Genomic DNA, 57,671 nt, shown 5'->3' on the forward strand with positions numbered 1-57,671 from the left:
TATAAAAAGTCCGACAACCAGCTGCTTTCAAATCTGTCATTACTATTTCCATACCTTGAATCATCTGTTTGCGATTGCGCGTATAACCAAACCTCTTTTTAAACTCATTCCAATTACAGAAATGTATCCCAGGTGGGAGGTTTCCATTTTCATCAAAATCCGGAATCATCAATCAAAATAGTATCCATTATTTCATTAATTTTAATAGGTATTAGACAGGTTCTCCGTCTTCTAATGTATAAATATCTGGTTCATCATTCAAAAAATTAAATGAGCTTCCCATTTCTGCAAGTTTTATTATTTCTTGATTTGATGGTTCAGAATCATCAAACAATAGTTCTTGTGTCAAAACGTTGCGTTCCTCTGGAGAAAGAGAACGAATAATTTCGATTAGAGTATGGACTAGTTTGCTATTCATAAAACATTCACCCAAAAATCAGCAGTATCAACTTTGCCATCGCGATTAAACTGAACCCACAGTTTATAAGTTCCTGGCTGCGGGAAAGTAGTCTTGAAAGCGATCTGTCCATCACCAGTCTTTTTAAGAGCATGAGCATGGATGTAATCTGATGTCGAAAGTGGGTATGAGCTTTTTAAGATAACTAAATGCTCTTTTTCTCCCAAATACGGTTGTAAGTCCTTAACTGGTTGATTATTTGCAGTTTGCTTAAGATCGAAGGTTAAGGTGACTTCTTTACCAACCTTGGGATTCGGTTCAGATAATTTTAAATTGACTTTAACATCATTTAATATCTTGGTTGTGTTAAACTTCTCTAAATCCTTGGGAAGTGGAACTGAACCGGGAATGTTCAGTGTCATGAGGGAAACTTGTTCTTTTTGTCCGGATGGTTTGTAATCACTAAAAATTTTATACTCACCTGCTGTAGGAAAAGTTGTACTCACCTCGAAACGTCCATTTCCTTTATATTCGGGATGAACATGAGCGAAAGATTGCAAGTCATCCCTCACTACGATCGCGTGCATAGTCTTTTCTTGAAAAGTGTCAAAATTTGTAACGGCTTTTCCTTGAGAGTCTCGAACATCGATAACTAAAGACATAGGCTGATTCTGAGCTAGATTTTTAGGAGCCGTTAATTTTGCCTGAGTTGTGGAACTGTCTCCATCATGTGTCTGTTCCGTTGAATGTCCGTTATGAGATGATTCTCCGGATTTGATAGAAGAACCACAAGCAGAAGATAGTAATAGAGCCGCGATCGCAACAATTCTCGTTAAGTAATATTTCATAAAGAGTTTTGTCATTGGTCATTTGTCATTTGTGAGGGGCTAGAAGTTAATTCCTCCTTGTCTTCGGTGTCCCCCTTGTCTCCTTATATCCGTAAGCTAATATCCAACTACGATCCAAGACGAGGCGTTGGCATCAGTATTTTTACGCTTTGCATAAGCCCTAGAAAAGATGAAAATTCATAGGTTACCATTCCCGAATTTTTATTTATAACACTTTGTTTCTAAGCTTCATGCTGTGTTTACATTTAGTTAAGTTTTTCTTCGGCAGTGGAATTGTGTATGTTCGCGATCGCTTTTGATACATCATATTTAATAGAAGTATGGACGCTATGGCATCCTAGCTCCTGGCTCTCAAGTTTTCTCAAAATCTTGACTGCTATGGTTTCAGCTGTTATTGCTGTACGGTTTGTCTTTTTATTGCCTAAACCCTCAACTTCGACCACTCTATCTCAACTCGAAGAAGCCCGTAACGAACTAGAGGCACAATTTCAACAACAGATAGCCGATTTAATAGAACTTAACAAATCGCTGCAGGTAGAAATTACAGAGTACAAGCAGCGAGAGATACTGTTGCAGGAAAGCGAAGCACGGTTTCGCCTCATAGCATACACAGCCCCTATCATGATTTGGGTCTCTGATATCGATAAACTCTGTAATTACTTTAATAAAGTTTGGCTAGAGTTTACTGGAAGAACAATCGAACAAGAAATTGGTCGCGGCTGGCTACAATCAGTTCATCCTGACGATCGAGAGCGTTGTTTTCTTACCCGTACCAAAGCTTTTGATGCTCGGCAAAGCTTTAAGATGGAGTACCGACTAAGACAAAAGGATGGTGAATACCGATGGATATTAGATACGGGTATTCCACACTATACCGAGAATCATACTTTTGCTGGCTATATTGGCTCTTGCGTTGATATTACCGAACACAAGCAGGCACAAGAACAAATTCAAGCATCTTTGCTGGAAAAAGATGTTCTTTTAAAAGAAATTTACCATAGAGTTAAAAATAATTTACAAGTCATTTCTAGTTTGCTTAATCTTCAATCAGAGTATATTAAGGACAAAGATGACCTAGAAATATTCCAACAAAGCCAAATGCGAATTGAATCTATGGCTTTGATCCACCAAAAACTGTACCAATCGCAAGATCTAGCAAGGATTGACTTTAGTGAGTATATTAGAGATTTAGTAGCTAGTTTATTTAGTTCTTATGAAGTTAATACAAATGTCATTTCACTCATAGTCAATGTCGAGCGTATATTATTAAGCTTGGATGCAGCTATCCCTTGTGGGTTGATTATCACGGAACTTGTTTCAAATTCCCTAAAATATGCTTTTCCTAAAGGTGGAACAGGAGAAATTTCTATACAACTTCATACAGAAAATAATATATTGAATCTGACAGTTCGTGATAATGGTATTGGTTTACCTTCAGAATTTGATTTAAAAAATACAACATCATTAGGGTTGCAATTAGTAGATGCTTTAACAAATCAGTTATCAGGAGATATTAAAATAAATTACAATGATGGAGTCGAAGTAAAGATCGTATTTCCTTTGTTGGAGAAAAATTTAAATTGGAGAAAAAAATGACAAGGACAACAATTTTAGTGGTAGAAGATGAGGGAATAGTTGCCAAAGATTTACAAAAACGTTTACTCAAACTGAGTTATCACGTACCTGCTATTGCTGCTTCAGGAGAAGAAGCAATCCAAATAGCTGAAACAATTAGTCCCGATCTTATATTAATGGATATTCGATTAAAAGGGAATATAGATGGGATTGAAGCTGCCAAAGAAATTCAATCTCATTTTGACGTTCCAATTATTTATCTGACAGCTTATGCAGATGATAACACTTTAGAAAGAGCGCGTTTAACAGAACCATTTGGTTATGTGCTCAAACCTTTTAAAGAAAAAGAATTACACGCGACGATTGAAATAGCTCTGAGCAAGCACAAGAAAGAAAGGCAACTCAAGGAAAATCAGAAAGGATTAGTAACTGCTGTTACTAGGATAAGTGATGGCGTAATTGTTTGCGATCGCCAACAGTTAGTCACGTTTATAAATCCTATTGTAGAGAAAATTACGGGATACCGACAGGAAGAAGCATTCGGTAAAAATTTATCAGAAATTTTTCATATTGTTCCTATAAAAAGGGACAAAATAAACAATATAATATCAGAATCTCTTCAAGAAGATAAAGCATTTTTATTAGAAGAAACAACTCTGATTAACGGAGAGAATCGAGAAATTAAAATTGAATATTGTCAGGCTTCTATAGTCAATGAGCTAGGCAATCTTATTGGCGTAATTGTCATTTTCCGAGATATGACAGAGCGAAATTTAGCTAGTGAAGCAAGCAAAAAACACCTCGAACAAGAGCAAGTGTTAGCGAAATTATCAGAAATCAATCAATTTAAAGACGAGTTTTTATCGATTGTGTCTCATGAATTGCGTGCTCCTCTATCTAATATTAGAATGGCAATTCAATTATTGCAAAATACAGGTATCGCTGAGCACGGTCAGCAGTATATCAATATACTAAAAGCCGAGTGCGATCGTGAGATGACTTTAATCAACGATTTGCTAGATTTGCAGAAAGCAGAATTAGGAACAACTTGTCATTTCAATCCCGAATCGTTAGAATTACAATCTTGGTTACCACACGTTGTGGATGGATTTTCTGCCCGTATTCAAGAAAATCAACAAACTTTCAAACTGACTATTCCTCCTGAAATACCACCCTTAATTTCCGATAATACCTGTTTGACAAGAATCGTGGGAGAATTATTGAACAATGCTTGCAAATACACTGCTATAGGTGGTGAAATTGCTGTTAGCGCTCAGAACGATATATTGACATCTATTACTATTAGTAACTCAACAGAAATTCCTGCCACAGCGTTACCAAAGATTTTTGATAAGTTCTACCGAGTTCGTAGTTCTGAATTTAAAAAACAACCAGGGACTGGTTTAGGGCTAGCTTTAGCACAAAAGCTGACAGAACAATTGCAAGGAACTATTGAAGTTGAAAGTCTTAATGGATGGACAAGTTTTACGTTGAAATTGAACAACTTATCAGTGACCAGTAACCAGTAACCAGTAACCAGTGACCAGTAACCAGTGACCAGTAATCAAATTACAATAAATCTGATATGGTAAATTGACGTTGGCGATCTAGTTCTTGGAGCCGCATTTTTTCAGTGTAGAAAGCTTGATAATATGATTGCCATTTTTCTGGTTCTGCTTCAGGATCGGTTTTATCGAAAAGTTCTCGAAAGTATCGGTAACGTTTCTCTCTCATGACCGTTTCCATAGAAGCAGTAGCAGCTTGAATCAACTTTTCATGGCGTAGTAATATTTCTTTTTGAGTTTTCTCATTTAAATGAAATAAGTGAGCGACTAATTCTATTTCTTCAGGAAATTCCAGACATCTATCTTGTACAGTTGATAATAAATCGTGTTCTATTTTATCTGGAATTTCTAAAATTTGTCCCCAGAGAAATCGGTGATGGGAAAGGCTGAATTGTAAATCTCGCTCGTCTAATGCTGCAATAATAGCTTGACGATATTCTTTATAATGCAAGTAAATTTGTAGTAATAAAGCCTCTGCTTGTTCTAAAAGAATTTGTTCTGGAGTAAGAGCAATAGAAACGTTATCCTGTGACTCTGCACTTTCTTCTGGATGCGATCGCTGTATTTGTCTGTCTTGCGGTTTGTATAATTTAGGTGCTACTGCTTTTTTCGTCGATAACGCTGGAATTTGAGACAGTAAATTTTCTACTCGTAGGGGTACTAATCTAGCATCTCCTTGAGCTAGAATTTCTGCACACGAAGAAACATAATGATTGAGTGTATCAGTATTCCCTATATTTTTCAGTAATTTTACCATTTGTTGCGACACTTGCTGAAAGTCAGTCGCTTTCTTTAAATCTCGGTCTTTTGTCATTTGCCGAATTTGCCAATCAAGCCAAAGAGGAGCATCGGCTAGGAGTTGTTTGTAATCTTCCGAGCTACTTTTGAGTAAGTATTCGTCGGCGTCTTTGCCATCAGGTATATTGAGAATTCTTAACTGAACTTCGCCACTGTATGCTAACCTGGCGATTTCTCCTATGGCTTTTTCAGCAGCATTTATCCCCGCCGCATCAGCATCAAAATTCAGTATTAATTGTTTGGATTCGGTATAACGCAAGCAGGCGCGGACTTGTTCTATACTTAGGGCTGTACCGAGGGAAGCAACAGCGTTGGTAATACCAGCTGCATGGAGAGCGATCGCATCAAAATATCCCTCAACAACGACAACTCGATCTTGTTGAGCGATCGCTGCTTTGGCTTTGTCGAGAGCAAATAAAGTTTTTCCCTTGAAAAAGACTTCTGTCTCTGGAGAATTTAAGTACTTCGGTTGGTCATCTCCTAAAGTTCTACCACCAAAACCAATGACACGTCCGAGTACGTCGCAAATGGGAATCATGATGCGATCGCGAAACACATCATAATAACCATTTCCTTCTTTGCGAGGTTTAATCAAACCTGCTTTTTCAACCAATTGTACGGGATACTTTTTATCATTGACCAAATAACGGTGAAGAGTTTCCCAACCTGCAGGCGCGTATCCAAAACCAAAATGCTGAATTGTGTCTTCTTTCAATTGGCGTTTAGACTGCAAATACTGCATTGCATTATCGCCACTACGCTTAAGAGCGTGCTGATAGAATTGTGCTGCTACAGCAAGGACTTCATACAGTTGCTCCCGCAGAGAAACCTGACGTTGCAATTCTTGCCATTGTTCGGGTTCTTGAGTTTTGACGCTGACTTGGTAACGCCGTGCTAGATCGAGTACAACTTCACCAAAAGAGCGCTTTTCCAAGTCCATCAAGAACTTAATAGCATTTCCTGCAGCTTGACAGCCAAAACAATAGTACATTTGCTTAGTTTGGCTAACAGTGAAGCTAGGACTTTTTTCCGAGTGGAAAGGACACAAACCTACATAATCTTTCCCGCGCTTGCGTAAAACAACGTGTTCTGATACGACATCATAGATATCAGATCTGTGCTTAACTTCATCAATTGTATCTGGGTGCAAGCGAGGGATGTACATATTGGTCACTGGTCACTGGTCACTAATCACTGGTCAGGTGGTCACTGGTCACTGGTCTCAATCGATATTATATTCATTGGTGTGGAACTGCGCTTGGCAAAAAGAAGAAAATATCGTTATATAGGAAGCAGGACTAAATTATGGGACGTATTTTTCTATCAGCAGCTCACGGAGGTAAAAAAGCATCCGGTATTGACCTGGTTTCAACAGCCGGAAGTACCAATGAAGCAAAAGAGATGATTCTCCTGCGAGACCTGATTGTCTCAGAACTAAGAGCACGTAATTTTGAAGTTTTTACAGTTCCCGATGACTTGAGCGCTCAGCAGACGATTGTTTGGATCGATTCCCGCGCTCATCAAAAAGATGTAGCTTTAGAAATTCATTGCGATGCAGCTAGTAATCCCTCTGTACGCGGAGCTAGTGTATTTTATATCACTAATAATGAAGACCGCAAGAGTCATGCGGAATTACTACTTGTAGGGCTACTACGTCGCGTTCCTCAATTGTCTAATAGGGGTGTTAAGTCAGACGCCATGTCGAGTATGGGAAGTTTAACATTTTGTCGGCAAATATCCATTCCTTCTTTATTAATGGAAGTTGGTTTTCTTTCAAGTCCAGACGATCGCACTTTGCTGCAAACTCGTCGTCGCGACTTTGCTGTAGGAATTGCTGAAGGTTTGGTTTCATGGAGTCGGGAAGTAGACCCCGGTACAGACACGGGACAAGAACAAGCGGCTTATCAAGCAATTCATATCAATATTAACGGACAAAATTACTTGGAGCAAGGAATACTCATCAACGGTAATGCTTACATCCCTGTCGATTTAGTTGACCGTTTGCAAATTGATTTGTCCAAAGCACCCAATGTTCGGCGTGTAACTTACCACCGGGTTGTTTATGTAAAAGCTGTTGAATTGCGCGAGCATAGTATTGCGATTTCTTGGGAAGCTAGCAGTCGCACTTTATCCTTGCGATCGATTCTACAAATTTGTCCCAGTCAAATCGACAGAATTATGTCACATGGCAATGCATCGGAAGTGCAGTTGCAAATATTTTTAAGAAATAACAATGACAATGCCATAATGCAGTTTCCCGACTTATCAAAACTTTATAGAGAAGAAGCAATGATGGAGGGAGTTAATTACGATATTGCCTTTTGTCAAATGTGTTTAGAAACTGAGTTTTTACAATTTGGTGGCGATATAAAACCCGAACAAAATAATTTTGCTGGGTTGGGTACGATTGGTGGTGGAGCAGAGGCTGCTTCATTTGAGAGTGCGAGAATTGGTGTTCGAGCGCACATTCAACATTTGAAAGCCTACGCAAGTTTGGAACCCTTAGTGCAAGAAGTCGTAGATCCGCGATTTCAGTTTGTGACAAGGGGAGTTGCTTCAACAATTGACCAGTTATCAGGAAGGTGGTCAGCAGATTTGGAATACGGGAATAAGATTATAGCTATGCTCAAACGACTCTATGAGTCAGCAGGGTTACTGTAAGTGTTAGAGCTTGTGCCAAAACCAATTATGCATTAATTATTAATATATTCATTTAATATTGGAGTGCATGAGTGATTTTGTTATCTGACATACTTTAACTTAAGTAGTTCGATTACAAGTAGCGAACATAAATGCGATCGCTAAATTTCCGGTCGAAATGTCAAGTTTCTATTTCCCTAATTCCCTAAATGTTTTGTTGATAGCTAAACTGAAGCTAATGGAAAACATTGGAAAAGCCATAAGACTAGATGATGCAAATTACTGTAGAGGTATCTGAGGAGCTAGGGCGACAACTACAGCAGTTCCAAGACCGCTTACCAGAGGTAGTAGAGTGTGGTCTCCAAGAGTTGCTAAGCGAACAGTTGACTAGCAATTTTGTTGATGAGAAAGAGATCGTCGCGTTGTTGGCGAGTCAACCCACTCCAGAGCAAATTCTGGCGATTAAACCCTCACCAGAATTTCAAGCTCGTGTCAGCGATTTACTAGCACAAAATAAAGCAGGAAACTTGAGCGCGAAAGGTGAAGCCGAGCTAGAGCGCTATTTAACTATAGAACACCTTGTCCGGCTCGCAAAAGCCCGTGCATTCGCGCAATAATGAATTAGAGCGGTTACAAAAACACCGAAAGGCTAATTTTAGGAGGTCAGTATTTTTAAAAGTATGGGATCGGGAGAGAACAATGCTTAAAAGTTATGAAGCTATTTTTGAAAACGGTCAGATTAAATGGTTAACTTCAGAACCGAAAGTATCATCTGCTCGTGTGATTGTGACAATTCTGGAGGATACCACACTAGCAGTCAAGCGTCGGACTCCCCCTCCTTCCATTGCAGGTAAAGGTAGAACCTTGGGCGATCTAGTTAGCCCTGTTATTGAAGAACAGGATTGGGAATGTCTCAAGTAATTATCCTCGACACCCATTGACCGTTTGTTGAAGAATTCACGGCGTCATCAAGATTTGTTAAAAATAGCTTTAGATAATCCTGTAACTTGGTTAACAAAGCGGCTTAGTTGGTTAAAAACATGACATATATCACACCAAAAATACTTAGCAAAGAAAATTTTCTCTCCCAATACCGAGACGATCCCCGCTATGAACTCGCAGATGGAGAACTCATTAACATGGAACCTACAGGTCCTCACGAAACGGTAAGTGGCAAACTAGCAACCCAAATTGGGATTTGCCTTGTTGCAGAAAAACTTCCTTGGTTTATTCCGCGCACTTGCTTAATTTACCCCTTTGCTGATGCTGCAACAGCTCGTCGTCCTGATGTTGTAGTTCTTGATGAAACTGTTCTCGAAAGAGAACCTCTTTGGGATCGAGAACCTGTAATTACGCTGGGGCGTTCCATTAAACTAGTGGTGGAAGTGGTTAGCACTAACTGGGAAACTGACTATGCTCGGAAAGTCGAGGAATATGCGCTCTTAGGAATCCCTGAGTATTGGATTGTGGATTATCGAGGATTGGGAGGTGTAGCGTTTATAGGTAAACCCAAACAACCTACCTTTACTGTCTGTCAGTTAGTTGAAGATAGTTATATTCAACAACAGTACAGACTCAATCAATCCATTAACTCACCTCTTTTACCCAGTCTCCAACTTCGCCTAGATGATATTCTTCCTCGTTAACTCTTAACATAATTATCGTTTGCCTTTCAAAACTAACTTCACACTAGTACCTGGAGCTAAAGTCACTCCCCGCCGTTGAGGAATCTCTGGTGTCTGGCTCGCCAAAGTCATTTGATAGCGAGATATCATTGTGGCGAGAACTAACTTCATTTCAAACAACGCCAAAGCTTCACCAATGCAACGACGTATCCCACCTCCAAAGGGGGCTATTTGAAACAATACAAATCAGATTATCATTACCTGCGAATATATAGTAACTAGGCTGACTTGAAGAAACGAATAATCTCGCGAACGTGGTCTAAAAATTGCCCATCAGTTGAAAGCTGTGCTACGGCTTGTCGTGCTTCTCTTGCTAAACGTTCGTGTTCTGTCTGATTAGTAGCACGCAGTTCTTCAATATTAGCAGCAAGACGGGCTAACTCTCTGCGAGTTTCTTCTATGTAAACTTGCTGATTTGCAGCTAGGGAGTAAGGCTGTTCTGGATTCAGTTGTTCTTCAAGGCGCTTCACCGTTTCTTCAAGAATTTGGAAGCGAGAACGAAGTTCCACTATATCTTCACGTGGGTATGTCCATTCCTGACGAATCTTTGTCAACCTTGCATAGAGATACTCATAAGCACTGACAGCAGGACGCAACCCAGTCAATAACAATGCAGCACCAGAACCAATGTAACCAACTGCACTAATACCAGTTACCGCCAGAATATAAAGAGCGATCGCTGACAGTAAGTGTAAAGCAATGGCAACCAAAAGCGATCGCTTAGCCAAAATCTGGACATACTGCAACTGTTTTTCATCCACTGGAATGCCTTTATCAGTAGATTGCGAAGCCTCCGCCAACACTTCTTTAGCTTGAAAATGAACGTTCCAAGGCACAGTGACAATTGCTAATAACCACCAAAAACTTGCACCGCCAATAACCCAATCCAGAAAATTCCCAGTAGGCACGTGAAACCATTGCAGTAAGCTAAAAACCAGCAATACGGAAACCAAAACACCTATACTAGAACCAATAAAAAAAGTGAAATACATTCTGCAATACCTCCAATTACGCTCCCACCCCCATCATTGCTGTGAATTAAGAGTAAAGCAGAAATGCTTGTGATAGTTTTCCAACTGAATCCTGTAATAGTCACTGGTCACTGCTCACTGGTCACTGGTCACTGCTCACTGGTCACTGCTCACTGCTCACTGCTCACTGGTCACTGCTCACTGGTCACTGGTCACTGGTCACTGCTCACTGCTCACTGGTCACTGCTCACTGGTCACTGCTCACTGATTAAATAACTCCGCCAAGAACCCTCAATCCCACTTTCAGGAAGCAGTAAACGCCAAGTTTTACCTTCCTTTTGAAGTTGTAGGTAAAGTTCAAAGGGTTTTTGGGACTGCTTTATTTGCCGTTTTGGTAACTTGAATGTCAGCTCGTAGGTTCCTCGAACGCGATAAGTTAGTAAGTTTTGAATGGTTAGGGGCTGTTCTTGAGTAATTGACAGCCGATGAATTTCAAATCCTTGAAAATTTAAATCGAGTTGTTGGCTGAGTCGTTGCTGAGTCTGTTCTACCTCAATTGTAAGTGCTTTTTGAACCAATCGGAAAGTGGGTGCAAGTACACTCGTCGTACATGCACTCAAAAATATTAATAGGACTAGGCTAATAATTAACCTCATTTTTGTTCGGACTCCTGTGGCTCTAACTTACTGACTCCTTGGACGCTCTAAAATTACCGATTTTTGTAGGTGGGGCTATGCCCAATGCCACTCCTAGCAGTCGTGGGGGAACCCGCGCTCTTCGGGTGGCTCCCCTACTTGTTTAAGTAATCTTCTGACGGGAAGGGAGTAGCTGATTTCCACCGACTTGTACTGGTTACATCTATAGTAAAGAAATTATATATTCATCTTACTAAAGATATAAAGTTTTAGCAAACGTAAGAATTAATCGGCTGTACAAAGATATACTGTGAATGTAACTCAGTACTGAAATTTGCATTTCTCGTCAAGTAATAAAAACAACTATTGCAAGCTATTTGTTCAGCTTCATCAAAAGCCGATCTATACAAAATTGTTGAGGTTGTGAATTTGACTCGTGTAGAGCAGTAATTTCGTGTTGCCCTAAGTAATCTTATTGACTTAGGTAACGATTCTTTAAGAAAAAAATATCCGGAGGGCAAATTTTGAAGCCCGTATATGTGAATACGGTAGGGCATCACTGCCATATCACCCATTTTGTAAAATTACTATAAAATTTGATAAAAAAACAACATTTATAGAAAAAAATTACGTAACATTATTTATAAAATACGTAAATAAAAATGTTCTATATTTTACTAAAAAAACAATGACTATTGCTACGCAAGTACGTAATCAACTGTTCAAAAATCTCTATGAGATGTCATTTGTAAAAAATCCAGCTGAGTTAGAGTATCAATTTAATGTAAAAAATCATACTAAATACTTACCAAATCTATCTACTACCGATCGCGACATCGTAGATACTCTGAATACAGAGGGAGTTGTCATTACCTCATTAGAAGCGCTCTCAATTCCTTCAAGTTCGCAGATGTTTGAGGCAGCAAAAAACTTGATGCCAAAGATACCAACAATAAGTTCTGAGGATAAAAGTGATTACGTTGTTCATGCCACTTCCAAGCAAATTATGGAATCAAGAGAAATCTTTCTTTGGGGGCTAGAGCAACGTTTACTAAATATTGTTGAGAATTATCTAGGCTTGCCAGTAGCCTATCATGGCACGTATTTTCGTAGAGATATAGCCAATAACATTGAGAAGAAATCAAGGTTGTGGCACATAGACTCAGAAGACCGAAAACTGCTCAAAATCATTGTTTATCTCAATGACATCAATGAGGAAAACGGACCTTTTCAATATATTCCCCAGTCTTTAACTCCAGAACTCACTCACGCTCTGAGATATAAGCATGGGTATCTTCAAGACAAAACCATGGAACGAGTCATCTCGCCGTCAAATTACATATCTTGCACGGGATCGGCTGGAACAATTGTTTTTGCTGGGACTGCAAGCGTCTTCCATCGTGGAAAAATACCAGTGGCTTCAGATAGATTTGCGGTATTTTACGACTATACTTCCAGGCAACCGAAGTTCCCTTTTTATTGCAAGTCTTCTTTACCAGAAGAAGATTTAGTTCTTCTTTCTAGTCAGTTTTCCGAACAACACAAGCAATGCGTTTTTTGGCGCAAGTAGTGGTGTAAAGTTTATTTGAGATAAAACAGCAATCCAATACCAGCGATCGCAACTACAGCACCTGCAATTGCTCTGGGACTGACTCTCTCACCCATCCTAATAGCAAGAGGAATCGTAAATAGCGGGCTAGTCTGCATCAGAGTCGTAGCAATTCCCGCCACCGTAAATTTTACAGCAGTCTGTTGCAACCAAATTCCTAAGAAAGTCCCGCAGAAGGAAGCAAAAATAGCTGCCATCACAAATTGTCTTGAATGTAAAGTTTTGAACTGGTAGTTACCTTGCCTACTACGTAAAGCTATCCACAATAGGAGAATTAACTCTGCAGCACTTAAACGCAATAAAGCCGCCCACAATGGGTTTACACCGCTATCGATAAATGCTGCTCGTGAAAGTACCATTCCTGTCGCATTTGTAACGACTGCTAGTAAACTAAAGCCTATTCCCTTCCAAAAAGGAGATGCGAAAAAAGGTACTGCAACGTTTCTCGTATCTCCAGTTTCCCCCATTCCTCCATCGGGAGTGCGTTCTGTTATCACCCAAGCCACTCCCAGAATAGTTAGTAAAATGCCGCACCAGGCACTCAAATTTATTCTTTCTTGTAGAAAAACTAGAGCTAGTATGGCTGCTATTGGCGGCGCAAGGGTTCCTATAACTAGAACGCGACGCGCCCCTAAGTGATTTATAGCTGCTAAAAAGGCTGTATCTCCCAAACCAATACCCACAATGCCACTTGTTACGAGCAAACACAACGGCAAAATAGAAATGTTAGGCAACCATTCTCCAGTTATCGGGATAGTCAGTAAAAGAAATGCGATCGCAATAATCCCTTTGAGCAGATTTAGTTGTAACGGCGGAATACGTTCTCCCAATCGACCATAAATCGTAGATGCTACAGCCCACAGACACGCTGCAGACAAAGCAGCGATTTCGCCTTTAAAATCTGTCACTGATAATATTAAAGAAATATTAAAATTATTATTAATCACTTTTCCAGCTGAAGAATTTTCTAATATTTTAAAATAAACACTCTTATAAACATTAGCACTCTATGTACGCAACTGCTAAATTTTTTCTAGACAAACATTAGCACTCCTAGGAATTTATTGCTAATTTTCAACGTCAGAGAAATTAGCACTTCATTTGGCTTTAGTGCCAATTTTCTTAGTAATTGACCACTTCCTTTAAAAGACCAAAAATAAGGAGGATAAGAATGAAATACGCATTCGATCTTGTAGGTGTGTCTCCAGTTTTGGATTTTTTCACTCACCAACACCAGATTTGGCAAAAATCTCAGGATTTAGCTTTGGAATATGTTGGTAGCCACACATGCACGCTTGATGCATTTATTCAATTAATAGAACCCATACCTCTAAAGTGGGGTTGGGAGAAAGATGAGGCTATCAATAGTGCGATCGATTTTTGGATGAATCATTCAGAGAGTATATTGTATTGGAAGTCACGTTTAATAGATGCAGGTAGCGATAATGTACTGGTCGCAAGAATTGCAGATATTAAGGCTTTACAAGTGGAGTTTGACTCTTTATTAAGGACTTCCAATTAAAAAATGTTCTAAGGTTTCTTGTTTCTTGTGGTGCGGGCGTCCTCGCCCGTCTCCTTATGAGGAGTGTACGGGCGGGGACGCCCGTACCACAACAGACAAAAAAATATAATGTACTTCTACTTCTAGACCTTGAAAACTACTGCGATCGCTAAGAGACGTTGACTACTAAGCATTCACCAAATGAGCAATCGCAGTAGCCAACATATTAGGTTCAATTGGCTTAGATATATGAAGCGTGAAGCCAGTCCCCAGGAATTGTTTTCGAGCCGCGTCACTCGAAAATGTAGTGAGAGCGATCGCAGGTACTTTCCCACCTCGTTCGGGTGGTAGAGATCTGATTTCCCTAATTAGGGTATAACCATCCATACCGGGTAATCCGATATCGCTAATGAATATATGTGGCGGTCGTTCAATCAACGATGTCAGCGCCTCGTGTGCAGAAGCAACAGCACGGACGGAAGCACCGTAGCTTTCTAGGAGGACAACTAAAAAATTCCGGCTGTCTTGTTCATCATCGACAACAAGTACACTCACTCCGCTTAAATCCACAACCCGATGATTTGGAGTACTCTCTTGCGGCGTAAAGGAAGAAGAATGTATCAATGGAAGCCTCACAGTAAAAGTAGCGCCCTTGCCATCCCCAAGACTTTCTGCTTGAACAGTTCCACCGTGTAATTCGACCAAGTGACGAACGATAGGAAGACCCAAGCCCAATCCTCCAAACTTCCTAGAATAACTGCTATCTTGCTGGCGAAAATAATCAAATATATAAGGTAAAAAATCTCCTTTAATACCTTTACCTGTATCGCTTACTTGAATTTGAGCAAATGAATCAATCTTTTCTAAACGAATTGTAACACGTCCTGTAGAAGGTGTAAATTTAACAGCATTAGAAAGCAAGTTCCAAATGACTTGGCGCAAACGTTTAGGATCGCCAAATACCGGATCTACATCGCTATCAAGTATGGTGACTATCTCAATCGATTTAGCTCGAGCTGCAAGACGCACGCTATCGATAGCACCTGCAATGATTGTTGTCAAATCAATAGGACTGGGATTCAAATTTAATTTACCGCTGAGAATTTTAGATACACTTAGTAAGTCATTCACGAGTTGTATCTGTAAGCGAGCATTACGTTCAATAGTCGCTAAAGCTTCAGTGGTTTTAGCAGTATCTAACTTGCCACTTTGTAAAAGTTTTACCCAGCCTAATATAGGATTCAGTGGCGTTCGTAGTTCGTGAGACAGAACGGAGAGAAACTCATCTTTGATCCGGTTAGCTGCTTGAGCTTGTTCCAGGAGTTTAGTCCGCTCTTCCTCCGCCCGTTTGCGTTCGGTAATGTCTCTCAAAGACACGAGGTATGCTGTTTTCCCATACCATTCAATTTCCACCACACGCATTTGAGCAATTTTGTCAGAGCAAGGGTTTGTTACACTACTCCCTCGATCGCAACGACAAATATCAACTTCTGTATTGTCACCAGAAACTACAGGAAAGCCAAACGGTTCGCCTAACAGTTCCTCCTGTTTGCGACCAAAGAGATCTATGGTTGCAGGGTTGATAAAACGTATAATACCTTGCTTATCTACTACTACAATACCATCAACATTCTTAGCGATCAACGTTTGCAACTGTGCTTCAATTTTTTGTGCTGCTGCTTCAATCTGTTGCGTATGTTCTTTCTGCTGTTTGAGTTCTGCTGTCTGTTTTTGCAGTTCTTGCTCTAAATTAATTCTTGGCGATTGACTCTTTACAAACAGTGTTTTTCTAGCAATTACCTGTTCTATAACTTGAGGAAGACGTGTTAATTCATCTTGTAACAAGTAGTCTGTAGCTCCTGCTTTCATACATGTTACAGCCACAGAAACGTTGTTGCTACTGTTAAAAATGATAAAGGGAACATTTATCTCTCGTGCTTGTGCCAAAAGCAATGCTTCTGAAGCTTCCATGTCTTTTAGGCAATATTCAGCAACAATAACATCCCACTTCCGAGCTAAATGAGAAAGATAATCTTTTCTTGTTGAGATACACTTGCACTTATAATTCGGTGCAAAGCTCCCCTGGTTTAACAACGCCAGGATATTCTGAGTTTTTTCAGGCGAGACCAGTAGAAGCAAGATATTAAATTGAGCATCCACTTTTTTAGTTTGAATAGGTGAGTCAGTTTTTTATTATGAATAAATCATAATCACTTTTTAGCTCGGAATCGTATTACCTAAAGGCTTAAGTTTACAACTCTTTCTTAAGGAAGAGAAGCTCTGATACTAAATTTCATAGCGTTATTGCGGAATATTTAGCTCCATCATAACTGTTGGAGTATCTGATAAATCCCCAACAACTCGTACTTTTGGCAAAGGAAACTCTTTGATTAAAGTAGGGGTCAATAAGATTTTTTCGGCTTCAGCAACTAGAGGCTGCTCCAGTACATCAATAATAATTATCTCATGCTTATTTTTCAGATGTAACTCACACAGTTGAATTAAATTGGAGATGGCTTCCTGAGACCTATGTGTATACCCGGTAACATAAAGCTTGAGTAAATATCGCTCGCTCATCGATCTCTTCAGTCATAACCCACATATATTCACATTTCTTTATTAGGTTTATTATAAGTTTGAATAATGTAATTATTATTCATACTAACGAAGTATTTCTGTTAACCGATGGTTAGGGAGGTGAAGTGTCTCTATATATGCCAATCAGTTAATTAAACTACGTCAAAATGCTGACTAATTAGATTCCCGACTTATTTAAGAAGTCGGGAATCTAGATATTTCAATTTCTACAAAACAGATAGGATTGCTATAAAAAGAGTTAGGCATAGTTATTTGATTGAAGATGCTACTAATCCGTTTCAACATTAAAAGATGGCAACTGCCATTGTGCTCAATTTTTCTAACTCCATTTCTCATTTTGTTAATAGGAACTGTTAGCATTACTAGATGGTTATCTAGAAGGACAGAACACGAAGTTATTTACGCTGTAGTCAATCAATTGCAAGCAGAAATTAGCGATCGCCTCCACGCAAAACTAGAGAATTATCTAGAAGCACCTCATATTATCAATCGAATCAACTCGACTGCTATTAAACTCAAGCAGTTGAACGTGAAAGATGTTAATAGCTTGACACGTCAATTTTGGCATCAAAGGCAATTGCTTGCATCCAATATCTCAGCCATCTACTTTGGCAACACACAAGGAGAAATTGTTGCCATGAGGCTTCACGACAATCGTACTTGGAGAATTGGACAAATTAATGAGAAAACGATGAGAAAATACCACGACTATGCAATTGACAGCGAAGGCAATCCCGCGCAACTGCTAGAAACCGCTCCTGGTTTCGATCCACGGAAACGCCCTTGGTATACTATAGCAGTGCGGGCGAAGCGGGCTATCTGGACTCCTATTTACTTGGACTATCAAGGATTATCACTAACAGCAACCTTAGCTCAACCCATTTACGATCGCACTGGGAAATTGCTGGGAGTCCTTGGGGTTGATTACGATCTTTACCAAGTAAACGAGTTTTTACAACGTCAAAAAATTGCTCGCACGGGGAAAGCTTTCATCATAGAACGTTCTGGATTACTAGTAGCGTCTTCCACAACTGAAGACCCTTATGTACTAGATAAGCACAAACAGGTACGGGGTCGCTTATTAGCTGTTAATAGCCGAGTTCCTCTGATTCAATCGGCTGCAAAATATCTTCACAACCAGACTCCCAATTTTTTGGCAAATATCAAGCGTCGCCAATTGCTGAGTGCTGAAATTGACGGACAAAAGCTCTTCGTGCAAATCGTACCACTTCAAAATTCTTTAGGGATTGATTGGCTCATTGTTGTTGCTATTCCTGAATCTGACTTCACAAAGGAGATTGTAAGAACTCAACATCTAAAGGTTGTATTCTATTTGCTAGCAGTAGGAGGAGCGATCGCAGTAGGGATCGTAATATCTAATTATATTAGCAAGACAGTTTTGCGCTTAGCCCAAGCAAGTCTTGCCGTTGCCGATGGAGAACTGAGTAAGAACTTGCCTACAATAGGAATTTACGAACTAGATACGCTCTCACAAGGGTTTAATCGCATGGCATTTCAGTTGCAGCAATCATTTGCAGAACTCGAATATGCCAACCAAATTCTAGAACAACGAGTAGAAGAACGAACAGCAGCCTTACGCCAATCAGAAGAGAAGTTTTCTAAAGCGTTTCGGATGTCACCCCATCCAATATGCATTTCTAGTATGCCCGAGCGCCGTTTTGTGGAAGTCAACGATGCTTATGTAGAGAAATCGGGCTATTCTCGCGATGAACTTCTAGGTAAATCGGCACTAGAGTTCAATTTATGGAGTCCCGAAGAAGCAGAACGTGTGACTCAAATGTTACGCGATCGCTTAAGCGTGCATAATATTGAAATTAAATACCGTCGCAAGTCTGGTGAGATTGGTACGGTGTTGCAATCCTCTGAGTTGATAGAACTGAGCGGTCAAACCTACATTCTCACCATTAACAATGATATCACCGAACGGCAGCAAGTAGAATTAGCCCTGCAACAATCTGAGGAAAAGTTTGCCAAAGCTTTTTTAGCCAGTCCGCATATGATGGCTATTTCTGAGCTTCACGAAGGGGTTATCTTAGAGGTCAATCATAGCTTTCTTAGGTTTTGTGGACTGACTCGCGAGCAAATTATCGGTCGTACCATAGAAGAATTAAATGTTTGGGTTAATCTCGCTCGCCGAAACCAAATGGTTCAGCAGATTGTCACTACCGGTGCAGTCAGCAGTTTGGAGACAGAACTTCGTTCGGGTAGGGGTGAAATTAGAACTATCCTTGCTTCTGGTGAATTGATTTACCTCGACAGAAAACCGTGTATTCTGGGAATTGCTCATGACATTAGCGATCGCAAACAAATAGAACTTGCTCTAGAACAAGCCAAACAACAAGCAGAAAGTGCTAACCGCATCAAAAGTGAGTTTTTGGCAAATATGAGCCACGAATTGCGAACACCTCTTAACGCTATTTTGGGTTTTAGCCAACTGTTAGCAAGAGATCCATCGCTCAACCCACAACAGCAGGCGAACTTAAAAATCATTAATGATAGTGGCGAACATCTGCTGAATTTAATTAATGATGTCCTAGATATGTCTAAAATCGAAGCAGGTCGTACAACTCTGAACTTTGTTAGCTTCGATCTCTATCATTTGCTTGATTCTCTCAACGATTTATTTAGATTAAAAGCCAATACTAAGAGAATTCAACTTATCTTTGTTCGTTCCCCTTCTGTACCGCAATACATTTGTACTGACGAGAGCAAATTACGCCAAGTCTTAATAAATCTTCTTAGCAATGCAATTAAATTTACACAAGAAGGGTGTGTAGCATTACGGTTACATAGGGAAGATAACACCCTGTATTTTGAAATCGAAGATACGGGTTGTGGTATTGCGAGCGCCGAGCAAGAGACTATTTTTCAACCCTTTATACAATCTTCTCCACGAGAGTCGGGAACGGGATTAGGTTTAACGATTAGCCGCTCTTTTGTGGAACTTATGGGAGGACAACTGACTGTTAGTAGCGAGCCAGGAAAAGGTAGTACGTTTCGTTTCTATATTCAAGTAACCACGGCAGAAGTTATCGAACATCAGACGCGATCGCCCTATCAATTTGTTGTTGGACTTGCTCCCAACCAACCTCATTATCGCATCCTTGTTGCTGAAGATCGTTGGGAAAGCCGTCAATTCCTCATACAGTTGCTAGAACAAATCGGTTTTGAGGTACGAGGTGTAGAAAATGGTCGAGAAGCGCTTGCTGTGTGGGAAGAATGGGAGCCACATTTTATCTGGATGGATATGCGAATGCCTATCATGAATGGGTATGAAGCAACGCAACATATCAAAGCACATCTGAAAGGACAGGCAACTATTATTGTTGCACTAACAGCAAGTGCGCTTGAAGAAGACAAAGCTCTTGTACTTTCAGCAGGATGCGACGATTTTGTTCGCAAACCATTTCTTCAGTCCGCAATCTTTGAAAAACTGGCAGAATATTTACACGTTTCGTACATCTATCAAGCGGTAGATGACAAGCAAACAAAACAGCAGATTTCTTTTGACGAACTTGGGTCACTTCTTGCCCAAATGCCTGATTCTTGGATAGCTCGACTTCATACAGCTGCTACCCTTGCAGATTTAGACCTCATAACTCCCTTAATTGAGGAAATTTCTGGCTCTCATTATATGATATCAAATGCACTCCAAAATTTAGTGAATGATTTTCAGTATGACTACATAATGAATATAACTCAACAGCTTATAGATCGCGAATAGCATTTGTTTGCATATAAAGATTCTTTTAATCATAAACTTTTTTTAATATGGAACAGTGGATCGTATGGATGAACGCAAAGGTGACATTCTTATTGTTGACGATACTATAGAGAATTTAAGGTTTTTGTCAACAACATTGATGGAACGGGGATACAAAGTACGGAGCGTTACGAGTGGTGCTATGGCGCTGGTCGTGGCACAAACAGCGATCCCCAATTTAATCTTGTTAGACATTAGAATGCCAGGAGAAGATGGTTACGAAGTTTGTCAGCGTCTCAAGATGGATAAAGATACACGCGAAATTCCAGTCATTTTTTTAAGTGCTGCTAATGAAGTCATAGATAAAGTGAAAGCATTTCAGGTTGGAGGTGTAGACTATGTTACCAAGCCATTTCAATTGGAAGAGTTGCTTGCTCGTATTAAGACACATCTCAATCTTCAAGCAGCGAGACAAGAAATTCGGACGTTGAATGTAGAACTTGAAGAGCGAGTTCGCTTACGTACCATGCAACTCGAAAGAGAGATTGTGGAACGCCAAAAACTACAGGAAAAACTACTTCATTTAGCACTCCACGATCCTTTGACTAGACTACCAAATCGTGCTTGGCTGATGGAACGTTTGCAACAGATAATAGAACAGGTACAGCAGCATCCAAATTTTTTATTTGCTGTTTTGTTTTTGGATTGCGATCGCTTTAAAATTGTCAATGATTCCTTGGGGCATCTTATAGGCGATCGATTGCTGATTGCTGTCGCTCGTCGCATAGAATCATGTCTTCCTCCAGGTAGTACTCTAGCTCGCTTGGGCGGCGATGAGTTCACAATTCTTTTGGAAAATATTCAAAATCTCCAGGATGCCATTACAGTAGCAGAGCAAATTCTCCAAGAATTTACAATTCCATTTAAAGTCAGTCAAAGCGATCTCTTTAGCAATGTCAGTATTGGAATTGTGTTGGGAAGTAAGAACTACGAACAACCAGAACATTTACTTCGCGATGCCGATACAGCCATGTATCAAGCTAAAGAAATAGGTAAGGGTTGTTATCAAGTTTTTGACGCTGCTATGCATCACCGTGCCTTAAATTGTTTGGAAATTGAAACCGATTTGCGGCAAGCTATAGAACAGAATGAACTTGTGGTTTTCTATCAGCCAATTGTCTCTTTAACAACTGGTAACATAGTGTGTTTTGAAGCTTTAGTTCGCTGGCAACACCCAAAACAAGGATTACTTTCTCCCCATCGGTTTATTCCTATTGCAGAAGAGTCAGAGTTAATTGTAAAAATTGATTTGTGGGTTATGCGAGAAGCTTGCCGTCAGCTTCGTCTTTGGCAAGATGAAGGATTGATTGCCGAATCTATAAAGATAAGTGTTAATCTTTCCGTCAAACATCTTATCCGCACACATCTCATTCAACAAATTGATACTATCCTACAGGAAACAGGGCTAAATAATCAAGATCTCAAACTAGAAATTACTGAGAGTGGCGTGATGAGTAATGCGGAAATTGCCGCAGATATTTTAGATCGATTAAAATCTCGACAAATTCATTTAAGTATTGATGATTTTGGTACGGGCTATTCTTCCCTGAGCTACCTACAAAGCTTTCCTGTGGATACCCTTAAGATAGATCGATCTTTTATTACTTACATTCAAAATGACGGACAAAATACTGAAATTATTCGGGCAATTATTGCTCTGTCAGATAGTTTGGGAATACAAGCAATAGCAGAAGGTGTAGAAACGTCTTTTCAGGTACAACATCTTAAAACATTGGGTTGCGAATTTGCACAGGGGTATTTCTTCTCTCTTCCTTTAGATGCTAAATCTGCAAGGCTTCTACTTCAAGTTCCTCCAAATTGGTTGTCAGAGCAATGACTGAGCTTCTACTGAGAGATTCCCGCAATTTCACCGATCTCAGAAAATTTTTTTCTCAGTATAACAGAGGTAGTTTACCATTTTTCAAAAAGACTTACTGTATTTATAGAGGAAAATATGCCAGAGACGTTTTTATCAACTGGCTGCGATTTTAGTTTATTACAAGAAATGAGCGCTTGTCTTTGCCAAACAATTATTACTATTCAAGAACGACAGCCAGAGTTACTAGCCCAGAAGTATAGAAACGTTGCTTGGCATAGCGATCGCAATCAATCTAGGTTAACAGCAAAAATCACAGAAGTTCTGACTAAAACTCAAGATAGAGATGCTCAATTTGAGCATTTACAGAAGTTATTAAAAGCTCTATTCGTTCCTCAAGCTTTTTATTCAAGCCTATTAATTACTTTATTAGAAAAACTTTGCCAATTTCAGTTTGTAAATCTAGAAATCAATCATTTAGAATCAAAACAAAATTTAGACCTTTTGTCGTCATCTATATCTGTAGTATCTTCTTATCAAGAGAAACCCATAGCTGTTTTACTGCTAGATGCAGAAAATTTACAAATCACTACGGAAACGGAAAAATTTTTAACAACAGTGTGTGCTTATCCCATTCAAATCAAAATAGCTTTTGCTAACTGGTGCAATAAGGGTAAGTTAGATCTCGAACTTCACGAGCGCAATTATGATTTGATCCACGTTCCTGTGGGTAAAGACAACGCTGATGGGAAAATGATAACCTTTGGTTCAGCAATTCACGAGCGTTTTCCAAACACTAAAGAAGTGTTCGTTTGTTCGTCAGATAAAGTGATGACTAACTTGTGTAATCTCCTAGAGCAAAAAGGGTTAACCGTTTATCAAGTTAGCAAGCATGGTAACAATATAACAATTTTGAATAGAAACAATGGGACGAATTTAGTTTACTCTCCTCAATTTCATACCAAAATTTCTTCTATTGACAAATTTATTAATACCCTTAAAGAGTTAATCAAAGAAGAACAAAAGCATAATAGTAGTTATTGGGTTAATTATAATATAATTTACCAAAAATTTCAAGAAAAATATAAAATATCTATCAATCAAGTTGTATCTACTTATTTTTCAGACAAAACAGCTAAGGATATTTTTATAAATTATCCACAAATTTTTAGTTTACACCAAATATCTAATGAAAATAACTTTTATATAAGTTTATTTGAATTTCCACAGGAGCCAAAACAAGCTTGTGAAAAGTCAAGCGATACAAATCTTATTAACAATCCATCTTCATCTAGCATTAATTCTATTGCTGAATTAGAACAAACTTTGATAAATCTGATAAAACATTTAACAAGTCAATCAAATAAAAGTTACGTTTCTCAAGGAGCTTTAGCAAGTGAATTTTATAAGCATTGCAATGAAGGAATTACAAAGGCACTTAAACGCTTGCAAGCTGGTAGCTTTAAAAAATTTATACAGTCATCTAGCTCTTTTAAACTAGATAGTAGAGGAAATGTTTGCCACATAGCCTTCTAGCAGTTTCGATCCCCCCACTACCCCCCTTAAAAAGGCTACGGTGTACACACAAGTTGAACTTACGCCCCTTAATCCCCCCTTATAAAGGGGGGAAACTGGATTTCCATTTCCCGGACCAATCCATCGGTCCGGGTTAGGGTGGGGTAAAACTGACGCTAAAACTTCAGTCTATTAATTATTTCAGACTTGTGTATACACCGTAGCCTTAAAAAGGGGGGGAAATTCTTAAAGTCCCCCTTAAAAAGGGGGGAAATTCTTAAAGTCCCCCTTTTTAAGGGGGATTTAGGGGGATCTCTAAAGATGTGTATACACCGTAGCTTATAAAGGGGGGCTAAGGGGGTCTTTATGCAAGAGTAGACTTTCCAAACATCCTCTTAAAAGATGACTTTTCAACTGGAGCGATAAGTAATTCAAAATATATTCATCAAATATTTAAAACCACAATACAGCATCAATTGAGATAGTCTGTAAGTAAATATTCTATTTTAAAAAGAAATGTTAAGACTTATCACTGATTTTGACGGCCCCATTATTGATGTTTCCGAACGTTACTACAAGGTTTACCAATACTGTTTGCAGAAAATTCGAGGTTCTGGACAAGAGGTACGAGAACTGTCTAAAGCAGAGTTTTGGCAAATGAAGCGATCGCGCGTTCCGGAAAAGCAGATTGGTGTTATATCTGGTCTTGATGAAGCGCAAGCACAGGAATTTTCTCAACTGCGAAAGAAAACCGTCCATACCCAACCTTATTTCGAGTACGATACCTTAGCCCCTGGTGCTGTTGAGGCTCTCTCGAAAGTTCAAAGGGCTGGTATTGACTTGGTTGTGATGACAATGCGTCGTCAACGGGAATTAAACTATGCTTTTAAGAAATACGATTTAGGGAGATTTTTCCCAGAAAACCGTTGTTACTGTCTGAGCAACGACTACATCAAAACTCGGGACACTGATGATAAACCTTTGTTAATGGCAAGAGCTGTGAGAGAACTTCCCTCTGCATTTGATACATGGATGGTGGGAGACACAGAAGCCGATATCATTTCTGCCAAAAAGCAAGGTATTAAGGCGATTGCAGTGGAATGTGGTATTCGCGATCGCTCTCAGCAAAAACTTTACCACCCAGATCTCATCGTAAAAGATTTCAGTTCTGCCGTAAATTTAGTCCTAGAGCAGGTGCTCCAACCAGCATAGTTTGAGAAATTGGAAATTGGGCAATGGGTATAATAAGAAACCATTTATTGCCCGTTTTCCACTTTTAGCTACTTTAAAAAACTACTAATAAGCCATAGCAACACGAACGCTACAACCGTAGAGAATTGATTTTGATTTAAATTAATAAATTGCTGTATTTGCGGTACTATCCAAGCAGCAAGAAATCCTCCTGCTATCAAACCCAGAATTAAACCGAGAAGAGTCAAGAGAACAGAACGACCAAACTTACCTTCCTTGCGACTGAGAAAGTAAATACAAACACCAATACCTACCAGCAGAGTCATTTGCAACACTGGATCGCCTCCAGCTTGATAGAACGCGCTAATAGTACTTAAACCGAGATACCAAACTCCAGGTAGAACGATCTCCTGAGCCGTTGGCTTATCTAACATCGCTTGCAGCCACAAAGGCGACTGCTCGCCTTGGCTTTGAATTTCTTTAGGAGGTGCTTGTACAAGCCTCTCTGGATATCGGATACGTTCTGGAACTTTGATTTTGCCTTCCTGACGCATTTTCAAGCGTTCCATTAAAATCGTATCATATGCTGCCTCTATAGCTTCTAGACGCTTTGCATCGCCACTGTGTTGTTCCAGCAAGCGACTGCGGACATCCTGAATTTCATCGAAGCTAGCTTCCTCAGATACCCCAAGTTTTTCGTAGGGATTTTGCTCGCTCATGCAGTTTGTGACTTTAGCCTCAATCGGCAGCAATCTTTTGTTAAAGAAAAACTACGGTTAGTTGAAGTTGGTTGAAACGAATGCTTTGATTAATTCGTATAACCTGCTTGGATATTAGCACGAGCAACTTCCATTGACCTAGTAGTTTTAACTATAGATACTTTAACACATGAAAAGAACTCCGTGTATCCCCTCATGCCGTTCCTTCACTGTGGCTTTACTCTAGAATTTGAGCAAAAAGTACATTCAAAGCATTTTTGATGAAAAACTACCTTTTCTTTTTTATATTTGGCAACTTAGCTGTACCATAATAGAGTTTCAAATAATTAGCCTCCTAATCCGCTGTGCCATAAAGCCACATATCGATTTAAAATTAAGAATGTTTTAAATTTTCCTGCATCAGGGTAGCAGAGTGTCCGGTGACTACCCACTTGCCATGGCTAAGGTTAAAAGCATCTGCTGACAGGACACAAGGTTAATCACGGAAACCTACATAGCAGTTCAAGGGTGGCATTGCCAAAGTCTTCGCGCTCTATTTTGTTGAAATTCCTGATTACTACACTAGTATTTGAATAATCAGGGCATAAGTGCCTTAGCCTTGTAAATTCATATGACTCTCAAAGTGGAAACCGTAGTATCTACGGAATCCGTCTGTTAATCCTATAAATTTTTTTTTGTGCAAAGTGATGGTCATGGCTCCTGCCAAGATTCTTGTTGTTGACGACGATCCTGCGGTTCGGAATTTAATCCAACGCTTCCTGATCAAACAAAGCTATCAGGTAGAAGCTGCCGAAGATGGTAAAACCGCCCTAGCGCTCTTTGAGCAATTTAACCCAGATTTGGTGATATTGGATGTCAATTTACCAGACGTAATCGGGTTTAACCTCTGCCAAGAGATGCAAAGCCGAAATGGTGTTTTTGTGCTAATGCTGACTAGTCGTGCTGATGAGGCTGACAAAATTCGTGGTTTCTCAAAAGGGGCTGACGACTACCTCACCAAACCATTTGGGTTGGGAGAACTAGAAGTCAGGGTTGCAGCCATTCTGAGGCGGCAGCGTGTCGTAACTACGGCAGAACAAAAACGCCTGGTATTTGAAAAGCTAATGATAGACCCCGTGCGACGAGAAGTTACACTTAACAGTATGCACGTACCTCTAACTGCTCTTGAGTTTGATTTGTTACATTTCCTAGCCAGCCATCCAGGTCGAGTGTGGCGGCGGGCTGAACTTATTCAGGAGGTTTGGGATTACGAATATGTCGGCGACCAACGGGTTGTAGACGTACACATAGGTCAAATTCGCAAAAAAATTGAGGCTGATGCTAGTCAACCCGCTTTAATTCAAACAGTGCGAGGTGTTGGATATAAGTTTGAATGCCCCACTCAACCCCAACAAGGAGAAAAAGTTTAACAGCATTCATTCATGCCCATTGTTAGCTGCAGCAAAACAAAGTGAATGAAAACTACTTTCTTGGGAAACATAGTAAAGCCTGATGTGCTAACCTCTCCTAGCTGTAATTATCGCTCTCTTAAAAAACTCGGGACTGGCGAGTGGGGAAGTTTCCCAATCCCCACTCGCCAATCTTTTTCTCCAAAATATATAGCTTGAAAAAACTTCGAGTGGCGCGTCATACCGCTCGAAGTTTTTATAAATATACTGTAAAAGGCTAATAACTGTTCTTTTTCGGAATAGTTTCATAGCATTTGTAGGGGCGCAAGGCTTTGCGCCCCTACGATTGTTGACAATCAAGTAAGGTGTTTTATTTAACAATGATGAAATAAGGTTTCTAAGTAAACACGGGCTGCACGGCGATCGCTTTCTCCATTTTGAAGTAAAAACAAAGACAGAGCTGCTGTCAGAACGCGGTTTTGGTCCCAATCAGGATGTGTTTCTAGATAAATTTTAAGGGATTCGTGAAGTGCTTCAGGAATTTCGCTAAAGATTCCAACTGTTGTATTCATAAAACTTTCTCCTTTTCTGTATAGGTTTTTCGGAGCGGTAAATTTACATAGCAACTCAAAGGACTAAAAGAGCAAGCCGAACCATTTTGCTCTAAAAGGGGGTAGGGTTGTCAATGCTGCAAAATGTTAAGAAGTCATTTATAAAAAATCAATGATTACCTAATTATAAGGGTTCGCAGCTAGTTTTTGTAACGTTTCTTAATATTAACTCAGTCTTCACCGCCTGATAACAGAGGACATAAAAAATCCCCAATAGAACAGCAAAAGCTCGTAACATCATCGAGCCTCTGTGGAAAACAACACAATACCTGTGGAAACCTTGTGGAATGAGTGAGGAAAATTTGGATGAATGATAAGAATTACAAACATTTATCAGTGACCAGTGACCAGTAACCAGTGAGCAGTGACCACCTGACCAGTGACCACCTGACCAGTGACCACCTGACCAGTGAGCAGTGACCACCTGACCAGTGACCACCTGACCAGTGACCACCTGACCAGTAACCAGTGAGCAGTGACCAGTAGCATTTTATAAGTTGGTCATAAAGTCATCACTTTAACCGTAAGGTAGAAGTTCCTACACCACTAAAGGCGGTATAACACTGGTATTTCCAATCCCCAATCCCCAATCCCTTGAAGAAACACAAATTGCGGCTTCTACCAAAGTTAAATCATCAAATCTGGATTTTAGCTGTTGGAAGATTTCTCTTAGAATTTGGTACTGGCTTCACTTTGTTTTATGCCCCAATCTTCTTTGTTAACAAAGTTGGTTTGTCGGCTACCTCTGTTGGTATCGCTATAGGTAGCGCTTCATTATCTGGCATTGTTGGACGAATCTTAAGCGGTTCTTTTTCCGACTCTCCCTATATGGGACGACGGCGCACTTTGTTGCTGGCTGCAGCTGTTTCAGCAATTGGCTCTGTGGTGTTGGCTACAACTTATGATTTTGTTACCCTGTTAATTGGTAATGCGATCGCGGGGATGGGTTTAGGTTTATACTGGCCTGCTAACGAAGCTGTTGTTGCGGATATTACACTCCCGGAAACTCGTCATGAAGCTTATGCTCTAACTCGACTTTCAGACAATCTTGGTTTGGGTATGGGAATTGTGTTGGGAGGAGTTATTGTGGCGACAACAGGAAACTACCGCCTGCTTTTCGTCATTGATGCTATCTCGTTTATCGTCTTTTTTGTAGTCATTTATTTTGCCATTCAAGAGACAAATCAAGCACCCAAGGCAATTTCTCAAGGAAATTCGCACCTAGCATCTTGGTTAACCGCATTACAAGATAGTCGCTTCCGTGTTTTTCTAGCTGTCAACATAATTTTTACAACGTACTTTTCACAATTACAGAGCACCCTTCCCATTTACTTTAAAAATTTTGTACCTACTGGAGCATTGGAAAAAGGATTTTCTGAAACAACTATCAGTTCTCTGTTCGCTTGGCACTTGAGCGTTGTTATTCTGGGACAGTTACCCGTCGCCCATGTCTTAAAAAGATTGAGCGATCCTCTAGCACTCGTTGTTTCTACAGTATTGTGGGCTAGCGGTTTTCTTCTCATTTGGGCAACGCCTATCTTTACGTCGCATCATTCAGTTTGGGCAGCGTTGGCATTGGGAGTCTTTGCTCTTGCTATTGTTTCTTATACCCCTTCGTCTTCCTCTTTAATCACGGAATTAGCCCCTGAATCACAACGCGGAGTTTATTTTGCTATTGGTGCTCTTTGTTGGGCAATTGGATATGCTATCGGTCCTTCTTTAGGTGGTTGGGCGTTAGACCAAGATGAAATAGTGGTGAATTATTACTGGTTGGGATTAGCGTTAACTGCGGGCGTTGCGATCGCTATTTTGCTGTACCTCGAGCGAATGGGGATTGGAGAATAGGGACTGGGGACTGGGGACAAGGGGAAGGAACTCCAACCAAAATCTAAAATATAAAATTAGTTAATCCAAAATCCAAAATTTCTTATTTCCGCCGTTCTTGTAACTTGCGATAAACTTCTTTTATATCAACGTTATGATGAGCTAATGCTACAAGAGTATGGTAGAACAGATCGGCAACCTCAGATGCGATCGCATCTGATTCGTCGTCCTTAAAAGCCATCACGACCTCAGCACTTTCTTCGCCTATTTTTTTCAAAATCTTGTTATCACCGCCTGCTAATAACTTACAGGTATAGGAATCCTCTTTTGGATTGTCTCGGCGATCGCAAATGACAGAAAAAATTTCTGACAGCGTACTCCCTGGAGGTGGGACGATTTCCTCACGAACTTGATGAAAGCAACTACGTTCTCCAGTGTGACAGGCAATATCCCCTATTTGCTCCACACCGACTAATAATGCATCGCTATCACAATCGTAACGAATGCTTTTTACTTTCTGTATATTCCCAGAAGTTTCTCCCTTATGCCAAAATTCTTGTCGAGAACGACTCCAAAACCAAGTTTCTCCACTTTCTAGAGTCTTCTGTAACGACTGCTGATTCATCCAAGCCATCATGAGAACAGTGCCGTCCAAATAGTCCTGAACAATGGCGGGTACTAACCCTCTTTCGTCATAGCGTATATTTTCTAAAGGAATGGCATTGTGTAATGACTTGACATCAGAAGACAACATACCAACTGCTTTTCTCTTCGGTAAATATATTTCCTGGCTTCACCATACCATTCAACAGCGCAGTTGGTATGTTTTTTCTCAACGACTTTTTTCCCTAGGTTTATAACGATGCTCCTGTGAATTGAGGATTGCATTTTCACGAATCCCTAATCACTGGTCACTAGGCACTGGTCACTGGTCACTGTTCAAACGATGCTCCTGTGCATTGCCGATTGTATTTTCACTGCACTCAACGCGACCTGGTGAGCTTTTGGTGCTTCACCATACCAATGGATCGCCGAGTTAAAAGCAGCTCGGTACAGATCCTGGTACGCCTCAGAAAAACGAGTGCGAATTTCCAAAGGTAAGTCTTGATTGGACTTATATAACATATTGTTATTTTCCTGGTTCTGTTATTTTACTACAATAGTAGTCCTAGACAGTGTTTACCCCTATCCTAGGATAGAGCGTTGTTTCCTAATGTTAGGTGAGAACCTTGGTAAATACAACAATTAAAACTACAAAATCACAAGAAATCTTTGCATCTGCCCAAAATTTAATGCCGGGAGGGGTCAATTCGCCCGTTCGAGCTTTTAAATCCGTGGGTGGACAGCCAATTGTTTTCGATCGCGTCAAAGGTGCGTATATTTGGGATGTGGATGGTAACCAGTACATTGACTACGTAGGAACATGGGGACCTGCCATTTGCGGACATGCTCACCCTGAAGTCATTGCAGCACTGCATGAAGCATTAGATAAGGGTACAAGCTTTGGTGCGCCTAGCGTTTTAGAAAACGTATTGGCAGAAATGGTAATCGATGCTGTTCCTAGCATTGAAATGGTAAGATTTGTTAACTCCGGTACAGAAGCTTGTATGGCCGTTTTGCGGCTGATGCGAGCTTTTACCAAACGTGACAAAATTATCAAGTTTGAGGGTTGTTACCACGGTCATGCCGATATGTTTTTAGTAAAAGCTGGCTCTGGTGTAGCAACATTGGGTTTACCCGACTCTCCTGGAGTTCCCAAATCAGTTACCAGTAACACCCTCACAGCGCCTTTTAACGATTTAGAAGCAGTCAAAGCCCTCTTGGAGGAAAACCGCGACGAAATTGCTGGCGTGATATTAGAGCCAGTTGTTGGAAATGCTGGTTTCATCACCCCTGATGCTGGCTTTCTAGAAGGATTGCGGGAACTGACCAACGAGCACGGGGCATTGTTGGTATTTGACGAAGTGATGACAGGCTTCCGTATTGCTTACGGCGGTGCTCAAGAGAAATTCGGCATTACCCCCGATTTGACAACACTCGGTAAAATTATCGGTGGTGGATTGCCTGTAGGAGCTTATGGCGGTCGCCGAGATATCATGTCAATGGTTGCTCCAGCAGGTCCAATGTACCAAGCAGGAACTCTCTCTGGTAATCCTCTAGCAATGACAGCTGGAATTAAAACGCTGGAGTTGTTACAAAAACCAGGAACTTACGAGTATCTCGATCGAATTACCCAGAAATTAGCAAACGGCTTGTTACAAGTTGCCCAAGAAACAGGTCATGCAGCTTGTGGCGGTCAAATCAGTGGTATGTTTGGTTTGTTCTTTACCGCAGGTCCAGTTCACAGCTACGAGGACGCGAAAAAGTCTGACACAGCCAAGTTTGGACGTTTCCATCGCGGTATGTTAGAGCACGGTGTTTATTTAGCCCCATCTCAGTTTGAGGCTGGGTTTACCTCCATCGCTCACACAGAAGAAGATATCGAGCAGACACTGCAAGCAGCCCGTGAGGTCATGTCTAATCTGTAAATTACGAATTATGAATTTTTTTATCGTTCATAATTCATAATTTTCCTCGTTCCCAGGCTCCGCCCTCCCTCGTTCCCAGGCTCAGCCTGGGAACGAGAGGGGGGTAAATTCGCCCAGATGTATCGTTTATACCAAAAACGGTTTAGAAACTGACTTTCCAACAATTGTAGGGGGGCGGCAGTCGTATATTACGAGTGCCTTGCCAAAACTAAAGTAAAAGATTATACTAATTTATACGGAGTAGAAGGTAGCGCCTTCCTCTTGCCTCAGAGTCCTCTGTAGTTCCAAAGAACAAGTTCGCAAGCAGGACTACCATAAGTATTTAAATCATTAGAAAAATATTCATTTTAAGGAAATAGCCAGTCTTTTTTAAAGATAGCAAAAAGGGATTTTGCAATTCAAATAAAAACTTTCCTTTAAAAGGAATAATTGAGGTTTCAAAATCTTGAATTTTGACATTGCGATTGTGAATAAATCTACTTTAACAACAGATAGTGTATAGCTTCTTAAGTTAGAACTAGTAGATATTCGGGGGTTTACGATTGCTTCACGCAATACGAGGTGAACTTTAGCAACTCTTCAATAGAAATCTAGAGAAAATGACCTGGCAAAAAAGCATTTTCAACCTAATAATGGGATAAGAGTTCAACACTCATCATCATTCGTGTAGCGAGTTGACTGTACATGAGCTACTGCATAAATCCCACGTGTTCCAATTCCGAAAATTTAGCAAATAGCGACAGGTGTCAGTCTTGTGGCTCGCGACTGCTAATGCGCGATCGCTATCGCATCATGAAAGCATTAGGTCAGGGTGGTTTCGGTGCAACCTTTTTAGCTGAAGATCGAGCCTTACCAGGAGAACCAAGTTGCGTCATCAAGCAACTACGTCCTTCAGGGACAGCACCCCATATCTTGCAAATGGCACGGGAACTTTTCGAGCGAGAAGCTGTTACTTTGGGTAGGATTGGTAACCATCCCCACGTACCCCGTTTGCTGGACTATTTTGAAGACCGCGAACAATTTTACCTAGTCCAGGAATATATTAACGGTCCAACTTTACAGCAAGAGATCAAACGCAATGGAGTTTATAGCGAAGCAGGAGTTAAGCAGTTTTTAAGCGAGCTTTTGCCGTTACTGCAATATATCCACGAACGAAAAGTGATTCACCGCGATATTAAACCGGCAAATATCATTCGTCGTTCTCAAGATTGTAGATTAGTGCTGATCGACTTTGGTGCAGTTAAAAATCAAGTACAAACATTAACAAACCAAACCGAACAAACCGCATTAACGGCATATGCAATTGGCACCCCTGGTTTCGCACCTCCAGAACAAATGGCAATGCGTCCCGTCTTTGCCAGCGATATTTACGCCCTTGGCGTGACCTGTATTTACTTATTAACAGGCAAATCTCCCAAAGATATAGATTACAATCCCACAACTGGCGAAATGCAGTGGGAAAAACTTGTCTATATTAGCGACCACTTAACCGAAGTTCTACGGAAGATGCTGGAAGTATCAGTTCGCAATCGATACCAGACAGCAGAGGAAGTCCTGAGAGCATTGGCACTCGAACCTTACCTAGATAGTTTGGCACAAGGTCTGATGGTGCGGCAAACAGGTGGAAAAGAGCGCTCCCCTAACCATTTAGAAGAATCCAATGTTTTGTCTAACGTTCGTTCTGCTCATACTTCTGGAGGACAAGGAGTCGCACAAATGGCAGCAGCCATTCGAGCTAGAAGAGCCAAAATACCAGAAGGTACAGGTGTTAATGGAGTCGCAACACAAAGAGTAATGACAGTCAAGTCTAGCACTCTTGCTAGCAGTCATAGCGGATCTTCTGGAGACAATAAATCTCAAACACCCCGTAGATTGGATACTCAGGGTTTACTCACAGCTTATATGAAAGGAAGAAGAGATTTTGCCCTGTACAATTTAAATCTGCTGAATTTACAAGGTGCTGACTTATCAGGAACTAATTTCCATAGTTCTCAATTACAAAATGTGAATTTTCAAGGAGCTAATCTTAACAGTAGCGATTTTGGAAGAGCGAGCCTCAATCGAGCGAATCTTAAAGATTCCAATTTAACAAAGGCATATCTTAATAATGCCGATTTAGAAGGAGCCGATCTTCGAGGAGCCGATCTTAGCTTCGCATACCTCAACGGAGCAAATCTTCGAGGAGCAAATCTGTGTGGAGCTAATTTAACTGGGGCTAAAATTGCTGACGAGCAATTGGCATTAGCAAAAACAAACTGGATGACCGTGCGTCCTAATGGTCGGAGAGGCTTGTTATGAATCTAATCCCATGCGTGGATTTTAGATGCGTGGATTTTGGATTGAGAAAGTCTCGCTTTGACATAATTTTACTCAACTATCTGTCGCCAATATTTTTTAGAACAGTAACTAGATATAGAAAAGAATTACCATAATTCGGTCAAATTAATACATACTAAGGCTTACAAGATGTTTGTCGCCCTTTCAATATTCTTTGTTCAGATACCAAACTTTTTTGAGAAGTCTGGTATAGCAATCCTAAATCATTGATAAACAATTTTCTATCATGTAGGGTAGGGCTAAAGCCCACCAAAAGACTTGGTGGTGGGCTTTAGCCCTACCCACTACGTATATAGCGGTTTTCAATTGAGTACAATACATAAAAAAGTTATGGAACCGCAACCTGTAGCGGACGAACGCGGATGTATCTGTACTTCATTCAAGTGAAAATTGCTATATTTTTCAAATCAAATAGGATTGCTATATCTGGTATCTCAAATAGCAATTTAGTGAGAGAAAGACGGCAAAGAAGTCCTAATTACGTAAAGCATGATTGTGATTTTATAGGTAAGAAAACCCAAAAATATGGGCAAGATTTCCAATTGTTCTAACCGACTTGCTATTACACTTAACGCTATCAGTAACCCGAAGCGAGCTTTGCTAAGTTGCTTTTTTTCTGAACCTAATCGCTCTACATCTTTAACCAACATCCTCAAGTAAAGTAGTCCCGCACAAGCCCCAATCAAATAGTTTAGAGCAATGTTAGCAGAATAAAAAAACCACACACAGCCAAAAGAAATTCCTATAATTGCAAGGGTGATTAGCAGTAACTCTTGCACGAGTTTGTAAAACTCTACCATTGAGGAACCCGTGTCTGTTGTGTCGTTAGAAGCCGCTTGAGATTCTGCATCAATTTTTGGTGTTGGTTTAACTTCTTCACAGATGATGCGATCGCTTTTCTCAGCCCTATCTGTATGAATTCTATTGATATTAGAAAAGCCCTCTAAGTCTAGTTGCTCTAACTCGATCAATGAAGAGCGTTCTAGCATAGCGCTGTGAAGTCTTAACATAATTAAGTAGGGAGTAGGATAAAGGACTCACTTCTCCTTTCGAGAGAAGGAGAGTGTTCGGTAATTTAAAGTATAGCTTTTAGAGCGCGAGTCCACATCTCGGCAATAAACTTATTCCCCTCATCATTAAAGTGAAGCCCATCACCCTGAAAAATCTCGCCCTTCTCCATTCGAGCAATGATTGCAGTATGCATATCCAAAAAAGCAATTCGCTTGCCTTGTTTAGAAAGTACCGCGACACGACGTTTAAGAAATGCATTGGCTGCAGTTCTAGTTTTATTAGCATCAACGCCTTTTTGAATATCCCATTTAAAGGGGGGAATAGAGGCGACTACAATTCTAGTGTTGGGACGTATCGAGAAGATTTCGTCAATAATTCCTGGAAGTGATTTTGTAAGAACTTCAGAGGTGTTATCCCCTCTGACATCACTACCAAAGAAATCATTCGTGCCAAGCATCATCAGTACTACATCAGGCTTGGTTTCTTGAACCCAGTTCCGAATGCTTCCCGGCTTTCCCTCCCAGGATGGAAGCCTAACATTTGCGCCCAGTTGCTGCAAAACTTGCGCCGCCGACCAACCACCATGGCACTCATGATCTGGATCTTTATATGCACCGTCTTTTTTGGTTCCTACCCAATCTATGGTAGAGCCAAATTTAGTATTGGCTACCGTATTACGCAAAACAGCAATATTACCCGCACACAGAGAGTCCCCTAAGGACATGACTTTGGTAGCTGCAGTAGCAGTGCTAATCGGGAGAAAACAGAATATTGTGGCAGCTAGACTGAGATAACCCCACTGACTTCTAGATATTTTTTGACTGATGCACTTGCGACTAAAAAACTCTTCAACATCCATACTTAGTTTTCTTATTCGAGCTTACTTAGCTAGTTGGCTAAAACTGTATTTAGTCCGCGTAGGCGGACTTCGTTTGTATAGCCGCGAATTCTATTCGCCTGGTATTTTCAGATTTCATCTATATGCATATTCGCATCCTCGCCCGCCCTTCGATTCATGTACGGGCGGGGACGCCCGTACCACAAGATATTTAATCCACATCCTTCTCCTGCTTTCTTTTATCCACAACATCTTGAAGTACTTTTAAATACTGTGGGCTAATAAGACATTCTTCTTCTGAAGAAGACACCTGCTGGTTAGCCAAAATTCCCATTTCTGTCTCTATAATCGATAATGCTTTTCCTTGACTCATTGCAGTTTTCAACACATTGAACCGTTCGGGTTCATCAAGACGACATAATAACTGTGCGATGAGACGATGAATTATCGCTTCATTACTAAAATCAAACATACTGGCTGCTCGATCTTCTGGAGAGAGGAGTTCTTCACCCACATCAAATAAAGCTTCTATAACTATGGAAATGCAGTGAGTTGGAATGACTTTCTCAGCATAATCTTCAAGTTGTTCTAAAAAGGCTCTGACTTGGGTAGTCCCATCTTGACGTTTCTGTTGGGCAAGTTCTATCAATTTTTGACCAAAGGCTTTTGCATGACAAGCAGAAGAAAGAATAGCTTTTATTTGAGTGTTAGATAGATTGGATGTCGATAAATTTAAACGGAAGTAAATAGGGAAAAATTCTGGGCAGCAAATACGCCGTTTTTCCTGCCATTCTAACTTTTGTTGTTCGCTATAAAAGCTATTATGTCCCCAAATAATTTCTAATTTTGGGAAAAGGAGCATCAGTAACTTTTTAATTGGCTGCTTATCTTCTTCCGGTAATTCGGCAAGCCAAAAGTTATGGAAATTCGTTAATTCTTCTAAGGCAACATCACTTTCTACAAAAGCATTTCTGTTTTTTAAAATAACTTCATAGGCTATTGGACAAAAAACTCGTAGAGATTCTAAGGCTATAAAATCAACTGTATTAACTTCACAGTCTACTACAGGAAAAGTTACTGTTAAAGTATCGGTGAGACGCACAATATCGCGGATATTTGTAATAAATTCATCTATTCCTTGAAAATATATTTGACTCCATCGAGTTGGTTCAAACAAAGATTTTTCCGGCTCGCTAACAATACGAGCAAGTCTTTCAAAAAGTAACTTACGGAGTGAAGTTTTATCTGGAATCGGTAATTCAAAAGCCATTTGAATAATTCGACCGAGATCTTCTTCGCCTGACGTGTCTTCGTCTGCTAACGATTGGATAACACTCTTTTTATTACAAGATAGGAGATAGACAACATTGGTAAAATTTGGAATTGCTTTTAAAAGACGAAATAATTGTTGAATATCTTCCGTACAAAGGCGATCGATATCATCAATTGTAATGACGATTCGCCGATGCTGTTTTGTTAGCGTATCTTCAACATCTTCTTTTAACTCAGAAGCTTCCTTTTGTTTATCGTCAACTAAGGTTGCAACTGCTTTACCTGCTTGAGCATAAGGCATTGGAATTTCCGCAATTGCTTTGGCAACATCGGCTATTCTCTCTCTTAAACCTTTAGGCACAGCTGTAACTGTACTTAACACATTTTGTAATTGGTCAAAAAATCGTCGTGTAATATCTTGATAACCGGAAAATAACCAGGGATTAAAAGGAACAATAATCGGTTGCTCCTCTTCTGGCTTTTGTTTGAGATAATGAACGATAAAGTTCAACAGTGTTGACTTGCCCGAATTCCAAGAACCATAGACTGCGATCGCAAACCCTTCTGGAAAATCCATTTTGCAAATACTATCTGCCAAATGCTTTGCAAAACTTGCATATCCGAGCCGATCTTCCTCTGGCGTAATTAAAGGAGTATCTTGCGATAAGTCATTAACTTCAGTCTGTACCATACGAAATCACTTTTTATACAAATCGTTGCATAGAAAGTGAGGTGAGCAATGCCACCTGCGATAGAATTTCCACACCCTCAAAGTTGGACTTTACCTTATGACTGTAAATTGGCAAACAGCAAAAACCTACGAAGACGTTCTTTATCACAAAACTGAAGGTATTGCGAAAATAACTATCAACCGCCCTCACAAACGCAATGCTTTTCGTCCAAAAACTATATCTGAACTATACGACGCTTTCTGCGATGCACGAGAAGATACAACAATTGGTGTTGTACTACTGACTGGTGCAGGTCCCCACGCAGACGGTAAGTACGCTTTTTGCTCTGGAGGTGACCAAAGTGTCCGGGGACATGGAGGTTACTTAGATGATAGTGGTATCCCCCGTTTAAATGTGTTGGACTTGCAACGCCTGATTCGTTCCATGCCAAAAGTAGTCATTGCTCTTGTTGCTGGTTATGCAATTGGTGGCGGACACGTCCTGCACTTAATTTGCGATTTAACCATTGCGGCGGATAATGCTATTTTTGGACAAAGCGGTCCTAAAGTAGGTAGTTTTGACGGTGGTTTTGGTGCTAGCTATCTCGCTCGTATTGTAGGACAAAAAAAAGCTCGAGAAATTTGGTTTCTCTGCCGTCAATACAATGCCCAGCAAGCTTTAGATATGGGTTTAATTAATACTGTTGTTCCAATAGAACAATTGGAAGCTGAAGGTATTCAATGGGCGCAAGAAATTTTAGAAAAAAGTCCAACTGCAATTCGCTGTCTAAAAGCAGCATTTAACGCTGACTGTGACGGACAAGCAGGTTTGCAAGAACTAGCTGGCAATGCCACTTTACTTTATTACATGACTGAAGAAGGTAAAGAGGGTAAACAAGCTTTTCTAGAAAAACGCCCACCTAATTTTCGAGACTTCCCTTGGCTTCCCTGATATAAAGGAAAAGGATAAAGGATGAAAACTTTATCCTTTATCATTCATACTTTCAAAACTGTCCGTGTATGAGTTTTAACTGATTCCGGAGAGCTAGTTGTTGTTTCTTCCGTAGAAGCGATCGCGCTTTTACTGATACCTGAAGCTAATACTATTTTTGTATCTGGCAAACTCCACACATCTTCCAAACTTTCCCAAGAAGGTGCAAATGGTGGGAGTGCCAAAGAACAAGCTTTCCAATCCCCTCGAACTGGTGCGCCTAGCTGCTGGCACGTACCTCCGCGACGCCCCTCTGGTTGGTAATGACGACAATAGCGACACGCAGAAGTCAAGAATTTAATGTTTTTCATAAAACCTTGTGAGAAATATTGTATTGATAAGCTAGAGGAAATCAGATGCTCGTACTACTTTTAAGCTGTTCATCTCTCTATCTAAAGAAAGAATCTGGGAAACTAATTGCCCTTTCAGAGCTAATTTTTCATCTTTTTATTGTGGTCTATCTACAAATTAGGGGTAAAAGGTGAAACCAGTGAATGCATCTAGGTTTCAGCGATCCCAAGGAAAAAGTTAATTTTATGATCTTTTTATCTTTGTGTTATGTTTTTCAATTTTTGTGTAAACAAAATGATACATTGATTGCATTAAGTAAAGCATACCTAACTCAGGTAAAAAGTATTGGGGATCAAAGCTAATATTAAGCTTAACGATTTACTTAGCATTTTAACTTCAGCCCCAAGAAGCACTTGTTACGGACTCTAAAGCTTATCCCTTGGCATATTTAGTCTGTTTTAACGACTAAATATCTTAACTCAAGTTATACCTATTGCCCTATCTTTTGGAAGAGGAACTTTTTGAAAAAAAAGGTAATGAGAAAGCGATTAATGGATAATTTAACTGTAATTTTACGGTTGAAAAAAAGTCAAAAATGTTGTGTTCAAAAGCTATCTCAGTATTTTCCCAGAAGAAGGTGAAAATTGCTTAGCAGCACAAATAGAACAAACTTGCCAGCGTTGAAGTTCGCCAAGCGGTGTAGGACAGTGACATGCTGGACAAAGAGGTAAGTTTTGCGATCGCGCTTGTACCTTCTTAGCCCAGTGTTGGAAAGTGGCATTTGCATCGAAAGCAGGAGCAGTCAACTTACAAGAAGAATCTGTACCGCCCAAATAACTGGGGTGTTCCTGTGGTGAAATAATTTGCTCTTGAGATAGATTATCCTTATGACGCCGCCATCCGGCTGTAGAAAAATGAAGATCGACAAGAGAAACAGACAGGCGATCGTTCAACTTTAAAAGCAGGCGTTTGCGCTCAAAAGTTAAGTTTTGTGCCCAAGCCGCACTAGAAGTTGCCACTCGCAATACATCACGTTGAATGGACACTGGCTGAGTGTGAGCGGCTACGGTTGCTCCTACAATTTCAGACCAATACTTGAGCAATTGTTGAAATGGCTGTTCGTTCCACTTAGATTGTGTTTCCAGAACACTTAAAATATTATTAATTGGTTTTAATGACATCTTGCCAACCTTGGCAAAAATAGGATTCCTATATATAGGATAATTTTCGCGCTTGATTGGCACAATTGTATTTTTCAATTTGTCATCCATTAAACAGTGACCCGTAGCCACAATTTGGATAACAGGTCACTCAGTACTATTATTCTGGAAGTTTAGGTTTGAGGCAGACAGGCAATGAGTCAAAACACCTTAATGGATACGTCATCGGGTGCTCAATCTTCCAAACCCCATAGGTTAAAGCCAGCACTAGCAGCAGCTCTTGCTAGTTTAGAAGTGCAACTAGATCGAGAGTTAACCCGATACAGACGCACAAAGACAGGATATGGAACACTGAGCCAAGCTTATGTTGGTAAAGCGATGGCTACTCAAACTCAAGCATTGTCAGCCGTTGCTACGACAGAGGATAAATCTCAATTACCAGCAGAAGATAGTCTAAAAGACGAGTTAGAGAACTTTGGTTTGGTAGCGACTTCATCTGCACCTACAGAGATGGAGAAAGAGGACATGGCTGTTCCTGCTACGACAATTAACTCGCCACTATCATTTATGGAAGAACCTCTTCAGAGAGTATCTTCCTCAAATAAAGCCGAAGATATACTACAACGAGAAACACTACAAAGCTTGACCGCATCAGTTTCTTCAACAATAGAGGAACTTGAAAGTTCCCTCACTTCTGAGCGCGATAAAACAAAAAACACTCCCGTATCTAGTTCCTTAAGCATAATTTCTACAGGTGTAAAAGAACATGGGAATCATAAAAATCTAGTAGAAGTGGATAATAAAGACAGCCGCTCGCAGCCAAACGACTATTTAGAATCTTCTGAGGCACTTTTGCGAAGTTTAACAGAAGAACAATCAAAGGAGAAAAAGCAACCAAATCCTAGCAATGACAGTTTGCTATCCCCATTGGGTATAGGCTCAATGTTATTATTATTAGTAGCGAGTATGACTTTAGGATACATAGTTTTCAATCCTAAAAGTTTACCGCAATTTAGTTTAGATGGACTGTTTAAACAAAATCCACAATCAACCACAGCAACATCAGAAGAAAGTACAAAGCCCGGTGCAAACGTCCCAGAACCACCACTTACACCCCTACGTAAATATCCCAATCTTGCGACTCAAGAATTTCCAGAAGTGAGAGATCCCAACGATGTTGTTGGTTTAAAACCCAAACCCAAACCAGTACCAGTAGCTCCAGCACTTGCACCAAACTCAGTTCCTCCGCCATTTCCCGTCAATCCCCCCACACAAAGAGTACAACCCTTACCACCTCCTAGCGCGACTCTGCCATCTCCAGTAGTCACTGCTTCAACAAAACCAAAACCATCAAACGCCAAACCAAAGCCGAAAGCGGAAATAAAACCGTCAGCAGATGGGCTTTATCACGTCATTACGGATAATAAAGGTAGTAATGCTCTAGCGATCGCAAGAAAAGTTATTCCCGATGCTTACCTGTCAGATGATGGTGCATTTATTTATCTTGGAGCGCTCAAGAGCAAAGAAAAAGCCCAACTTTTGCTGCAACAACTTCAAAGCAAAGGTATTAATGCCAGAATTCAGTGACCAGTAAACAGTGACCAGTGACCAGTGACGAGTGACCAATCAGGAAGAGTGAGTTGATATGGAATTGATGAACCGGATATTACGGGTGATTCGTGCAAACCTCAACAGTCTGGTTGCAGATGCGGAAGATCCAGAAAAGATTCTGGAGCAAACTGTGATGGAAATGCAGGCGAATATAGTCCAGTTACGACAGGCGGTGGCGCAAGCAATTGCCGTTCAAAAACGTACTGAACGACAAATAGCAAGCGCTCAATCTACAGCAGAAGAATGGTATCGTCGCGCTCAACTGGCTTTGCAACAACAGAATGAATCTTTAGCAAGAGAAGCGCTGACAAAACGCCAATTCTATCAGGAAACTGCTACAGCCCTGTTAGCTCAGATGGAACAGCAAAATGCTGTTGTGGTTCAACTGAAAAAGGATATGCGGACGCTAGAGATGAAAATGACCGAAGCAAAGAATAAAAAAGATCTATATATTGCTCGCGCCCGTTCTGCAGAAGCTTCATATAAACTTCAAGAAATGTTAAGCCCTACTTCCCATGTCAAAAGTATGCAAGCTTTTGAGCGTATGGAAGAAAAAGTTTTACAGCTAGAAGCTCGAGCCGAAACTATTTCTGTTACTGCAGCAGATCCTCTCAATTCAGCGTTTATCGCCTTAGAACAAGGTAATAAGGTAGATGCGGAACTAGAAGCCATGAAAAAGCAACTTTCGCATGATTCCGAGAAATTACCCCAGCAATTGCCCGGAAATCTCGACAAGTAGAAGATTGGGCAAAGACCAAAGTTCAAGAATATCCTTATTATTAGGGGCTTGTTGAGCGGTACCAATTTAAACTGGAAAGATTACATTGAAATAGGTAGCTATAAATTAGTTAAAAAAGCATACCAGCCCAACTAAGCGCGTAAATCACTCATAGGAACAAGGAAGTTATGGGATTATTCGATCGCATTAAGCGAGTCGTCAGTGCCAACCTCAACGACATGGTGAGTAAAGCAGAAGACCCTGAAAAGATGCTGGAACAAGCCATCCTAGAAATGCAGGAGGACTTAGTACAGCTGCGCCAGGGCGTTGCTCAAGCTATTGCTGCCCAAAAACGTACTGAAAAGCAGTACAATGACGCTCAAAACGAAGTCAACAAGTGGCAGCGTAATGCCCAACTTGCTTTGCAAAAAGGTGATGAAAACCTTGCAAGACAAGCACTAGAGCGCAAAAAGACTTTTAACGAATCTTCAGGAGGACTCAAAGCCAGTTTAGAGCAACAAACTACTCAAGTAGACTCACTCAAGCGCAACCTAATCCAGCTAGAAAGCAAAATTTCTGAGGCAAAAACCAAGAAAGAAATGCTCAAAGCTAGGATTACTGCTGCCAAAGCTCAAGAACAACTCCAAGGCATGGTGCGCGGTATGAATACCAGCAGTGCAATGGCTGCTTTTGAGCGCATGGAAGAAAAAGTTTTGATGCAGGAAGCCCGCGCCCAGTCATCAGCTGAGCTAGCAGGTGCCGATTTAGAAACTCAGTTTGCAAAATTAGAAGCTAGCAGCGATGTTGATGATGAATTAGCCGCGTTGAAGGCGCAAATGACTCTTCCTGGTGCTTCACCAACTCAACAAGCACTCCCACAACAGTCAACAACTCCCAATACAAATACTGGGAATAATAATGAAGTTGTAGATGCGGAGTTGGATTCCCTACGCAAGCAGTTAGACAATTTGTAAAATTTTGTCAAATTTATTTAAGATAGTCCCACGCCTATTGGTTGTGGGATTTTGCATTCAAGGGATTAGGGGTTAGGGACTGGGGATTAGGGATGATTTCTCACTATGCCAATCACCAATCGCCAATCCCCAATCCCCAATTTTGGTAAAGTATTTTTTGAGCCAACGTTAAAAATGCCACAAGGTTTCCACACTCCCGGAGGTTTTTAGATGAATAAGGGTGTTATAACCATCACTGATGCTGAATTTGAAACGGAAGTGTTACAAGCCGAACAACCGGTATTACTTTACTTTTGGGCTTCTTGGTGCGGTCCTTGTCAATTGATGTCACCAGCGATAAATTCAGCAGCAGCTACCTATAGCGATCGCTTAAAAATTGTCAAAATAGAAGTCGATCCAAACCCAAAGGCTGTTAAGCAGTACCAAGTGGAAGGCGTCCCCGCACTCCGGCTAATTCAAGGAGACAAGTTGCTAACATCTGTTGAAGGAGTTATCGGTAAAGAAAAGCTTTTTCAAATCTTAGATGAGAAATTAGCTAGTTGTTAGTTGTTAGTTGTTAGTTGTTAGTGGTTAGTAGCTACTAATCACCACTAACCACTAACCACTAACCATTAACTATTAACCACTAACCATTAACCACTAACCAAATATGGAATTTGCTAAACGTTTACAACCCTTACAATCTAATGTATTTCTTGATATGGACAGAGCGAAAGCAAAAGCTTTGGCTTCTGGACAGCAATTGATTGATTTGTCACTAGGGTCTTCTGATTTACCAGTAGCAGATCATATCATACAAGCAATTACCACTACCCTACACGATCCAAGCACTCACGGCTACTTGCTTTTTCATGGAACTCAAGGGTTTCGTCAAGTAGCAGCAAACTGGTACGAGCAAAGATTTGGTATCCCCGTCAATGCGGAAACTGAAGTTTTACCCCTAATCGGTTCCCAAGAAGGAACAGGTCATTTTCCTTTAGCAGTTCTCAACCCAGGAGATTTTGCCCTATTACTCGATCCAGGCTACCCGTCACATATGGGAGGAGTTCACCTCGCCAACGGTCAAATCTACACAATGCCATTGCGGGAAGAAAACGGTTTTTTACCCGTGTTCGCGGATATTCCCACTCCTGTTTTAGAACAGTCACGACTTATGGTGTTGAGCTACCCTCACAATCCTACGACTGCGATCGCACCTCTGTCTTTCTTTAAAGAAGCTGTTGCATTCTGTCAGCAACACAACTTGGTTTTGGTTCACGATTTCCCTTACGTAGATTTGGTGTATGAGGATAATAGGGACTGGGGACTAGGGACTGGGGATTTGGATTGGTCCCAATCGCCAATCGCCAATCGCCAATCGCCAATCGCCAATCGCCAATCCCCAACCCCATCAATTTTCCAAGCCGATACAGACAAAAGCGTCTCAATAGAATTTTTTACCCTTTCCAAGTCATACAATATGGGCGGCTTCCGTATTGGTTTTGCTATTGGTAATAGTGAATTAATCGGAGCTTTGCGTCGAATAAAAGCTTTTCTTGATTTTAATCAGTATCAAGGCATTTTGAATGGTGCCATAGCAGCCCTCACTGGTCCTCAAACGGGAGTCAAAGCAACTGTTGAAACCTTCCGCAAACGCCGAGATGGCTTTATTAGTGCTTTACACCAAATTGGCTGGGATGTTCCTACTCCTAGCGCCACAATGTATGTTTGGGCTAAGTTACCAGAAGCTTGGAGGAAAAATTCTGTAGAATTCTGTACCCAATTGGTGCAACAAACAGGAGTCGCCGTTTCACCAGGTGCAGGCTTTGGTAAATCTGGAGAAGGGTATGTTCGTTTTGCTTTGGTACATGATGTACCTGTTTTACAAACTGCTGTTCAAAGAATTTCTCATTTTCTATAGTAAATTTACCAAGGCTTTATTAGGATTTAATGATAAGTTTACGAAATCTATTCTTTGTTTTCCGTGAAGTCAAGTTAAACTACTGAAATATTACTTAAGTAATCTGTTGCTTTCATACCTGAATCAAATGCTAATTGTCAAACACACAATTGGCATTTGATTGGGGCAGCCTGTTTACGAAAAGTAGGGGGAATAGATTTAGAATGAGTATGGCGAACAGTCTTAAAAAATTTGCGAGCTTCGCGTCGATAACATTATTCTTTTACGGGCTTGCTACGACTTCGGTACAAGCTCAAGTAAGCCAAGACGATCCATACGCATTTACGTACACCACAACTTTGGTGCCGTCGCTCGATCGCGCTGAAAATCAGAGAAGAAGAGTACCAGAACCATCAGCACTGTTGGGGCTAATGACAGTCTTTGGTTTGTTTGCAACGCAACGCCAATTGATGAAAAGAGGCAAAAGTCACTCCAGCGTCAAAACCGAAAAGGCAGAAAATTAGTACTTGTACCAAACCTGTTTAGAAACTGACTTTCCAACAATTGTCAATCATGGTAGGGGCGCAAGGCATTGCGCCCCTACAAATGCTATAAAACTATCCCGAAAAAGAACAGTTGTTAGCCGTTTACAGTGACTCAAAATCCCTAAATCTAACAAGAGCGTTAAATATATAACATTTAATATATCCAAAATAAGAATTTTTACGTAGTAAGTTACCATGAAAGGCGTTATATTTTTAGCTAGAGTTTACATAGACTCTACAGTAACTTAACCTATTTCGTCTCCCAGTTTCATAGACTGAATATGTACTGTGGGTGATGACCAGGGGCAACCTAAACTATCGTGTTTTGAAAAAGAAGCGGTAGTAAAGAAAACTCAAACCTGTAGTCAAACCAGCTAAACCTTAAAAAGGGGTACTGTATAAAACTAAACCCCATAATTGATGGAGACATAAAATGAGAACGCTTATTAACAAATTTGTGATTGGTGCATCAATAGCTGCAGGTGTAAGTGCGATCGCAACCTCCCCAGCATTTGCCGGAAGTTTGACTAACGCTAGCATTGGAGGAACAGCTGCCAATGACTACTATGTTTATGGTGTTAAAGATGGTAAAACAACCCAAATTACAAGTAATCTTAGCAATGTTAAAAAAGTTTTAGATGGTGATGCTACAAGCCCCACAGGAAACGTGGAGTTGAGAGCTAGCAGTGAAAAAGCCGGATTTGATTTCACCAAGAATACTGAGTTAAAAGGGCTAATAGGTGGTAGAGACATAACTCTGAGCAGCTTGACAAAGGCTGATTGGGAAAGCAAAGACTCTCAAGGAATAACCTTAGCTAAAAGGTGGTTTGATGGCGCGTTGGGAGCAAATGGATTTGGGTCTCTGCTGAATTTGTCAGCACCAGTGGCTCCAACAAAGCCACAGAACATGACACAAGCTCAATTTTTTAACAGTCCTGCATACAAAGCATACGCTAAGGCACTAACTGCATACACTGTATCTAGTACTGCATACAATGGGGCTTGGGGTATGTTTAATACTGACCAAGGTCTCGCAAGATTCAGTGACCCCAATATCTCCTACGTCAACCAAGATGATACTGGCTTAATTAAGATTGGGCTAGCAGGACATTATGATGCTACCTCTTTGTTATTTGGTAGTCTTGACCAAACACTTATCAATAGCTTGCGCGACCCTAACAAAGTAGGTAAACCCATCCAAGCTAGTGAAATTGTCAAGTACACCTATGACGGCAAAACTGATTATCTTTACAGTTTCAGTGCCACAGACTCTAAACTTATATCCGATGATGGCACCAAATCCCACAACGGCAACTACGAAGTTAGCATCCAAGGTAAGCCCCCTGTAAAAACCCCAGAACCCTCTGTCATGCTTGGTATGTTAGTAGTTGGTGGAGTATTCGCCACACAACGTAAGTTGAAAAAAGCGTAATCATCGTCAAGATGACAGTTGCAAACTAAAAATTAAATAGGGGAGCGAAATAGCTCCTTTTCATTCTCTGTATTTTTTCGATCTCCCCTATTTCTCTACGTCTTTACATCATTACAGTGGATTGAAGTATTAGTGGCTTACTCTAAGTAGATTTATAAAGGAGTTTCCAGCAATTTAGACAGCGATCGCAACATTCAAGGTTTTTTAGCAAAAATTCAATTAATCTTAATGTTTTTATAAAATTTTTATTGTAAGATGATGCTAATAACATCATCTTTATTTTTGCCTTTAAATCTTAAAAGTAACATAAATAAAAATTTTGTCATCCGTTTGAATACGTAGATGTACAATCTTGAAGAGCGTAAATTGTGGTAATCATTTTTAACTCCTTACCTAAAAGATAAGTAGAAATGGTGGCAAAGTTACTTTCTGGAAAGCGGAAACGGCAATCTCGACAAACTCGACGAATTTTGCTTATTGAAGACAATGACGTTAATAGAATGTTGCTAAGTGATTATCTGGGCTACCACGGGTATCAAGTCCAAAGCTTAGCTGGAGCCTCTAATTTTTTTTCAACAGTAGCTGAATTTCAACCAGAGTTAATTTTATTAGACTTAAAATTACCAGATATTGATGGTTTTGTGCTGCTAGAACAAATCCAGCAGCAACCACAGTTAGCTAATATTCCTGTTATCATAGTTTCAGCTTTTGCTTTTCGAGCCGATCGCGAAAAAGCAATGAAACTAGGAGCACGTCGCTATTTTGTTAAACCTATCAATCTTTCACATTTCATACGAGAAATTCAAGAAGAATTGGCGTGTCTTAGTACATAAATTTAGATACTCATTTCATATTTCCTGTGATTTTTGCTCGCTTATAAACTCCTCAACAAATTGACTGATACTTTGTACGGAACTGCCAATCTGAGAAATTTGGCTTTGAACTTGTTCCAAGAGCAAAATCGCTGTTTGCAGTTCATTTAACGTTCGATCCATAGTAACTCGATACTGGGATTCAAATTCTTGTATGTTCACTTCTTATCTTTTTACCCATATTCTAAATGTTACGATCTGAATTATAGCTAAGCTTTGATAGGAGATAAATCCGTCGATATTCTTAATATATAAGGCTCTATTTTTAATCCGAACTATTCCTGATTTTGACGATCGTTACATAATAATTTTACAGTAAAATAATATTATGGGGTGGACAATGCTCATCACAAGCTTCATACGCTCGGCAATACTCAACGCTATTCCTGTCAACGCGGGTTTCTCGCGCACGAGGGGAACGTCCTTACACATAATTCAAATTCAAAAACGATACCCGTAGCTTAATCATTTATTAAAGCTGACTTCAAGAGAAAAAATTTGAAATTCCGAAAACAATCCAAGTAATCTTACTTAAAATAGAGATAAGTAGGTCGGCAATCAAAAATAAATGTAGCAATCCTATCTAATTTGTGAAAAAACCTAAGTAAGGTGGGCAATGCCCACCCTACATATAGTGAAAAAACCTGAGTAAGGTGGGCAATGCCCACCCTACATATAGTACAAATACTAGAACGTATTAGTTGTGACAGCATCCGCTCAAACAGTATCACTTGTTAAAGATCCAGAACGTCTGGAAAACCGTCTAAAAGAAATTCCTCCAGAACCGGGAGTCTATTTGATGCGGGACGGTAGCGATCGCATTATATATATAGGAAAGTCGCGAAAGCTGCGATCGCGAGTTCGTTCTTACTTTCGAGAATCACAAAGATTAAGCGAACGTATTGCGACTATGGTAAAGCAGGTGACAGAGATAGAATTCATTGTCACCGATACAGAAACTGAAGCCTTAGCTTTAGAAGCCAACCTGATCAAGCAGCACCAGCCGTACTTCAACGTTCTGCTGAAAGACGATAAAAAATATCCCTATGTTTGTATCACCTGGTCAGAAGACTATCCGCGTATTTTCATTACCCGCAAACGCCAACTCGGTAAAGAAAAAGATAAATTTTATGGACCTTATACAGATTCTCGTTTATTGCGGGAAATACTGCGCTTGTGCAAGCGAATTTTTCCTCTAAGACAGCGCCCCCAACCGCTATTTAAAGATCGTCCGTGCTTAAACTACGATTTAGGTCGGTGTCCGGGTGTGTGTCAGCAGATGATTTCATCAGAGGAATATCGCAAAACTGTTCAAAAAGTCGCTATGGTATTTCAAGGTCGGTCTAGCGAACTCATAGAGACACTGACAGAACAAATGCACAAAGCGTCAGAAGCGCTGAATTTTGAGTCAGCAGCACGTATCCGCGACCAAATTTCTGGGTTAAAGTCACTGAGTGCAGATCAAAAAGTATCCTTACCAGATGATACTGTGTCACGGGATGCCATTGCTTTAGCAGCAGACGAACATCACGCCTGCATTCAATTATTCCAGATTCGAGCCGGACAGTTAGTAGGGCGCTTGGCATTTGTTGCGGAAGTAGGGGCGCAAGGCGTTGCGTCCTCTCCCCAATTTGAACCGGGAGCAATATTGCAACGGGTTCTTGAGGAACATTATCAAACGGCTGATTCAGTAGAAATCCCTACAGAAATTTTGGTACAGTACGATCTGCCAGATAGCGAAATACTGTCAGATGTTTTAACTCAAAGAAAGGGACGAAAAGTATCCATTTTGACTCCTCAACGCCAAGTTAAGGCAGAGTTAATTGAGATGGTAGAGCGCAATGCTCAATATGAATTGCAAAGAATGCAAAAATTGAGCGATCGCAATAATGAAGCGATGCAAGATTTAGCGACTATTCTCGATCTACCCGACTTACCTCATCGGATAGAAGGCTACGATATTTCCCACATCCAAGGGTCTAATGCTGTCGCCTCCCAAGTTGTATTTATCGATGGAATACCAGCAAAGCAACATTATCGCCATTACAAGATTAAAAACCCAACAGTTACAGTAGGACACTCAGATGATTTTGCCAGTCTAGCCGAAGTGATTCAACGTCGGTTCCGCAAGTACGGAGAAGATCCGCAATTACCGCGTGAAGGAAATCCTGATTGGCCCGACCTCATTATGATAGATGGAGGTAAAGGTCAATTGTCTTCTGTTGTCGCTGTTCTGCAAGAGATGAATTTATTGGAAGACTTGCGAGTGGTGAGTTTGGCAAAACGTCGGGAAGAGATTTTTTTACCAGGCGAGTCGCAACCCTTAGAAACCGATCCGGAACAGTCTGGAGTGCAACTTTTACGAAGATTGCGGGACGAGGCGCATAGGTTTGCAGTGAGTTTTCACCGACAGCAGCGAAGCGATAAGTTAAAGCGATCGCGTTTAGATGAAATTCCCGGTTTGGGACATCATCGTCAAAAGCAACTGTTGGGACATTTTCGCTCAGTGGATTACATTCGGCAAGCTACACCCGCACAAATTGCTGAAGTTCCCGGTATTGGTCCGCGTTTAGCTCAAGAAATTTACGATTATTTCCATCCTTAAGCAGTGACCAGTGACCAATGACCAGTGACCAGTGACCAGTGACCAGTGACCGGTTAGCAGTGACCAGTGACCAGTGACCAGTGACCGGTTAGAAGTGACCAGTGACCAGTGACCAGTGACCAGTTAGTAATTATAAAAAAAGCGATGGGTAGTAGATAATTGAGAACATCTCATTATCTACTACCCATTACCCATTACCCATTACCCATTACTTACCATCAGATTAGCAAACATTGCTAGTACGGTTAATGCGCGTAATTGGAATTTTTTATTAAATTTTATCTAAAAAAGGTTTATTTTTTATTCTAACCGTCTGTTATCTTCTTTTCTTAAATTGACATAACTAAATATTAATTAAAAATAAAATTAACCTTTAGTTAGTAAAAATAACGATAGATTATGCTATAAAATCATACTTTTTAAATATGCAAATAAGTAGAGAGCATCTTGCCCGCCACTAATCCGCACAACCTCTTGTGGTGTCAGCGTCTTGCATGCTATTAATCCGTACAACTTCTTGTGGTGTCAGCATCTTGCATGCTATTAATCCGTACAACTTCTTGTGGTGTCAGCATCTTGCATGCTATTAGTCCGTACAACTTCTTGTGGTGTCAGCATCTTGCATGCTATTAATCCGTACAACTTCTTGTGGTGTCAGCATCTTGCCCGCCACTAATCCGCACAACCTCTTGTGGTGCTTTGCATCTTGCCCGCTATTAATATTAGGACGGGCGAGGACGCCCATCCCACAAGATAAATCATTGCCTATCACAAGATGAAGCAAACCCACTCTACTACCTGTATCTCTACAAGCAAATAGGATTCCAACAGATGTAATTGTAGTGACAGACTTATATTAACAAATACAAATAGCTCAAACGGCAAATAGATGAATCTCAAAGTATAAGCCATTGGGATCGCCGATATCTAGACAATACGTTTCTTTAAAGATTTGATTTATATATCTAAAGTTGGATAGCAGATAACATAAAGATAAGGATAATAAACTAATATCAATGATAGTAAGCACTGAAGTTTGTGTTAAATTAGGCAATGAATTACTTCGCTTTTTGAATTTTTGTAAATCTCTTCGATTGCACGGATTTAATGGGCATTTTTTATCAAAATTTATGATAATCAGGGGTTATTAAGATGCAACTGGTAGAAAAAACGTTAGGAAGAACTGTAGAAAGAACGGTGCAAAAAATTCGCTGCCCAAACTGTGGCAGCGAAGGAGAGAGGCACTATATTTTTCACAGTCAACAAACGCGCACCCAATGCCCAACCTGTGACTACTTGTTGGTCAGTTGTATGCGTACTAGCAAAGTCATTGAGGCATACGCCCCCGGCATTTTTGCTAGAACTTAACCTGTTAGTGGTTAGTGGTTAGTTGGTCACTGGTCACTGGTCACTGGTCACTGGTCACTGGTCACTGGTCACTGTTCTTCGCAACTGTCCGCAAGCAGCATCAGCTTCGAGACCACGAGAGTAACGAACACTTACCGCAATTCGTTGCTGAGTGAGGACGTTGGCAAAAGCTTGTATTCGCTTTTCACTGGGGCGTTTGTAATCAGCTTCTTGAATGGGGTTGTAAGGAATTAAGTTGACATGACTTTGGAATCCGCGCAGGTGATGCGCTAACTCCATTGCGTGTTCTGGTAAGTCATTCACTCCAGCTAGGAGAATATATTCAAAAGTGACGCGCCGTCCAGTGATTTTTACGTATTCTCGACATTCTGCTAACAAATCATCTATAGAATAAGAATGAGCGCTAGGAATGAGTTGTTCCCTTAATGCTTGGTTGGAAGCGTGAAGACTTACTGCCAAAGTAACTTGCAAGTGGTGTTGGGCAAGTTGATGAATGCGCGAGCGAATGCCAACTGTTGAGACTGTTAGGTTTCTCTGTCCGATGCCCACATCTTGGTTTAAGGATTTAATGGCTCCTAAAACATTATCGGTATTGAGGAGTGGTTCTCCCATACCCATGAATACCACATGACTAACCCGTTGCTGGAAATCTTCTTGAACTGTCAGCACCTGGTCTACAATTTCATGCCGTGCCAAGTTGCGCTTGTATCCTCCTTTACCAGTAGCGCAAAAATCACACGCCATTGGGCAACCGACTTGACTGGAAACACAAACAGTTAAACGTTTATCTGTGGGGATACCGACACATTCTATAATTTGACCATCTGTAAGTTTTAAAAGATATTTGACTGTGCGATCGGGGGCAACAGAACGATAGTGTATTGTTGAACGCCCAATGGGAACTTCGGCAACTTCTGCACGCCATTGCTTGGGAAAGACAGAGATATCATAGAGCGATCGCACTCCCTTGTGATAGATCCAGTCGTGCAGTTGCTTTCCTCGATAAGCGGGTTGTCCCTGCTCCTGCACCCAAGCAGTTAATTCCTCCAGACTTGCTCCGACAAGAGGGGGAATAGAGATAGAAGGTTGTTGTGGAGTAGTGTCTGTAGCAGAGGAAAGTACAGAGACGGACTTAGCAGACATGATAATTATGAATACGCCTTAAAACTCTATGTTAGGCGATCGCTGTTGCAATTGTTGGAATTTGTTCCTAAGGAAATTCAACTTTTGTTAGGGACTTCCAAATAAAAAAATATTCAATTTTCTCTTTTGGTAAGGGCTAGAAGCTCGCCACTAGCATGATACGGGCGTCCTCGCCCGTACCACAAGATGGACAATGTATTTTTTGGAAATCCCTACAGTCAACCCGTCTATGACTTTTTCTTAGCAGCCGCAGAAATTGGTAACTGCAAATTCTGCTCGTAGACGAACTGGTTGCGAATTTGTATTTCCCGTTCGGGCAAAGAATCGTTGGGATTGAGGGAATCTTGAGTAGAAACCCGTAAAGTGTAGAAACCAACAGGAACACCATCAAGGCGATAGAGACCAAAGTTATCGGTCATAGCAGATAAAACACGTGCGCCAGCACCATTGATAAGTTCTACTTTTACTTGTGAGACTGGTTGACCTGCAATATCAGTAACACGTCCGGCTACACCAAACTCTGGTCTGATAGGGAAATCTAAACTTGTGACAGCAGAAGTTGCTACTTGAACGACCGCAGAAGTTTTCATGACAGAAAGTTCTACTGGTAATTCTTCAGGTTCGAGTTGAATGATGTAAATACCTTCTGGTAAATTACCAACAAAGAAATTACCTTTAGAGTCAGTTCTTGTGGAGCCGACATTTTTGTTGCGGTTATCATAAACTTGAACAACAGTTCCACTTAAGTTAAAGTTCTTGTTTTCTCCCTCAACAACGAGTCGTCCAGCAATTGCACCACGATCTTTTCCAATACCACTGTAGTTAGCAGGAGCAACTCTTCCGCCACCAAAAGATAAATCAGATATCAAAGAGAGAGTTAGGCGATCGTCACCAAATCCACTAATACCACTTTTTACTCTCGTGGGAATGCCTTGATATTCTACTCTAGCAAGTAAACCTGGAAGAACTTGTAAACTAGCTCCGGCAATTGGTCCTACTTCTCCATCACTGTATGCAAGCCCTAAATTCCAGCTGAGTTGATTGAGGCGTGTGGGATTTTGACCAACACTAACGGAGTAACGAGGTGCTAAATCACCACCAAATTCAGTCCCAAAAGATAGTTGATAATCACGACCAAAATTATAGCTTAAATCTGAGATATAAGCATTACCATAAGTATTAAAAGATAACCTTGTTGCACTATTTGGCTGATAAAAAGCATTAAACAAGTACTTACCATCAATATCTGGTCTACCACTTAAAGAGACGGTAGAGAAAGGTCGAGCATAAAAGGACGGTAAAATATAGTTAGCAGAACTTAGATCGTCCTGACGATTGCGAGCAATAAATCCCAGGCTATACTTGTTATTGAAGTTATATTTTACTTCTAAACTGTGGTTAAAGTTCTCGGTTTTGTTTCTACCTAGTCTAAATCCTTGTGGAAGTGATTGAGAATTAGCGTTGATTTCTAGTTTCTTTAACTGAATATCTAAGTCAGCTGTATAACCAATTTTATCACTCGAACTTCCTATACTGGTAGATAAGATAACTGGATTTGCTAAACGCCAGATTAATCCTGCTTGTGTTTGTAGTGCGCTAGGAGCAGCTTGTACCGAACCTTCAAGAGTTAGATTATTAGAAAGTCCTTGTCTGAGTTGATAAAAACCAACTAAATTGCCTTTGTCTGGGTTATCGGAATTTTCAAACAAGTAATCTTGGGCTAAATTTCCGTTGAATCCAATACCAGCTAATTGTACGTTTCCTCCTGATGGTAATAATAAATCAGAAGAATTCAGCCTTACAGAGCGAATTTCTCTAGGGACGCGGAAATTATTGCGATCGTAAATCAAAACTTCAACTTGATTGCTTTGACCGACAGGCAAATTAACATCAATAAATTCATACTGTCCATTAAATCCTACCTGCTGTTGGGCAATAATAACCCCATCAACTCTCAGTTGTACAAAACTAGCTGCGGGAACTATGCCGCGAAATGTTTGTACGGCTCTAGAACGTCTGGGCAAAAGTTCATTTGCACTGTAAGTCGAACTAAATGCCTCCGGAGGTAAATTGCTGTAACCAACTTGAAATCCTGTTAAATCAAGTCCATTCAGAAGAGGATGTATTCCTACTTGTTGCCGACCGACTTGAAAGCGGAATTGACCACTACGTTTGTAAAAAAAGTATTCAGAAAGATCTGGTCGCTCCTCAAAGGTGTTATCCAAACGTGCTCGCCATGACCATCCCAATAGTCTACCACCTAAAAGGGTAGAACTGCGTAAACTTGTATCTCCACCATCTCTATAAAGATTTAACTCTTGCCTTAAATTTGAAATGAGGCTACTTGGAGGTATAAATTCTGGTTTAAGTTCCTCAGCTTGTGATTGATTTTGCCTATTTCCTCCGCGCCAAGGTAGATCGGTTAACAAAGTTAAATCGCCAGTGTTTAGTTCAACAGATATTTTTAACTCTTCTTGAAGTGCAGCAGCAGTAATATAGGTAATACCATTAATTTGTTTAAGAGCTAAAGATGATAATTGAACAACCCCTAAGGGAGTTTTCACTTTAATTGCATCGCTCGTTTCTTCAATAGAGAATCCAGCAATATCTCCAAAGTTTTCCAAAGGGATGAGAAGAGTGTTACCTTCTTGAATAAGATCTAAAGCACCAACCTCGCGTCCATTGATAATTACCCCAACGACAAAAGGTTCACCAGGTGCTCTGGCTAATTGAAGAGTAGAGGAAGTAGTAGCATTTTGTGTCTCAGAAGGACTGACTGTTGAAGTGGTTATTTTTGAAGAATCGGGAATTTTAGGTTGAATTGTACTATCAATAGTTTGTTTAAGCGTGTCAGGTAAAGAAACGTTAATAAGTTCCTGTACTGCTACTAAGATAGTCCCTATAGTATTTTCCTGAGCGATCCGATCTAAGGTGCTAATCAACTTCTGAGAATCGGTTTGTTGACTCGAATTGGTATTAATTTGGGGTACTGTATCTACTTTGCTAAGAGGTGCTGCTTTTTGGTTGTTGTGAGTGACAACCTCAGAAGAAGTTTGTTGTGGCGTTGAGCTAGCTATTTGTTGAGAATTATTTGTCTTTGTTACAACAGTATCGTTAGTATCTTGAAAAGACTGAGGTAAAGACAAAATTATGAGATTTTGCACGGCCGCCAAAATTTGACCAACAGTATTTTTCTCAGCAATCTTTTGTAAAGCACTCGTCAACTGCTGAGGATTTGGTTGTTCGCTAGAACCTGTATTGACTGTAGCAGAAGATACTGTGTTGGGTGAAGAGGTTGAACTATCAATGGTAGGCGGGTTAAGTAAAGTAGGCTGTGTCAGATTTGGGGAAAACCCTTTTGCTAGCTTTTGTTGCCGAAGGCGTAACTGTAAATTCAAATTATTGAGCTTTTTCTGCTGAGGCGTACAACTTACAGTTTTTCCTTCTAACTTAGCTGTGGTAGTTTTCAGCACACTGTCAACTTGTTCCGATAGTTGAGTTTGTAACGATTTACAAACTAATGATTGTGCTGTTGCTCTGCTAGCAATACCACTGTTTTGTGTCGGAGCTTTTGTTATTTGAGCAGAGTTCAAAGTATTTTCTGTAGATGCTTTGCCAGTTTCATGTCCTGGCGGTACAGTCATAACAATTGGTGGGGGTGCAGGTAATAAAGCTAGGTAGAGCATAAGCACAAAATTCCTATAACCAGCGCAGATATAGGCTGTTAACTACAGTTAATAAAGATTCATGATGTAA

At 40.4% G+C, this 57,671-nt stretch carries 50 protein-coding genes (1 of these 50 only partly in view); 27 read left to right on the top strand and 23 right to left on the bottom strand.

Features of this window, described 5'->3' with window-relative positions; all coding sequences use genetic code 11:
- The 3 genes in view from ACKTT2_RS40760 to ACKTT2_RS40770 are tightly spaced (at most 42 nt apart) and all read right to left on the bottom strand, a layout consistent with a single transcriptional unit that may run on beyond the window.
- Positions 1 to 169: the 5' portion of a DUF6932 family protein gene (locus ACKTT2_RS40760; RefSeq protein WP_407897246.1), read on the bottom strand. 275 nt of this gene lie to the left of the window's left edge; only the first 169 of its 444 coding nucleotides appear in the window; it begins with the start codon at positions 167 to 169; the stop codon falls past the left edge of the window.
- 42 nt (positions 170 to 211) lie between these two features.
- Entirely contained in the window at positions 212 to 418 is a 207-nt protein-coding gene (locus ACKTT2_RS40765; RefSeq protein ID WP_407897248.1) for a hypothetical protein, read from the bottom strand.
- The gene (locus ACKTT2_RS40770; RefSeq protein WP_407897366.1) at positions 415 to 1,245 is read right to left on the bottom strand and encodes a DUF8832 domain-containing protein; all 831 of its coding nucleotides are present in this window, start codon (positions 1,243 to 1,245) and stop codon (positions 415 to 417) included. The genes ACKTT2_RS40765 and ACKTT2_RS40770 overlap by 4 nt, the downstream gene beginning before the upstream one ends.
- A gap of 267 nt (positions 1,246 to 1,512) precedes the next feature.
- Between ACKTT2_RS40770 and ACKTT2_RS40775 the strand changes: the two genes are divergently transcribed.
- Both ACKTT2_RS40775 and ACKTT2_RS40780 read left to right on the top strand, forming a co-directional pair.
- Positions 1,513 to 2,841, top strand: coding sequence for a sensor histidine kinase (locus tag ACKTT2_RS40775; RefSeq protein ID WP_407897250.1), 1,329 nt, complete (start codon positions 1,513 to 1,515; stop codon positions 2,839 to 2,841).
- Positions 2,838 to 4,349: a response regulator gene (locus ACKTT2_RS40780; RefSeq protein ID WP_407897252.1), complete on the top strand. Its 1,512-nt coding sequence runs from the start codon at positions 2,838 to 2,840 to the stop codon at positions 4,347 to 4,349. The genes ACKTT2_RS40775 and ACKTT2_RS40780 overlap by 4 nt, the downstream gene beginning before the upstream one ends.
- A 40-nt stretch (positions 4,350 to 4,389) precedes the next feature.
- Here ACKTT2_RS40780 and dnaG read toward each other — a convergent pair whose 3' ends face one another.
- Positions 4,390 to 6,348 (bottom strand): DNA primase, encoded by a 1,959-nt coding sequence (gene dnaG, locus ACKTT2_RS40785; RefSeq protein WP_407897368.1) that lies wholly within the window; start codon positions 6,346 to 6,348, stop codon positions 4,390 to 4,392.
- A 140-nt stretch (positions 6,349 to 6,488) separates the two neighbouring features.
- Between dnaG and tftA the strand changes: the two genes are divergently transcribed.
- The 4 genes from tftA (at position 6,489) to ACKTT2_RS40805 (ending at position 9,469) form a co-directional block, all read left to right on the top strand.
- The gene (gene tftA, locus ACKTT2_RS40790) at positions 6,489 to 7,844 is read left to right on the top strand and encodes a hormogonium tapered terminus morphoprotein TftA (RefSeq protein ID WP_407897254.1); all 1,356 of its coding nucleotides are present in this window, start codon (positions 6,489 to 6,491) and stop codon (positions 7,842 to 7,844) included.
- 248 nt (positions 7,845 to 8,092) lie between these two features.
- Positions 8,093 to 8,440 carry a hypothetical protein gene (locus ACKTT2_RS40795; RefSeq protein WP_407897256.1) on the top strand — a complete coding sequence of 116 codons (348 nt, stop codon included), beginning with the start codon at positions 8,093 to 8,095 and terminating at the stop codon, positions 8,438 to 8,440.
- 82 nt (positions 8,441 to 8,522) lie between these two features.
- A complete protein-coding gene (locus tag ACKTT2_RS40800) occupies positions 8,523 to 8,744 on the top strand; it encodes a hypothetical protein (protein ID WP_407897258.1) in 222 nt (73 codons plus the stop codon).
- Between the two features lie 119 nt (positions 8,745 to 8,863).
- Positions 8,864 to 9,469: a Uma2 family endonuclease gene (locus ACKTT2_RS40805; protein WP_407897260.1), complete on the top strand. Its 606-nt coding sequence runs from the start codon at positions 8,864 to 8,866 to the stop codon at positions 9,467 to 9,469.
- 12 nt (positions 9,470 to 9,481) lie between these two features.
- Here ACKTT2_RS40805 and ACKTT2_RS40810 read toward each other — a convergent pair whose 3' ends face one another.
- From ACKTT2_RS40810 to ACKTT2_RS40820, 3 genes are all read right to left on the bottom strand, one after another.
- Positions 9,482 to 9,688, bottom strand: coding sequence for a cytochrome P450 (locus tag ACKTT2_RS40810; RefSeq protein WP_407897262.1), 207 nt, complete (start codon positions 9,686 to 9,688; stop codon positions 9,482 to 9,484).
- Positions 9,689 to 9,726: 38 nt separating this feature from the next.
- Positions 9,727 to 10,500: a hypothetical protein gene (locus tag ACKTT2_RS40815; RefSeq protein WP_407897265.1), complete on the bottom strand. Its 774-nt coding sequence runs from the start codon at positions 10,498 to 10,500 to the stop codon at positions 9,727 to 9,729.
- A 233-nt stretch (positions 10,501 to 10,733) separates the two neighbouring features.
- Positions 10,734 to 11,135, bottom strand: coding sequence for a hypothetical protein (locus ACKTT2_RS40820; RefSeq protein WP_407897267.1), 402 nt, complete (start codon positions 11,133 to 11,135; stop codon positions 10,734 to 10,736).
- Positions 11,136 to 11,802: 667 nt separating this feature from the next.
- Between ACKTT2_RS40820 and ACKTT2_RS40825 the strand changes: the two genes are divergently transcribed.
- Entirely contained in the window at positions 11,803 to 12,684 is an 882-nt protein-coding gene (locus ACKTT2_RS40825) for a phytanoyl-CoA dioxygenase family protein (RefSeq protein ID WP_407897269.1), read from the top strand.
- A gap of 11 nt (positions 12,685 to 12,695) precedes the next feature.
- Here ACKTT2_RS40825 and ACKTT2_RS40830 read toward each other — a convergent pair whose 3' ends face one another.
- The gene (locus ACKTT2_RS40830; RefSeq protein ID WP_407897271.1) at positions 12,696 to 13,631 is read right to left on the bottom strand and encodes a DMT family transporter; all 936 of its coding nucleotides are present in this window, start codon (positions 13,629 to 13,631) and stop codon (positions 12,696 to 12,698) included.
- Between the two features lie 263 nt (positions 13,632 to 13,894).
- On the opposite strand from ACKTT2_RS40830, the gene ACKTT2_RS40835 reads away from it, so the two are divergent.
- A complete protein-coding gene (locus ACKTT2_RS40835) occupies positions 13,895 to 14,245 on the top strand; it encodes a hypothetical protein (protein WP_407897273.1) in 351 nt (116 codons plus the stop codon).
- A gap of 165 nt (positions 14,246 to 14,410) precedes the next feature.
- Here ACKTT2_RS40835 and ACKTT2_RS40840 read toward each other — a convergent pair whose 3' ends face one another.
- A complete protein-coding gene (locus tag ACKTT2_RS40840) occupies positions 14,411 to 16,384 on the bottom strand; it encodes an ATP-binding protein (protein ID WP_407897275.1) in 1,974 nt (657 codons plus the stop codon).
- A 141-nt stretch (positions 16,385 to 16,525) separates the two neighbouring features.
- Positions 16,526 to 16,801 (bottom strand): circadian clock KaiB family protein, encoded by a 276-nt coding sequence (locus tag ACKTT2_RS40845; RefSeq protein WP_407897277.1) that lies wholly within the window; start codon positions 16,799 to 16,801, stop codon positions 16,526 to 16,528.
- Between the two features lie 283 nt (positions 16,802 to 17,084).
- On the opposite strand from ACKTT2_RS40845, the gene ACKTT2_RS40850 reads away from it, so the two are divergent.
- The 4 genes from ACKTT2_RS40850 to ACKTT2_RS40865 all read left to right on the top strand — a co-directional run bounded on the left by ACKTT2_RS40850 (position 17,085) and on the right by ACKTT2_RS40865 (position 25,149).
- Positions 17,085 to 20,567: a PAS domain S-box protein gene (locus tag ACKTT2_RS40850; protein WP_407897279.1), complete on the top strand. Its 3,483-nt coding sequence runs from the start codon at positions 17,085 to 17,087 to the stop codon at positions 20,565 to 20,567.
- A 64-nt stretch (positions 20,568 to 20,631) separates the two neighbouring features.
- Positions 20,632 to 22,443, top strand: a complete 1,812-nt coding sequence (locus ACKTT2_RS40855) for a two-component system response regulator (protein WP_407897281.1) — start codon at positions 20,632 to 20,634, stop codon at positions 22,441 to 22,443.
- Between the two features lie 117 nt (positions 22,444 to 22,560).
- Positions 22,561 to 23,958, top strand: a complete 1,398-nt coding sequence (locus tag ACKTT2_RS40860; protein ID WP_407897283.1) for an NYN domain-containing protein — start codon at positions 22,561 to 22,563, stop codon at positions 23,956 to 23,958.
- Positions 23,959 to 24,453: 495 nt separating this feature from the next.
- Complete coding sequence (locus tag ACKTT2_RS40865; protein WP_407897285.1) at positions 24,454 to 25,149, top strand: HAD family hydrolase; 696 nt, start codon at positions 24,454 to 24,456, stop codon at positions 25,147 to 25,149.
- Positions 25,150 to 25,217: 68 nt separating this feature from the next.
- Here the strand turns inward: ACKTT2_RS40865 and ACKTT2_RS40870 are convergent, their stop codons facing one another.
- The gene (locus ACKTT2_RS40870; protein WP_407897287.1) at positions 25,218 to 25,847 is read right to left on the bottom strand and encodes a CPP1-like family protein; all 630 of its coding nucleotides are present in this window, start codon (positions 25,845 to 25,847) and stop codon (positions 25,218 to 25,220) included.
- Between the two features lie 692 nt (positions 25,848 to 26,539).
- Between ACKTT2_RS40870 and ACKTT2_RS40875 the strand changes: the two genes are divergently transcribed.
- The gene (locus tag ACKTT2_RS40875) at positions 26,540 to 27,256 is read left to right on the top strand and encodes a response regulator transcription factor (RefSeq protein WP_407897289.1); all 717 of its coding nucleotides are present in this window, start codon (positions 26,540 to 26,542) and stop codon (positions 27,254 to 27,256) included.
- Positions 27,257 to 27,609: 353 nt separating this feature from the next.
- Here the strand turns inward: ACKTT2_RS40875 and ACKTT2_RS40880 are convergent, their stop codons facing one another.
- Positions 27,610 to 27,807: a DUF2811 domain-containing protein gene (locus ACKTT2_RS40880; RefSeq protein ID WP_407897291.1), complete on the bottom strand. Its 198-nt coding sequence runs from the start codon at positions 27,805 to 27,807 to the stop codon at positions 27,610 to 27,612.
- Between the two features lie 633 nt (positions 27,808 to 28,440).
- On the opposite strand from ACKTT2_RS40880, the gene ACKTT2_RS40885 reads away from it, so the two are divergent.
- Positions 28,441 to 29,691 carry an MDR family MFS transporter gene (locus ACKTT2_RS40885; protein ID WP_407897293.1) on the top strand — a complete coding sequence of 417 codons (1,251 nt, stop codon included), beginning with the start codon at positions 28,441 to 28,443 and terminating at the stop codon, positions 29,689 to 29,691.
- A gap of 82 nt (positions 29,692 to 29,773) precedes the next feature.
- On the opposite strand, the gene hisIE is transcribed toward ACKTT2_RS40885, so the two are convergent.
- Together hisIE and ACKTT2_RS40895 are read right to left on the bottom strand one after the other, a co-directional pair.
- A complete protein-coding gene (hisIE, locus tag ACKTT2_RS40890; RefSeq protein ID WP_407897296.1) occupies positions 29,774 to 30,424 on the bottom strand; it encodes a bifunctional phosphoribosyl-AMP cyclohydrolase/phosphoribosyl-ATP diphosphatase HisIE in 651 nt (216 codons plus the stop codon).
- A gap of 185 nt (positions 30,425 to 30,609) precedes the next feature.
- On the bottom strand, positions 30,610 to 30,795 hold the full coding sequence (locus ACKTT2_RS40895; RefSeq protein WP_407897298.1) for a ChaB family protein: 186 nt from the start codon (positions 30,793 to 30,795) through the stop codon (positions 30,610 to 30,612).
- Between the two features lie 104 nt (positions 30,796 to 30,899).
- Here ACKTT2_RS40895 and hemL point away from each other — a divergent pair, with 104 nt between their 5' ends.
- Both hemL and ACKTT2_RS40905 read left to right on the top strand, forming a co-directional pair.
- The gene (gene hemL, locus ACKTT2_RS40900; RefSeq protein ID WP_407897300.1) at positions 30,900 to 32,198 is read left to right on the top strand and encodes a glutamate-1-semialdehyde 2,1-aminomutase; all 1,299 of its coding nucleotides are present in this window, start codon (positions 30,900 to 30,902) and stop codon (positions 32,196 to 32,198) included.
- 684 nt (positions 32,199 to 32,882) lie between these two features.
- Positions 32,883 to 34,496: a serine/threonine-protein kinase gene (locus tag ACKTT2_RS40905; RefSeq protein ID WP_407897302.1), complete on the top strand. Its 1,614-nt coding sequence runs from the start codon at positions 32,883 to 32,885 to the stop codon at positions 34,494 to 34,496.
- 485 nt (positions 34,497 to 34,981) lie between these two features.
- Here ACKTT2_RS40905 and ACKTT2_RS40910 read toward each other — a convergent pair whose 3' ends face one another.
- The 3 genes from ACKTT2_RS40910 to ACKTT2_RS40920 form a co-directional block, all read right to left on the bottom strand.
- Positions 34,982 to 35,545, bottom strand: a complete 564-nt coding sequence (locus tag ACKTT2_RS40910; protein WP_407897304.1) for an ATP synthase subunit I — start codon at positions 35,543 to 35,545, stop codon at positions 34,982 to 34,984.
- A 65-nt stretch (positions 35,546 to 35,610) separates the two neighbouring features.
- Entirely contained in the window at positions 35,611 to 36,405 is a 795-nt protein-coding gene (locus ACKTT2_RS40915; RefSeq protein ID WP_407897306.1) for a GDSL-type esterase/lipase family protein, read from the bottom strand.
- A gap of 190 nt (positions 36,406 to 36,595) precedes the next feature.
- Positions 36,596 to 38,347 carry a KAP family NTPase gene (locus ACKTT2_RS40920; RefSeq protein WP_407897308.1) on the bottom strand — a complete coding sequence of 584 codons (1,752 nt, stop codon included), beginning with the start codon at positions 38,345 to 38,347 and terminating at the stop codon, positions 36,596 to 36,598.
- A 97-nt stretch (positions 38,348 to 38,444) separates the two neighbouring features.
- Here ACKTT2_RS40920 and menB point away from each other — a divergent pair, with 97 nt between their 5' ends.
- Positions 38,445 to 39,278, top strand: a complete 834-nt coding sequence (gene menB, locus ACKTT2_RS40925; protein ID WP_407897310.1) for a 1,4-dihydroxy-2-naphthoyl-CoA synthase — start codon at positions 38,445 to 38,447, stop codon at positions 39,276 to 39,278.
- A gap of 44 nt (positions 39,279 to 39,322) precedes the next feature.
- Here the strand turns inward: menB and ACKTT2_RS40930 are convergent, their stop codons facing one another.
- A complete protein-coding gene (locus tag ACKTT2_RS40930) occupies positions 39,323 to 39,628 on the bottom strand; it encodes a hypothetical protein (RefSeq protein WP_407897312.1) in 306 nt (101 codons plus the stop codon).
- 591 nt (positions 39,629 to 40,219) lie between these two features.
- Positions 40,220 to 40,789 (bottom strand): DciA family protein, encoded by a 570-nt coding sequence (locus ACKTT2_RS40935; protein ID WP_407897370.1) that lies wholly within the window; start codon positions 40,787 to 40,789, stop codon positions 40,220 to 40,222.
- 174 nt (positions 40,790 to 40,963) lie between these two features.
- Between ACKTT2_RS40935 and ACKTT2_RS40940 the strand changes: the two genes are divergently transcribed.
- The 8 genes from ACKTT2_RS40940 (at position 40,964) to ACKTT2_RS40975 (ending at position 48,760) form a co-directional block, all read left to right on the top strand.
- Positions 40,964 to 42,355 carry a hypothetical protein gene (locus tag ACKTT2_RS40940; RefSeq protein WP_407897316.1) on the top strand — a complete coding sequence of 464 codons (1,392 nt, stop codon included), beginning with the start codon at positions 40,964 to 40,966 and terminating at the stop codon, positions 42,353 to 42,355.
- A 58-nt stretch (positions 42,356 to 42,413) separates the two neighbouring features.
- Positions 42,414 to 43,118, top strand: coding sequence for a PspA/IM30 family protein (locus ACKTT2_RS40945; RefSeq protein WP_407897318.1), 705 nt, complete (start codon positions 42,414 to 42,416; stop codon positions 43,116 to 43,118).
- 167 nt (positions 43,119 to 43,285) lie between these two features.
- A complete protein-coding gene (locus tag ACKTT2_RS40950) occupies positions 43,286 to 44,071 on the top strand; it encodes a PspA/IM30 family protein (protein ID WP_407897320.1) in 786 nt (261 codons plus the stop codon).
- A gap of 210 nt (positions 44,072 to 44,281) precedes the next feature.
- Entirely contained in the window at positions 44,282 to 44,617 is a 336-nt protein-coding gene (locus tag ACKTT2_RS40955) for a thioredoxin family protein (protein ID WP_407897322.1), read from the top strand.
- 103 nt (positions 44,618 to 44,720) lie between these two features.
- Positions 44,721 to 45,971 (top strand): LL-diaminopimelate aminotransferase, encoded by a 1,251-nt coding sequence (locus tag ACKTT2_RS40960; RefSeq protein ID WP_407897324.1) that lies wholly within the window; start codon positions 44,721 to 44,723, stop codon positions 45,969 to 45,971.
- A 209-nt stretch (positions 45,972 to 46,180) separates the two neighbouring features.
- Entirely contained in the window at positions 46,181 to 46,474 is a 294-nt protein-coding gene (locus ACKTT2_RS40965) for a PEP-CTERM sorting domain-containing protein (protein WP_407897326.1), read from the top strand.
- 454 nt (positions 46,475 to 46,928) lie between these two features.
- A complete protein-coding gene (locus ACKTT2_RS40970) occupies positions 46,929 to 47,927 on the top strand; it encodes an NF038130 family PEP-CTERM protein (RefSeq protein ID WP_407897328.1) in 999 nt (332 codons plus the stop codon).
- A 410-nt stretch (positions 47,928 to 48,337) separates the two neighbouring features.
- Complete coding sequence (locus ACKTT2_RS40975; protein ID WP_407897330.1) at positions 48,338 to 48,760, top strand: response regulator; 423 nt, start codon at positions 48,338 to 48,340, stop codon at positions 48,758 to 48,760.
- A 15-nt stretch (positions 48,761 to 48,775) separates the two neighbouring features.
- Here the strand turns inward: ACKTT2_RS40975 and ACKTT2_RS40980 are convergent, their stop codons facing one another.
- Positions 48,776 to 48,922: a hypothetical protein gene (locus ACKTT2_RS40980; protein WP_407897332.1), complete on the bottom strand. Its 147-nt coding sequence runs from the start codon at positions 48,920 to 48,922 to the stop codon at positions 48,776 to 48,778.
- Between the two features lie 580 nt (positions 48,923 to 49,502).
- Here ACKTT2_RS40980 and uvrC point away from each other — a divergent pair.
- Entirely contained in the window at positions 49,503 to 51,404 is a 1,902-nt protein-coding gene (gene uvrC / locus ACKTT2_RS40985; RefSeq protein ID WP_407897334.1) for an excinuclease ABC subunit UvrC, read from the top strand.
- A gap of 586 nt (positions 51,405 to 51,990) precedes the next feature.
- Here uvrC and ACKTT2_RS40990 read toward each other — a convergent pair.
- Positions 51,991 to 52,188, bottom strand: a complete 198-nt coding sequence (locus ACKTT2_RS40990; protein WP_407897336.1) for a hypothetical protein — start codon at positions 52,186 to 52,188, stop codon at positions 51,991 to 51,993.
- A gap of 368 nt (positions 52,189 to 52,556) precedes the next feature.
- On the opposite strand from ACKTT2_RS40990, the gene ACKTT2_RS40995 reads away from it, so the two are divergent.
- Positions 52,557 to 52,772: a replication restart DNA helicase PriA gene (locus tag ACKTT2_RS40995; protein WP_407897338.1), complete on the top strand. Its 216-nt coding sequence runs from the start codon at positions 52,557 to 52,559 to the stop codon at positions 52,770 to 52,772.
- Between the two features lie 54 nt (positions 52,773 to 52,826).
- Here ACKTT2_RS40995 and rlmN read toward each other — a convergent pair whose 3' ends face one another.
- Positions 52,827 to 53,915, bottom strand: a complete 1,089-nt coding sequence (gene rlmN, locus ACKTT2_RS41000; protein ID WP_407897340.1) for a dual-specificity RNA methyltransferase RlmN — start codon at positions 53,913 to 53,915, stop codon at positions 52,827 to 52,829.
- A gap of 227 nt (positions 53,916 to 54,142) precedes the next feature.
- Positions 54,143 to 57,601 (bottom strand): carboxypeptidase regulatory-like domain-containing protein, encoded by a 3,459-nt coding sequence (locus ACKTT2_RS41005; protein ID WP_407897342.1) that lies wholly within the window; start codon positions 57,599 to 57,601, stop codon positions 54,143 to 54,145.
- Between the last annotated feature and the right edge of the window lie 70 nt (positions 57,602 to 57,671).

Source organism: Scytonema hankhaensis NUACC26, assembly GCF_045865695.1.
GTDB lineage: Bacteria > Cyanobacteriota > Cyanobacteriia > Cyanobacteriales > Nostocaceae > Scytonema.

Coding starts and splice junctions, on each gene's coding strand:
- ACKTT2_RS40895 (WP_407897298.1), bottom strand. CDS start 30,795: ATGTTATATAAGTCCAATCAAGACTTACCTTTGGAAATTCGCACTCGT.
- ACKTT2_RS40965 (WP_407897326.1), top strand. CDS start 46,181: ATGGCGAACAGTCTTAAAAAATTTGCGAGCTTCGCGTCGATAACATTA.
- ACKTT2_RS40765 (WP_407897248.1), bottom strand. CDS start 418: ATGAATAGCAAACTAGTCCATACTCTAATCGAAATTATTCGTTCTCTT.
- ACKTT2_RS40825 (WP_407897269.1), top strand. CDS start 11,803: ATGACTATTGCTACGCAAGTACGTAATCAACTGTTCAAAAATCTCTAT.
- ACKTT2_RS40835 (WP_407897273.1), top strand. CDS start 13,895: ATGAAATACGCATTCGATCTTGTAGGTGTGTCTCCAGTTTTGGATTTT.
- ACKTT2_RS40860 (WP_407897283.1), top strand. CDS start 22,561: ATGCCAGAGACGTTTTTATCAACTGGCTGCGATTTTAGTTTATTACAA.
- ACKTT2_RS40875 (WP_407897289.1), top strand. CDS start 26,540: ATGGCTCCTGCCAAGATTCTTGTTGTTGACGACGATCCTGCGGTTCGG.
- ACKTT2_RS40815 (WP_407897265.1), bottom strand. CDS start 10,500: ATGTATTTCACTTTTTTTATTGGTTCTAGTATAGGTGTTTTGGTTTCC.
- ACKTT2_RS40805 (WP_407897260.1), top strand. CDS start 8,864: ATGACATATATCACACCAAAAATACTTAGCAAAGAAAATTTTCTCTCC.
- ACKTT2_RS40960 (WP_407897324.1), top strand. CDS start 44,721: ATGGAATTTGCTAAACGTTTACAACCCTTACAATCTAATGTATTTCTT.
- ACKTT2_RS40800 (WP_407897258.1), top strand. CDS start 8,523: ATGCTTAAAAGTTATGAAGCTATTTTTGAAAACGGTCAGATTAAATGG.
- ACKTT2_RS40850 (WP_407897279.1), top strand. CDS start 17,085: ATGCTACTAATCCGTTTCAACATTAAAAGATGGCAACTGCCATTGTGC.
- ACKTT2_RS40950 (WP_407897320.1), top strand. CDS start 43,286: ATGGGATTATTCGATCGCATTAAGCGAGTCGTCAGTGCCAACCTCAAC.
- ACKTT2_RS40935 (WP_407897370.1), bottom strand. CDS start 40,789: ATGTCATTAAAACCAATTAATAATATTTTAAGTGTTCTGGAAACACAA.
- ACKTT2_RS40905 (WP_407897302.1), top strand. CDS start 32,883: ATGAGCTACTGCATAAATCCCACGTGTTCCAATTCCGAAAATTTAGCA.
- ACKTT2_RS40975 (WP_407897330.1), top strand. CDS start 48,338: ATGGTGGCAAAGTTACTTTCTGGAAAGCGGAAACGGCAATCTCGACAA.
- ACKTT2_RS41005 (WP_407897342.1), bottom strand. CDS start 57,601: ATGCTCTACCTAGCTTTATTACCTGCACCCCCACCAATTGTTATGACT.
- ACKTT2_RS40795 (WP_407897256.1), top strand. CDS start 8,093: ATGATGCAAATTACTGTAGAGGTATCTGAGGAGCTAGGGCGACAACTA.
- ACKTT2_RS40915 (WP_407897306.1), bottom strand. CDS start 36,405: ATGGATGTTGAAGAGTTTTTTAGTCGCAAGTGCATCAGTCAAAAAATA.
- ACKTT2_RS40910 (WP_407897304.1), bottom strand. CDS start 35,545: ATGTTAAGACTTCACAGCGCTATGCTAGAACGCTCTTCATTGATCGAG.
- ACKTT2_RS40820 (WP_407897267.1), bottom strand. CDS start 11,135: ATGAGGTTAATTATTAGCCTAGTCCTATTAATATTTTTGAGTGCATGT.
- ACKTT2_RS40955 (WP_407897322.1), top strand. CDS start 44,282: ATGAATAAGGGTGTTATAACCATCACTGATGCTGAATTTGAAACGGAA.
- ACKTT2_RS40930 (WP_407897312.1), bottom strand. CDS start 39,628: ATGAAAAACATTAAATTCTTGACTTCTGCGTGTCGCTATTGTCGTCAT.
- ACKTT2_RS40970 (WP_407897328.1), top strand. CDS start 46,929: ATGAGAACGCTTATTAACAAATTTGTGATTGGTGCATCAATAGCTGCA.
- rlmN (WP_407897340.1), bottom strand. CDS start 53,915: ATGTCTGCTAAGTCCGTCTCTGTACTTTCCTCTGCTACAGACACTACT.
- ACKTT2_RS40845 (WP_407897277.1), bottom strand. CDS start 16,801: ATGAGCGAGCGATATTTACTCAAGCTTTATGTTACCGGGTATACACAT.
- ACKTT2_RS40995 (WP_407897338.1), top strand. CDS start 52,557: ATGCAACTGGTAGAAAAAACGTTAGGAAGAACTGTAGAAAGAACGGTG.
- menB (WP_407897310.1), top strand. CDS start 38,445: ATGACTGTAAATTGGCAAACAGCAAAAACCTACGAAGACGTTCTTTAT.
- ACKTT2_RS40980 (WP_407897332.1), bottom strand. CDS start 48,922: ATGGATCGAACGTTAAATGAACTGCAAACAGCGATTTTGCTCTTGGAA.
- ACKTT2_RS40865 (WP_407897285.1), top strand. CDS start 24,454: ATGTTAAGACTTATCACTGATTTTGACGGCCCCATTATTGATGTTTCC.
- hisIE (WP_407897296.1), bottom strand. CDS start 30,424: ATGTTGTCTTCTGATGTCAAGTCATTACACAATGCCATTCCTTTAGAA.
- ACKTT2_RS40880 (WP_407897291.1), bottom strand. CDS start 27,807: ATGAATACAACAGTTGGAATCTTTAGCGAAATTCCTGAAGCACTTCAC.
- dnaG (WP_407897368.1), bottom strand. CDS start 6,348: ATGTACATCCCTCGCTTGCACCCAGATACAATTGATGAAGTTAAGCAC.
- ACKTT2_RS40770 (WP_407897366.1), bottom strand. CDS start 1,245: ATGAAATATTACTTAACGAGAATTGTTGCGATCGCGGCTCTATTACTA.
- ACKTT2_RS40945 (WP_407897318.1), top strand. CDS start 42,414: ATGGAATTGATGAACCGGATATTACGGGTGATTCGTGCAAACCTCAAC.
- ACKTT2_RS40870 (WP_407897287.1), bottom strand. CDS start 25,847: ATGAGCGAGCAAAATCCCTACGAAAAACTTGGGGTATCTGAGGAAGCT.
- ACKTT2_RS40780 (WP_407897252.1), top strand. CDS start 2,838: ATGACAAGGACAACAATTTTAGTGGTAGAAGATGAGGGAATAGTTGCC.
- ACKTT2_RS40920 (WP_407897308.1), bottom strand. CDS start 38,347: ATGGTACAGACTGAAGTTAATGACTTATCGCAAGATACTCCTTTAATT.
- ACKTT2_RS40940 (WP_407897316.1), top strand. CDS start 40,964: ATGAGTCAAAACACCTTAATGGATACGTCATCGGGTGCTCAATCTTCC.
- ACKTT2_RS40855 (WP_407897281.1), top strand. CDS start 20,632: ATGGATGAACGCAAAGGTGACATTCTTATTGTTGACGATACTATAGAG.
- tftA (WP_407897254.1), top strand. CDS start 6,489: ATGGGACGTATTTTTCTATCAGCAGCTCACGGAGGTAAAAAAGCATCC.